Annotated in this window: 48 protein-coding genes and 5 tRNA genes (1 of these 53 cut by a window edge); 42 read left to right on the forward strand and 11 right to left on the reverse strand. The window is 73.2% G+C overall.

The window, feature by feature from the left end:
* Positions 1-50 precede the first annotated feature (50 nt).
* From ACFY0X_RS30215 to ACFY0X_RS30225, 3 genes are all read right to left on the reverse strand, one after another.
* Positions 51-476 carry a DUF742 domain-containing protein gene (locus tag ACFY0X_RS30215; RefSeq protein WP_387759303.1) on the reverse strand — a complete coding sequence of 142 codons (426 nt, stop codon included), beginning with the start codon at positions 474-476 and terminating at the stop codon, positions 51-53.
* Positions 477-642: 166 nt separating this feature from the next.
* Positions 643-1,056 (reverse strand): roadblock/LC7 domain-containing protein, encoded by a 414-nt coding sequence (locus ACFY0X_RS30220; protein WP_387759430.1) that lies wholly within the window; start codon positions 1,054-1,056, stop codon positions 643-645.
* Between the two features lie 10 nt (positions 1,057-1,066).
* Complete coding sequence (locus tag ACFY0X_RS30225) at positions 1,067-4,858, reverse strand: nitrate- and nitrite sensing domain-containing protein (RefSeq protein ID WP_387759305.1); 3,792 nt, start codon at positions 4,856-4,858, stop codon at positions 1,067-1,069.
* Positions 4,859-5,496: 638 nt separating this feature from the next.
* On the opposite strand from ACFY0X_RS30225, the gene ACFY0X_RS30230 reads away from it, so the two are divergent.
* From ACFY0X_RS30230 to ACFY0X_RS30285, 12 genes are all read left to right on the forward strand, one after another.
* Positions 5,497-5,715: a hypothetical protein gene (locus ACFY0X_RS30230; RefSeq protein WP_360349040.1), complete on the forward strand. Its 219-nt coding sequence runs from the start codon at positions 5,497-5,499 to the stop codon at positions 5,713-5,715.
* Between the two features lie 228 nt (positions 5,716-5,943).
* Entirely contained in the window at positions 5,944-6,744 is an 801-nt protein-coding gene (locus ACFY0X_RS30235) for a fumarylacetoacetate hydrolase family protein (protein ID WP_387759307.1), read from the forward strand.
* Between the two features lie 61 nt (positions 6,745-6,805).
* Complete coding sequence (gene gltX / locus ACFY0X_RS30240) at positions 6,806-8,236, forward strand: glutamate--tRNA ligase (protein WP_387759431.1); 1,431 nt, start codon at positions 6,806-6,808, stop codon at positions 8,234-8,236.
* 238 nt (positions 8,237-8,474) lie between these two features.
* Positions 8,475-8,546: transfer RNA gene (locus tag ACFY0X_RS30245), tRNA-Gln, on the forward strand.
* A 36-nt stretch (positions 8,547-8,582) separates the two neighbouring features.
* Positions 8,583-8,655, forward strand: a tRNA-Glu gene (locus ACFY0X_RS30250).
* A gap of 27 nt (positions 8,656-8,682) precedes the next feature.
* Positions 8,683-8,755 (forward strand) — tRNA-Glu (locus ACFY0X_RS30255).
* A gap of 26 nt (positions 8,756-8,781) precedes the next feature.
* Positions 8,782-8,854: transfer RNA gene (locus ACFY0X_RS30260), tRNA-Glu, on the forward strand.
* A gap of 49 nt (positions 8,855-8,903) precedes the next feature.
* Positions 8,904-8,978 (forward strand) — tRNA-Gln (locus tag ACFY0X_RS30265).
* A 325-nt stretch (positions 8,979-9,303) separates the two neighbouring features.
* Positions 9,304-10,728 (forward strand): 3-isopropylmalate dehydratase large subunit, encoded by a 1,425-nt coding sequence (gene leuC, locus ACFY0X_RS30270; RefSeq protein ID WP_387759308.1) that lies wholly within the window; start codon positions 9,304-9,306, stop codon positions 10,726-10,728.
* 3 nt (positions 10,729-10,731) lie between these two features.
* Positions 10,732-11,328: a 3-isopropylmalate dehydratase small subunit gene (leuD, locus tag ACFY0X_RS30275; RefSeq protein WP_387759309.1), complete on the forward strand. Its 597-nt coding sequence runs from the start codon at positions 10,732-10,734 to the stop codon at positions 11,326-11,328.
* 182 nt (positions 11,329-11,510) lie between these two features.
* On the forward strand, positions 11,511-11,858 hold the full coding sequence (locus ACFY0X_RS30280) for a hypothetical protein (RefSeq protein WP_387759310.1): 348 nt from the start codon (positions 11,511-11,513) through the stop codon (positions 11,856-11,858).
* A gap of 133 nt (positions 11,859-11,991) precedes the next feature.
* The gene (locus ACFY0X_RS30285; protein WP_387759311.1) at positions 11,992-12,741 is read left to right on the forward strand and encodes an HU family DNA-binding protein; all 750 of its coding nucleotides are present in this window, start codon (positions 11,992-11,994) and stop codon (positions 12,739-12,741) included.
* Positions 12,742-12,908: 167 nt separating this feature from the next.
* On the opposite strand, the gene ACFY0X_RS30290 is transcribed toward ACFY0X_RS30285, so the two are convergent.
* Together ACFY0X_RS30290 and cofC are read right to left on the reverse strand one after the other, a co-directional pair.
* Complete coding sequence (locus tag ACFY0X_RS30290) at positions 12,909-13,130, reverse strand: hypothetical protein (protein ID WP_189923473.1); 222 nt, start codon at positions 13,128-13,130, stop codon at positions 12,909-12,911.
* A gap of 109 nt (positions 13,131-13,239) precedes the next feature.
* Positions 13,240-13,923 (reverse strand): 2-phospho-L-lactate guanylyltransferase, encoded by a 684-nt coding sequence (cofC, locus tag ACFY0X_RS30295; RefSeq protein WP_387759313.1) that lies wholly within the window; start codon positions 13,921-13,923, stop codon positions 13,240-13,242.
* A 228-nt stretch (positions 13,924-14,151) separates the two neighbouring features.
* Between cofC and ACFY0X_RS30300 the strand changes: the two genes are divergently transcribed.
* The 3 genes from ACFY0X_RS30300 to ACFY0X_RS30310 all read left to right on the forward strand — a co-directional run bounded on the left by ACFY0X_RS30300 (position 14,152) and on the right by ACFY0X_RS30310 (position 17,239).
* Complete coding sequence (locus ACFY0X_RS30300) at positions 14,152-14,982, forward strand: lysophospholipid acyltransferase family protein (protein ID WP_387759315.1); 831 nt, start codon at positions 14,152-14,154, stop codon at positions 14,980-14,982.
* Positions 14,979-15,980 (forward strand): NAD(P)H-dependent glycerol-3-phosphate dehydrogenase, encoded by a 1,002-nt coding sequence (locus ACFY0X_RS30305; RefSeq protein ID WP_387759317.1) that lies wholly within the window; start codon positions 14,979-14,981, stop codon positions 15,978-15,980. Before ACFY0X_RS30300 ends, ACFY0X_RS30305 begins: the two co-directional genes overlap by 4 nt.
* Before the next feature lie 113 nt (positions 15,981-16,093).
* Positions 16,094-17,239: a D-alanine--D-alanine ligase family protein gene (locus tag ACFY0X_RS30310; RefSeq protein WP_387759318.1), complete on the forward strand. Its 1,146-nt coding sequence runs from the start codon at positions 16,094-16,096 to the stop codon at positions 17,237-17,239.
* 81 nt (positions 17,240-17,320) lie between these two features.
* Here ACFY0X_RS30310 and ACFY0X_RS30315 read toward each other — a convergent pair whose 3' ends face one another.
* The gene (locus ACFY0X_RS30315; RefSeq protein ID WP_387759320.1) at positions 17,321-17,839 is read right to left on the reverse strand and encodes a DUF3515 family protein; all 519 of its coding nucleotides are present in this window, start codon (positions 17,837-17,839) and stop codon (positions 17,321-17,323) included.
* A gap of 51 nt (positions 17,840-17,890) precedes the next feature.
* Positions 17,891-18,124 (reverse strand): Lrp/AsnC family transcriptional regulator, encoded by a 234-nt coding sequence (locus ACFY0X_RS30320; RefSeq protein ID WP_387759322.1) that lies wholly within the window; start codon positions 18,122-18,124, stop codon positions 17,891-17,893.
* Between the two features lie 207 nt (positions 18,125-18,331).
* Between ACFY0X_RS30320 and ACFY0X_RS30325 the strand changes: the two genes are divergently transcribed.
* From ACFY0X_RS30325 to thiD, 3 genes are all read left to right on the forward strand, one after another.
* Entirely contained in the window at positions 18,332-19,297 is a 966-nt protein-coding gene (locus ACFY0X_RS30325) for a thiamine-phosphate kinase (protein ID WP_387759324.1), read from the forward strand.
* A 162-nt stretch (positions 19,298-19,459) separates the two neighbouring features.
* Entirely contained in the window at positions 19,460-20,485 is a 1,026-nt protein-coding gene (locus ACFY0X_RS30330; protein ID WP_387759326.1) for an ATP-dependent 6-phosphofructokinase, read from the forward strand.
* Positions 20,486-20,509: 24 nt separating this feature from the next.
* A complete protein-coding gene (gene thiD / locus ACFY0X_RS30335) occupies positions 20,510-21,307 on the forward strand; it encodes a bifunctional hydroxymethylpyrimidine kinase/phosphomethylpyrimidine kinase (protein ID WP_387759328.1) in 798 nt (265 codons plus the stop codon).
* A gap of 223 nt (positions 21,308-21,530) precedes the next feature.
* Here thiD and rpmB read toward each other — a convergent pair whose 3' ends face one another.
* Positions 21,531-21,716, reverse strand: a complete 186-nt coding sequence (rpmB, locus tag ACFY0X_RS30340; RefSeq protein WP_014138233.1) for a 50S ribosomal protein L28 — start codon at positions 21,714-21,716, stop codon at positions 21,531-21,533.
* A gap of 300 nt (positions 21,717-22,016) precedes the next feature.
* Between rpmB and ACFY0X_RS30345 the strand changes: the two genes are divergently transcribed.
* From ACFY0X_RS30345 to mutM, 10 genes are all read left to right on the forward strand, one after another.
* The gene (locus ACFY0X_RS30345; protein WP_387759331.1) at positions 22,017-23,648 is read left to right on the forward strand and encodes a DAK2 domain-containing protein; all 1,632 of its coding nucleotides are present in this window, start codon (positions 22,017-22,019) and stop codon (positions 23,646-23,648) included.
* Positions 23,649-23,686: 38 nt separating this feature from the next.
* A complete protein-coding gene (locus ACFY0X_RS30350) occupies positions 23,687-26,923 on the forward strand; it encodes a helicase-related protein (protein ID WP_387759333.1) in 3,237 nt (1,078 codons plus the stop codon).
* Positions 26,924-27,026: 103 nt separating this feature from the next.
* Positions 27,027-27,560 carry a hypothetical protein gene (locus ACFY0X_RS30355; RefSeq protein WP_387759335.1) on the forward strand — a complete coding sequence of 178 codons (534 nt, stop codon included), beginning with the start codon at positions 27,027-27,029 and terminating at the stop codon, positions 27,558-27,560.
* Positions 27,561-27,673: 113 nt separating this feature from the next.
* Positions 27,674-28,258 carry a 16S rRNA (guanine(966)-N(2))-methyltransferase RsmD gene (gene rsmD / locus ACFY0X_RS30360; protein WP_387759337.1) on the forward strand — a complete coding sequence of 195 codons (585 nt, stop codon included), beginning with the start codon at positions 27,674-27,676 and terminating at the stop codon, positions 28,256-28,258.
* A 49-nt stretch (positions 28,259-28,307) separates the two neighbouring features.
* Complete coding sequence (gene coaD / locus ACFY0X_RS30365; protein WP_387759340.1) at positions 28,308-28,799, forward strand: pantetheine-phosphate adenylyltransferase; 492 nt, start codon at positions 28,308-28,310, stop codon at positions 28,797-28,799.
* 187 nt (positions 28,800-28,986) lie between these two features.
* Complete coding sequence (locus tag ACFY0X_RS30370) at positions 28,987-30,183, forward strand: ATP synthase F0 subunit B (protein WP_387759342.1); 1,197 nt, start codon at positions 28,987-28,989, stop codon at positions 30,181-30,183.
* Between the two features lie 164 nt (positions 30,184-30,347).
* Positions 30,348-30,992, forward strand: coding sequence for a YceD family protein (locus ACFY0X_RS30375; protein ID WP_387759344.1), 645 nt, complete (start codon positions 30,348-30,350; stop codon positions 30,990-30,992).
* Between the two features lie 2 nt (positions 30,993-30,994).
* A complete protein-coding gene (gene rpmF / locus ACFY0X_RS30380) occupies positions 30,995-31,168 on the forward strand; it encodes a 50S ribosomal protein L32 (protein WP_030056747.1) in 174 nt (57 codons plus the stop codon).
* A gap of 20 nt (positions 31,169-31,188) precedes the next feature.
* Positions 31,189-31,980, forward strand: a complete 792-nt coding sequence (gene rnc, locus ACFY0X_RS30385; RefSeq protein WP_387759346.1) for a ribonuclease III — start codon at positions 31,189-31,191, stop codon at positions 31,978-31,980.
* A gap of 89 nt (positions 31,981-32,069) precedes the next feature.
* Positions 32,070-32,948, forward strand: coding sequence for a bifunctional DNA-formamidopyrimidine glycosylase/DNA-(apurinic or apyrimidinic site) lyase (gene mutM, locus ACFY0X_RS30390; RefSeq protein ID WP_387759348.1), 879 nt, complete (start codon positions 32,070-32,072; stop codon positions 32,946-32,948).
* A gap of 62 nt (positions 32,949-33,010) precedes the next feature.
* Here the strand turns inward: mutM and ACFY0X_RS30395 are convergent, their stop codons facing one another.
* A complete protein-coding gene (locus ACFY0X_RS30395) occupies positions 33,011-33,931 on the reverse strand; it encodes a hypothetical protein (RefSeq protein WP_387759350.1) in 921 nt (306 codons plus the stop codon).
* 321 nt (positions 33,932-34,252) lie between these two features.
* Here ACFY0X_RS30395 and ACFY0X_RS30400 point away from each other — a divergent pair, with 321 nt between their 5' ends.
* The 5 genes from ACFY0X_RS30400 (at position 34,253) to ftsY (ending at position 41,831) form a co-directional block, all read left to right on the forward strand.
* Positions 34,253-35,614 (forward strand): hypothetical protein, encoded by a 1,362-nt coding sequence (locus ACFY0X_RS30400; RefSeq protein WP_387759352.1) that lies wholly within the window; start codon positions 34,253-34,255, stop codon positions 35,612-35,614.
* A 179-nt stretch (positions 35,615-35,793) separates the two neighbouring features.
* Entirely contained in the window at positions 35,794-36,093 is a 300-nt protein-coding gene (locus tag ACFY0X_RS30405) for an acylphosphatase (protein WP_387759354.1), read from the forward strand.
* Positions 36,094-36,540: 447 nt separating this feature from the next.
* The gene (locus tag ACFY0X_RS30410) at positions 36,541-36,744 is read left to right on the forward strand and encodes a hypothetical protein (protein ID WP_270143783.1); all 204 of its coding nucleotides are present in this window, start codon (positions 36,541-36,543) and stop codon (positions 36,742-36,744) included.
* 156 nt (positions 36,745-36,900) lie between these two features.
* Positions 36,901-40,566 (forward strand): chromosome segregation protein SMC, encoded by a 3,666-nt coding sequence (smc, locus tag ACFY0X_RS30415; protein ID WP_387759356.1) that lies wholly within the window; start codon positions 36,901-36,903, stop codon positions 40,564-40,566.
* Positions 40,567-40,613: 47 nt separating this feature from the next.
* Positions 40,614-41,831, forward strand: coding sequence for a signal recognition particle-docking protein FtsY (ftsY, locus tag ACFY0X_RS30420; RefSeq protein WP_387759357.1), 1,218 nt, complete (start codon positions 40,614-40,616; stop codon positions 41,829-41,831).
* A gap of 106 nt (positions 41,832-41,937) precedes the next feature.
* Here ftsY and ACFY0X_RS30425 read toward each other — a convergent pair whose 3' ends face one another.
* Positions 41,938-42,630, reverse strand: a complete 693-nt coding sequence (locus ACFY0X_RS30425; RefSeq protein ID WP_387759359.1) for a bifunctional DNA primase/polymerase — start codon at positions 42,628-42,630, stop codon at positions 41,938-41,940.
* A 638-nt stretch (positions 42,631-43,268) separates the two neighbouring features.
* On the opposite strand from ACFY0X_RS30425, the gene ACFY0X_RS30430 reads away from it, so the two are divergent.
* The 7 genes from ACFY0X_RS30430 to ftsH all read left to right on the forward strand — a co-directional run bounded on the left by ACFY0X_RS30430 (position 43,269) and on the right by ftsH (position 54,074).
* Positions 43,269-44,723 carry a hypothetical protein gene (locus tag ACFY0X_RS30430; RefSeq protein WP_387759360.1) on the forward strand — a complete coding sequence of 485 codons (1,455 nt, stop codon included), beginning with the start codon at positions 43,269-43,271 and terminating at the stop codon, positions 44,721-44,723.
* 286 nt (positions 44,724-45,009) lie between these two features.
* Positions 45,010-46,431 carry an ammonium transporter gene (locus ACFY0X_RS30435; protein WP_387759361.1) on the forward strand — a complete coding sequence of 474 codons (1,422 nt, stop codon included), beginning with the start codon at positions 45,010-45,012 and terminating at the stop codon, positions 46,429-46,431.
* A complete protein-coding gene (locus tag ACFY0X_RS30440; RefSeq protein ID WP_359829808.1) occupies positions 46,428-46,766 on the forward strand; it encodes a P-II family nitrogen regulator in 339 nt (112 codons plus the stop codon). Before ACFY0X_RS30435 ends, ACFY0X_RS30440 begins: the two co-directional genes overlap by 4 nt.
* Before the next feature lie 272 nt (positions 46,767-47,038).
* Positions 47,039-49,480, forward strand: a complete 2,442-nt coding sequence (locus ACFY0X_RS30445; RefSeq protein ID WP_387759363.1) for a [protein-PII] uridylyltransferase — start codon at positions 47,039-47,041, stop codon at positions 49,478-49,480.
* A gap of 224 nt (positions 49,481-49,704) precedes the next feature.
* The gene (ffh, locus tag ACFY0X_RS30450; RefSeq protein WP_387759433.1) at positions 49,705-51,270 is read left to right on the forward strand and encodes a signal recognition particle protein; all 1,566 of its coding nucleotides are present in this window, start codon (positions 49,705-49,707) and stop codon (positions 51,268-51,270) included.
* A gap of 129 nt (positions 51,271-51,399) precedes the next feature.
* A complete protein-coding gene (locus tag ACFY0X_RS30455; RefSeq protein ID WP_387759365.1) occupies positions 51,400-51,924 on the forward strand; it encodes a GNAT family N-acetyltransferase in 525 nt (174 codons plus the stop codon).
* A gap of 113 nt (positions 51,925-52,037) precedes the next feature.
* A complete protein-coding gene (ftsH, locus tag ACFY0X_RS30460) occupies positions 52,038-54,074 on the forward strand; it encodes an ATP-dependent zinc metalloprotease FtsH (RefSeq protein ID WP_387759367.1) in 2,037 nt (678 codons plus the stop codon).
* Positions 54,075-54,118: 44 nt separating this feature from the next.
* On the opposite strand, the gene ACFY0X_RS30465 is transcribed toward ftsH, so the two are convergent.
* Positions 54,119-54,823, reverse strand: a complete 705-nt coding sequence (locus ACFY0X_RS30465; RefSeq protein ID WP_387759369.1) for a class I SAM-dependent methyltransferase — start codon at positions 54,821-54,823, stop codon at positions 54,119-54,121.
* Positions 54,824-55,155: 332 nt separating this feature from the next.
* Between ACFY0X_RS30465 and proS the strand changes: the two genes are divergently transcribed.
* Positions 55,156-56,568 (forward strand): proline--tRNA ligase, encoded by a 1,413-nt coding sequence (proS, locus tag ACFY0X_RS30470; RefSeq protein ID WP_387759371.1) that lies wholly within the window; start codon positions 55,156-55,158, stop codon positions 56,566-56,568.
* A 445-nt stretch (positions 56,569-57,013) separates the two neighbouring features.
* Positions 57,014-57,244: the start of a hypothetical protein gene (locus tag ACFY0X_RS30475; protein ID WP_049650398.1), read on the forward strand. The gene runs 348 nt beyond the window's last position; 231 of the gene's 579 nt are visible here — the first part of the coding sequence; the start codon lies at positions 57,014-57,016; its stop codon lies off the right edge, out of view.

Genomic DNA, 57,244 nt, shown 5'->3' on the forward strand with positions numbered 1-57,244 from the left:
CCGCGACGACGATCTTCGCGGAGGTGGTGGCGCGGGTGGGGGCGGCCGCGTTAGAGCTTGCGAAGTCCACTGAGGACCCTTTCGAGCAGCGTGACATCGGGCGTTCCGCCCGACTCGCCCGCGGCGGCGGGCTGGTGGATGGCGACGAGACCGGCCTCGGCAAGGTCGGCGACGAGGATGCGGGCGACACCGAGCGGCACGCCGGCCAGTGCGGAGATCTCCGCGATGGACTTGACCTCGCGGCAGAGGCCGACGATCCGGGCGTGCTCGGGCAGCAGCCCGCTGGTCCGGTCGGCCGAGCCGGTGGTGGAGATCAGGGCCTCGATGGCGAGCTGGTAGCGCGGCCGGGTCCGGCCGCCGGTCATCGCGTACGGGCGGACCAGCGGCTGCTGCTCGTAGCCGTCGGACTGCTGCCCGCCGTAGCCGCTGCCGTACCCGTTGCCGTACGAGCCGGCGGGTGTCGAGGGCGGGGTCATGGGTCCTCCTAGTGCTGCAGCCTTGAGCAGCCGGTTCCAGCTGGGGCGGTGCCAGCTGAGGCGGGATCAGCTGCCTGAGGGTAGCTGAGGGGGTCGCGCCGGGTCCGGTCGGGTCGGACCCGGCGAGGCAGGTGGGACGGGTGGGCGGATCCGCTCGGGGCCCGGCTCAGTGCAGGAGACTGCCCTGGAGTTCCGCGCGGAGAGCGGGGGTGAGGACGGCGCCGGCGCGGTCGACGAGCAACGCCATCTCGTAACCCACCAGACCGATGTCGGAGTCCGGCGCGGCCAGGACGGCGAGCGCCGAGCCGTCGCTGACGGCCATCAGGAACAGGAAGCCCCGCTCCATCTCGACGACGGTCTGGTTGACCTCGCCGCCCTCGAAGATCCGGCTCGCCCCGTTGGTCAGCGAGGTGAGGCCGGAGGCGACGGCGGCGAGCTGGTCGGCACGGTCCCGGGGGAAGCCCTCGGACATGCACAGCAGGAGGCCGTCCGCGGAGACCACCACGGTGTGGGACACCCCGGGGGTGTTGTCCACGAAGTTGGTGACCAGCCAGTTCAGGTTCTGTGCGGCCTGGCTCATCTGGTTCAACTCAACGCTCCTGGTGATCTGCGCCGTTGCCGTCGCTCCGGCCACCGAAACTATCGAATCCGGGCTGCTGGGCACCATGCTGGAAGCCCGGCTGGTTGGCGGCCTGCTCGGCCCCGGCGCGCCGGCCCTGCTGGATGCCGCGGCGCAGGTTGGTCAGCCGGCCGCGGACCTCCTCGGGGGCCCGGGAGACCTGCGGACCGGTCAGCGGCGAGGCCTCGGCGGTGCCGGAGACCAGGTTGGCCTGCGGGGTCCGCCGGGGCAGGCCCGACATGGTGACCCCGCTGGTCGAGGGCTCGCGGACCTGCTCGGCCCGGCGCCAGCGCTCGTCGTTCGCGGACGGACGCCACGGCGCGTCGCCGGGCTGCGGCTGGCCGTGCTGCTGCGGCTGCTGCTGGTGCCCCTGCGGCTGCTGGGGGGCCTGCTGCTGCTGCGGAGCCTGCTGCGGCTGCTGCTGGGGGGCGAACTGCTCCTGGGCCGGCTGCTGGAACTCCGGCGCGGAGGTGCCCGGGCGGCGCGGCTGGTACGACCGCGGCCGCGCCTGCTGCTGGCCGTCGGCCTGCGGGTACCACGGCTGCTCGCCGCCGCCCTGCGGAGCGCCGGCCTCGGACGGGCCGGTCGGCAGCGCCATCGGCTCCTGGTGCGGCAGCGGCTGCCGCTGCTGCGGGGCCTGTTCCTGACGCACCGGCTCCGGCCGCGGCGGGTTCGGCACGTTCGGCAGCACCGGCTCGACCAGGCCGAGGCCCAGCGGGTCGCGCGGGTCGATCTGGCTGGCCTCGAAGCGCGGGCGGGCGAACTGCTGGGTGCTCTCCACCGGCGCCGGCTCGGCCGACGGCAGGGGCTGGGGCTGCTGCTGGGCCTGCGGCGGCAGCGGCTGGGGCTGGCGGTCGCGCTGCGGGGCGTCCGGGCCGGGGCGCTGCGGACCGCGCGGGCCCTGGGCGGCGGGGCGGCCGGGGGCGCCGGGGCCCTGCGGGGCCGGACGGCGCTGCGGCAGGCCGTCCTGCGGACGGTTGCCCGGGCGGGCGCCCTGCTGCGGAGCGCCGGGACCGCCGGGGCGGCCGTGCTGCGGGTGCTCGCCGGTCCGGGCGGCCGGACCGCCGTCGAACCCGCCGGCGGGACGCGGCCGCTCCTGGCCGGGGCGGCCCGGCTGGGGCTGACCGGCCTGGGGCTGGCCGGGCTGGGGCTGACCGGCCTGGGGCTGGCCGGGCTGGCCGGGCTGCTGCTGACGGTCGCGGCGGGGCAGGCCGTTCGGGCCGCTCTGCGGCGGGCCCTGGCGGCCCGGGGCGCGCTGCGGCAGACCGCCCTGCTGGGCCTGCTGCGGAACCTGCTGCTGGGGCTGCTGCGCCTGCGGGGCCGGCTGCTGCTGCGGCTGAGCGGGCTTGCGGCCCTGGCCCTGCTGACCACCGCCCTGCGGGACGACGGGGTTGTCCCGCAGCGACTTGCCGACCTGGCGGGTCGGCAGACCGCCGCCGGGCGCACCCGGACCGGCCTGCCCACCGGGACCGGCCTGCGGACTGGCCTGCGGACCGGTCGGAGCGGCCGGACCGCCCTGGCCGAGCTGCGGACGGCCGCCCTGCGGGGCACCGCCGGCCGCCGGGCCCTGGCCCAGCGCGGCCGGAGCGCCCTGACGGCCGGGCGGCATCTGGCGCTGCTGGCGCGGCGTCGGGGCGACCCCGCGCTGCTGCTTGCCCTGGGCGGCACCGGCCCGGCCGGAGCCGGAGCCGCGGCGGTCGCCGGAGTTGGTGACGTCCACCGGGAGCATGACCAGCGCGGTGGTGCCGCCGGAGTCGCTGGGGCGCAGCTGGATCCGGATGCCGTGGCGCAGCGACAGGCGGCCGACCACGAAGAGGCCCATGCGGCGGGAGACGGAGACGTCCACCGTCGGCGGGTTGGCGAGGCGCTCGTTGATCTCGGCGAGGTCGTCGGGGCTCAGGCCGATGCCGGTGTCGTGGATCTCGACCAGCACGCGGCCGTCCGGCAGCGCGTGGCCGGTGACCCGGACGCGGGTCTGCGGGCTGGAGAACGAGGTGGCGTTCTCCAGCAGCTCGGCGAGCAGGTGGACGAGGTCGTTGACGACGCGGCCGGCGACCTCGGCCGACGGCACGGCGGCGAGCTCGATGCGCTCGTACTGCTCCACCTCGGAGGCGGCGGCGCGGAGCACGTCGACCAGCGGGACGGGACGGGTCCAGCGGCGGCCCGGGTCCTCACCGGCGAGGACGAGGAGGTTCTCGCCGTTGCGGCGCATGCGGGTCGCGAGGTGGTCCAGCTTGAAGAGGTTGGCCAGCTGGTCCGGGTCCGCCTCGCGGCTCTCCAACTCGGAGATGAGCGACAGCTGGCGCTGGATGAGGCCCTGGCTGCGGCGCGAGAGGTTGGTGAACATCGCGTTGATGTTGCCGCGCAGGAGGGCCTGCTCGGCGGCGAGGCGGACGGCCTCGCTGTGCACCATGTCGAACGCGTGGGCCACGTGGCCGATCTCGTCGGTGGAGTCGACGGCGACCGGCTCCACCGTGGTGTCGACGTCGTGCGGGTCGGCCTCGGAGAGGGTCTTGACCAGCTCGGGCAGGCGACGCTCGGCGACGTCCTCGGCCGCGGCCTGGAGGCGGGTCAGCGAGCGCACCATCGAGCGGGCGATCAGACCGGCGCCACCGAGGGCGACGAGCAGCACCAGGGCGACCGCGACACCGATGATCAGGGCGTCGGCGTCGGCCTGGGACTGGAGGTCCTGGGCCTTGCCGTCCAGGTTCTCGATGAGCTTGGACTCGATCCGGCGCTCGGCGGTGATCTTGGCGCTGGCCTTCTCGAACCAGTCCTTGTAGCTGACCGCCTCGGTCTGCCGGATGCCGCTCTGGGTGAGGATCGTGGAGGCGTAGCGGTCGGCGTCGGCGACCACCGAGTTGTAGCTCAGCTGGCTGCGCAGGTTGTCCAGGTCGTGCGCGGTGTAGATGTTGTTGAAGCTCGCGATCGCGTTGTCGTACGAGCTGCGCAGACGGATACCGAAGGACTCGTCGCTGGGGCTGAGGTCGGGGGTCTTCGGGTTGGCGAGCGCGGCGCTGATCAGGGCCCGCTGCTGCGAGGTCGCGTTCTTCGCCAGCGAGAACTGCTGGAGCGCGCGGGTGGAGACGACCAGGTCCTTGTTGTTCGACGCGAGCGCGATGTCCTGGGTGATGGACAGCAGGTCGCGGATGATCACGTCGTAGGCGGTGATCGTCGACTGGATGTTCTGGTTGTTCTGGTACGGCAGGCTGCGGGTGTCCGCGATCGAGTTCAGGTCCTTGCGGATCTGGAGCAACAGCGCCTTTCCGCCGGACAGTTCGAGGTTCTCGAACTTGTCGGAGGACGCGGTGAAGGTGCGGCTCAGGTCGTCGGTGGACTTGCGGGCCGCGACGATGTCGTCGTCCAGCGGGGCGGTCGGCTCGTGGGTGATCGGGCCGGCGCTGATGTCGCGCTCGGTCTGCAGCGCGTCCGCGAGGTTGGTCGCCTTCTTGGCCAGGTCGGACAGGTTGGCCATCTGGGCGAGTTGCTGCGAGTTCTCCATCGAGCTCTGGATGCGCAGGCCACCGAGGACCAGCGAGACCAGCACGGGGAGGGCGAGCAGCGCGATCAGACGGGTGCGGATGCGCCAGTTGCGCATCGCGAGCCGGTTCAGACCGGTGGCGCGGCGCCGGGTCAGGGACGTCCGGAGTTTGTCCCGGGCGGTCTTGCGCTCCTGGCCGTCCTCCTCCGGGCGTCCGGGGCCCTCGGGCGTCACCGGCTCGGCCGGGCCGCCGGGGGCCGCCGCCTGTTGAGGGGCTGCCACAGGCTCACGCGACTCCGGGTTTCCCGCGGCGCCGCTACCCCTTTTGAAACGTCCCTGCACTGGCGTCGCAACCTCTGGACCGGGCGTCCCGCCGCGTCGCCACGGCCTGGACGGTGTCGAGTTTCCATCCGCACCCCGGCCGGTCCGGGAGAGCGGGCACCGGGGTGGACCACTCCCTACCCACGGTCCGTCGCATTCCAGCACAGCCAGGGAATCCCAACAAGGGCCGCAGGAACCAGGCGCCCGACGCTACCGACCGCTTGCGCGATCTTACGGACTGTGCGGTAACCGGACCGGAATACCGCCCTTTTCGGACACTCGCCGGAGACATGCCAAGCAGGCCCGGGGTCGGGAAGAGTCACAGACCTTCCGGAATGCCCCTTATTGGTGGAATGTCGGAAAATCCCGATGCGGCGAAATGTCGGATATCTGCGCTTTGCTCTGCATTTTGTGAGCAAAATCACAGTCTAATGTGTAGCTTTGGTCACGGTCTCTGTGGAATGAGATCTCGTAACCTGGCTGTCTCCGGAGCACGGCCCCGATCAGCCTGCCCAGAACCCCTCCGAATCAATCGGAATCCATCAGGCCGGTGCCGATCCGCCGTGATCGGCCCGGCCCATGAACACGAGGTGCTCTCGATGTCCCAGGCGAAGAACGCCACCAAGTCCACGCTGTCCTGCCGCCCCACGGCGAACCCGCGCCGGACGACGCTGGCCTCGGTCGAGGACTTCAGCAAGATCCCGGGCGCCCGCAAGCCCGAGGACGTCGTGACCTACGGCACCGAGCTGCCGGCCGCCACCGCCAACCCGCGCCGCACCCAGCTGATGGTGGCCCCGGTCGTCGTCGTGCGGGACTGACGCCTCCCCGCCGCTTTCCGCCGAGGGCGCCGCCGTCACACCGGTGACGGCGGCGCCCTCGGCGTTTCCATCTCCAACCGTCCTGAACAGGGGCAAAGCGGTCAGCCGGGGCCCCACGCGATAGCCTGGAGCCCAAAGATTGACGGGGCCGCGCCCACCACGGGCGGCGCGCCCGACCAGCGCCCGGGCGCGCCCCGGGCGGCCGACGAAGCGAGGGGTAGCCCAGCCGTGCGCATTGCCAGGTTTTCCGTCCGGGAAGGGAGCCCTGCCGCCGGCAGCGTCTCCTTCGGCGTGGTGGAGGGCGACCCTTCCCAGCCCGACTCGCTGGTCGTCCACGCGCTGGCCGGCCACCCGTTCGGCCAGCCCCAGCCCACCGGTGAGAGCTACCGCTTCCAGGACGTCCGGCTGCTCAGCCCGATGCTCCCGAACAAGATCGTGGCGGTCGGCCGCAACTACGCGGCGCACGCGGCGGAGCTGGGCAACGACGTCCCGGACGTCCCGCTCACCTTCTTCAAGCCGTCCACCTCGGTGATCGGCCCGACCGAGAGCATCGCCTACCCGCCGTTCTCCTCGGACGTCCACCACGAGGCGGAACTCGCCGTGGTGATCGGCCGGATGTGCCGCGAGGTGCCGCTGGACCGGGTGCCCGAGGTGATCCTCGGCTACACCTGCGCCAACGACGTCACCGCCCGGGACGTCCAGCAGCGCGAGGGCCAGTGGGCCCGGGCCAAGGGCTTCGACACGGCCTGCCCGCTGGGCCCGTGGATCGAGACCGACCTCGACCCGGGCGACCTCGCGATCACCTGCACGGTCAACGGCGAACTCCGCCAGACCGGCCGCACCTCCCTGATGATCCGCTCGGTCGCCGAGCTGATCGTCCACGTCTCCGAGGCCATGACGCTGCTGCCCGGCGACGTCATCCTCACCGGCACGCCCGCAGGGGTGGGCCCCCTCAACGTCGGCGACGAGGTCGCCGTCTCCATCGAAGGCATCGGCACTCTCACCAACAAGGTGATCAAGCGTGGCTAACACTGACCCGGCCGTCCGGGTTCGCTTCTGTCCCTCCCCGACCGGCAACCCCCACGTGGGGATGGTCCGTACGGCCCTCTTCAACTGGGCCTACGCCCGCCACAACGGCGGCACGCTGGTCTTCCGGATCGAGGACACCGACTCCGCCCGCGACTCCGAGGAGTCGTACGACCAGCTGCTCGAGGCCATGAGCTGGCTCGGCCTGGACTGGGACGAGGGCCCGGAGGTCGGCGGGCCGCACGCGCCGTACCGCCAGTCGCAGCGGATGGACATCTACGCCGATGTCGCCCGCCGCCTCCACGAGGCCGGCCACGCCTACCACTGCTACTGCTCCACCGAGGAGCTGGACGCCCGCCGCGAGGCCGCCCGCGCGGCCGGCAAGCCCTCCGGCTACGACGGCCACTGCCGTGAGCTGACGGAGGAGCAGCTGGCGGTCTTCAAGCTGGAGAAGCGCGAGCCGATCCTGCGCTTCCGGATGCCCGACAGGACCATCAGCTTCGACGACCTGGTCCGCGGCACGCTGACCTTCGAGCCGGAGAACGTGCCGGACTACGGCATCGTCCGGGCCAACGGCGCCCCGCTGTACACCCTGGTCAACCCGGTGGACGACGCCCTGATGGGCATCACCCACGTGCTGCGCGGCGAGGACCTGCTGTCCTCCACCCCGCGGCAGATCGCGCTGTACGCGGCGCTCGCCGAGATCGGCGTCGGCAACGGCACCACCCCGCGCTTCGGCCACCTGCCGTACGTGATGGGGGAGGGCAACAAGAAGCTCTCCAAGCGCGACCCGCAGTCCTCGCTGAACCTGTACCGCGAGCGCGGCTTCATCCGCGAGGGCCTGCTCAACTACCTGTCCCTGCTGGGCTGGTCGCTGGCCGAGGACCGCGACCTGTTCGACATGGACGAGATGGTCGCCGCGTTCGACGTCACCAAGGTGAACGCCAACCCGGCCCGCTTCGACCTGAAGAAGTGCGAGGCGATCAACGCCGAGCACGTCCGCCGGCTCGCCCCGGAGGACTTCGTCCGCCGCCTGGTGCCGTTCCTCCAGGGCGCCGAGCTGCTGCCGGCCGAGCCCACCGCCGAGCAGCTGGACCTGCTCGCCAAGGTGGCGCCGCTCACCCAGGAGCGGATGGTCGTGCTGAGCGAGATCGTGAACATGGCCGGCTTCCTGTTCGTGGCGCCGGAGAAGTTCGCCCTGGACCCGGACGACGCGGCCAAGGTGCTCACCGCGGACGCCCGCCCGGTGCTGGAGGCCAGCGTCAAGGCGCTGGAGGAGCTCGCGGACTTCACCCCGGAGCCGATCCAGGCGGCGCTGCGCGCGGCGCTGGTGGAGGGGCTGGGCATCAAGCCCAAGTTCGCCTTCACGCCGCTGCGGGTGGCCGTCACCGGCCGCCGGGTCTCCCCGCCGCTGTTCGAGTCCATGGAGCTGCTGGGACGCCCTGAGACGCTGCGCAGGCTGCGCGCCGCCCTGGACGCCCTGCCGGCCGCCTGAGCGGGTCGCCGAGCAGGCCGCGGGCCCGGCTTCGTGCCGGGCCCGCGGCGTACCCGGAGGTCATCGCCGGGCCTCCCGGCCGCTGCCTGGGGTTATCGATTTTGGAGCCAGGGCCGACGTCGGGTAATGTTCTTTCTGCGCCGCCCGGGAGGGAACGGACGAGGGAGCGAGAGCCCCTCGGAAGGGACCGACCGAGAGGCGCAACGCCTGAGAAGGGCCCGCAGGGGCTCAACTCTGGTGGGGTATGGTGTAATTGGCAGCACGAGTGATTCTGGTTCATTTAGTCTAGGTTCGAGTCCTGGTACCCCAGCGCAGTACGTCAGTACGGCACACAAAAGAAGATCAAGCCCCCGTTGTGTAGCGGCCTAGCACGCTGCCCTCTCACGGCAGTAGCGCCGGTTCGAATCCGGTCGGGGGTACTGATCCCGCAAGGGATCACCTGGAAAGCCCCCGTTGTGTAGCGGCCTAGCACGCTGCCCTCTCACGGCAGTAGCGCCGGTTCGAATCCGGTCGGGGGTACTGATCCCGCAAGGGATCGCCAGGAAGCCCCCGTTGTGTAGCGGCCTAGCACGCTGCCCTCTCACGGCAGTAGCGCCGGTTCGAATCCGGTCGGGGGTACTTCAGAGCAGGAAGCCGATGGGCTCGCCCATCGGCCCTTGCTTTGTGTTGGGGTATGGTGTAATTGGCAGCACGAGTGATTCTGGTTCACTTAGTCTAGGTTCGAGTCCTGGTACCCCAGCCAGAAATTGGAAAGGCCCCGGTTCCGGGGCCTTTTTCGTTTTGCGTCGAAGGCCCTCGAAAGGGCCCCACCCGGTCACGGGTGGGGCCCTTTCGGCGTTCCCGGGGCGTGCCGCGGGGCGGCCGGCCGGGGGCCGGGGCACCGCTCGGGCACGCCCTCCGCGCTGTCCATGCGCTAAGACCGAGATCTCACTCCGCGAGACACAAGTTCAATCTCCGGCGAAAAGCGCCACCCTGGACGGGAGCGGCCCGGGAGTCTCAGGGCGGCGCACACGCTTTGACCTCGACACACGAGAAGGCCGGCAACGCGGCCGGCTGGAGGGAATCCGATGGGACGGACACTCGCAGAGAAGGTCTGGGACGACCACGTCGTGCGGCGCGCGGAGGGCGAACCCGACCTCCTCTTCATCGACCTGCACCTGCTCCACGAGGTCACCAGCCCGCAGGCCTTCGACGGGCTGCGGCTGGCCGGCCGCAAGGTCCGTCGCACCGACCTGACGATCGCCACCGAGGACCACAACACCCCCACCCTGGACATCGACAAGCCGATCGCCGACCCGGTCTCCAAGGTGCAGCTGGAGACCCTGCGCAGGAACGCCGCCGAGTTCGGCGTCCGGATCCACTCGCTCGGCGACGTCGAGCAGGGCGTCGTGCACGTCGTCGGCCCCCAGCTCGGCCTGACCCAGCCCGGCATGACCGTGGTCTGCGGTGACTCCCACACCTCCACCCACGGCGCCTTCGGCGCGCTGGCGTTCGGCATCGGCACCAGCCAGGTCGAGCACGTGCTGGCCACCCAGACCCTGCCGCTGGCGCCGTTCCGGACGATGGCGGTCACCGTCGAGGGCGAACTGCCCGAGGGCGTCACCGCCAAGGACCTGATCCTGGCCGTCATCGCGAAGATCGGCACCGGCGGCGGCCAGGGCTACGTCCTGGAGTACCGCGGTTCGGCGATCCGGGGCCTGTCCATGGAGGCCCGGATGACCGTCTGCAACATGTCGATCGAGGCCGGCGCCCGGGCCGGCATGATCGCCCCGGACGAGACCACCTTCGCCTACCTGGAGGGCCGCCCGCACGCCCCGAAGGGCGAGGACTGGGACGCCGCCGTCGCGTACTGGAAGACCCTGGGCACCGACGAGGACGCGGTCTTCGACCACGAGATCTTCATCGACGCGAACGAGCTGACCCCGTTCGTCACCTGGGGCACCAACCCCGGCCAGGGCGCCCCGCTGGGCGCGAACGTGCCGGACCCGGCCTCCTTCGCCGACCCGCAGGAGCGCCTGGCCGCCGAGAACGCCCTGGCGTACATGGGCCTGGAGGCCGGCACCCCGCTGCGCGAGGTGAAGGTCGACGCGGTCTTCGTCGGCTCCTGCACCAACGGCCGGATCGAGGACCTGCGGGCCGCCGCGGCCGTCGTGGAGGGCCGCCGGATCGCCGACGGCGTACGGATGCTGGTGGTCCCCGGGTCCGTCCGGGTCGCCCTCCAGGCCGTCGAGGAGGGCCTGGACAAGGTGTTCACCGCGGCCGGCGCCGAGTGGCGCCACGCGGGATGCTCGATGTGCCTGGGCATGAACCCCGACCAGCTCGCCCCCGGGGAGCGCTGCGCCTCCACCTCGAACCGCAACTTCGAGGGCCGGCAGGGCAAGGGCGGCCGCACCCACCTGGTCTCCCCGCAGGTCGCCGCCGCGACCGCCGTCCTGGGCCGGCTCGCGGCCCCCGCCGACCTGACCGCCGACGTCGCTGCCGTGGAGGCCTGAGCCATGGAGAAGTTCACCACCCACACCGGCCGGGCCGTCCCGCTGCGCCGCAGCAACGTGGACACCGACCAGATCATCCCCGCCCACTGGCTCAAGAAGGTCACCCGATCCGGTTTCGAGGGCGGCCTGTTCGAGGCCTGGCGCAAGGACGAGTCGTTCATCCTCAACCGGCCCGAGCGGCAGGGCGCCACGGTCCTGGTGGCCGGCCCCGAGTTCGGCACCGGCTCCTCCCGGGAGCACGCCGTCTGGGCGCTCCAGAACTACGGCTTCCACGCGGTCATCTCGTCCCGCTTCGCCGACATCTTCCGGGGCAACTCGCTGAAGAACGGCCTGCTGACGGTCGTCCTGCCGCAGGAGACCGTCGAGCGGCTCTGGGCGCTCACTGAGAGTGACCCCTCGGCCGAGATCACCGTCGACCTGGAGGCGCGCGAAGTGCGTGCCGAGGGCGTCACGGCGGCCTTCGAACTGGACGACAACGTCCGGTGGCGGCTGCTCAACGGCCTGGACGACATCAGCATCACGCTGCGGAACGAGGCCGACATCGCGGCCTTCGAGGCGACCCGTCCGGCGTTCAAGCCCCGTACTCTGCCGGTCCCCTGAGTTCCCTTCAGAACAAGCATTCTGACGATCCGCCGGATGGCCCGCGCCCCCCTCGGGGGGGCCGGGCCATCCGTCGTTCCGGAGCACGAGTTAGCGCCGGGGGCCGCCCCGGATTGCCCATTTGGCTTTGCGGAAGAGGGCCCCGCGCAAGTACAACTGCGGGTAGATGGCACAATCAGTACATGCACCGGCACCATGAACCTCCGTACGCGGGCGGCGAACCCGCGGCTGAGGACTCCATGGGCCGGCCATCCGAACGCCGAATTGACGACCGGCCGGACGTCACCTCCGCGCCAGCTGAGGGGCCGGACGACCAGGAAGTCGCAGCGCTCTACGCGCTCGTGGCCGAGCGGTTGAAGCAAGCTCACGACCGCGTGCATGCGCTGAACGTGTCTGCCGATGCAAAGACCGCTCTCACCCGTCAACTCCTCATCGTCACCGAGGCCGCCAAGCGCGATCTTCCGGAGGCGGCAAGGCGGTTGAGTCGCTTTGTACATGACCTCGACGAGCGGCCCCCGCCGCTCGACTGAGGTCGCCGACGCGCAAATCCATTGCGACACTAGGGTGATTCGCGCGTTTGGTAATTGAAAGTCCGCAGATACATACCTAACGTGCGAAAAGAACGGATGGAATCATCCGGCGCCCGTTTCCGAAGGGGAAGACGTGAACAAGGCTCAGCTTGTCGAAGCGGTGGCCGAGCAGCTGGGCGGTCGCAAGGCTGCCGCAGAGGCCGTCGACGCAGTGCTCGACACCATGGTCCGTGCCGTTGTGGCCGGTGACCGGGTTTCGGTCACCGGGTTCGGCACCTTCGAGAAGGTGGAGCGCTCCGCGCGCTTCGCCCGCAACCCGCAGACCGGCGAGCGGGTCAAGGTCAAGAAGACCTCGGTCCCGCGCTTCCGTCCCGGCCAGGGCTTCAAGGACCTGGTCAGCGGCAGCAAGAAGCTGCCGAAGGAGGGCCCCTCGGTGAAGAAGGCCCCCAAGGGCTCCCTCACCCCGGGCAAGAGCGGCGTCGCCGCCACCCCGGCCGCCAAGCGTGCCGCCACCAAGCGCTCCGCCGCTGCCGCCGCCGCTCCGGCCACCAAGAAGGCCGCCGCCAAGAAGACGGCGACCACGGCCGCCGCCAAGAAGACGACCGCCACCCCGGCCGCCGCCAAGAAGACCACGGCCACCGCCAAGAAGAGCGCCGCGAAGACCACGCCCGCGAAGACCACCGCCGCCAAGAAGACCACGGCGACCGCGACCAAGGCCGCCGCGACCAAGAAGACCGCCGCGGCGAAGAAGGCGACCACCACGGCCGCCGCCAAGAAGACCACGGCCACCGCCAAGAAGGCGACCGCCACGGCCAAGAAGACGGCGCCGGCGAAGAAGACCGCCACCCGCAAGACCACCGCGCGCAAGACCTCTGCCAAGTAAGGTCCCCGCGCGACCGTCCCAGGACGGCCTTCGGCTGAGAGCCGCGGCACCCCCTCCCGTGAACCCACGGAGACCGGTCGCCGCGGCTCTTTCGATTTCCGGGCGCTTAGTCAGGATTCGAGGGCGTGCGGCGGCGCTCGCCGGGCCGCGGCGCGCGGGTGGGGCGGTCAGCCCTCGGCGGGATCGGGGAAGGTCTGCAGCGTCACGAAGACCACCCGGCGGGCCTCGCCGGCGCCCTCGGTGCGGATCCGCACCCGCTGGCCGGGGCGCAGCAGCCGCAGGCCGCCGGCGTCGAAGGCGGCCGCGTCGAACGGCACCGGGGTCCCGTCGTCGAGCAGCACGGAGCCGGCCCGGGTGGCGGGGTCGAAGGTGAACGCGGTGGCCTGCATGCGAGCAGCATAGCGAGCGGGCCGGTCCCGGCCGGGGATCAGGTCGCGGTCGGGCGCGGGCGCGCCCGGGACGCGCTCGGAAGGCGCTCGGGACGGGCTCAGGACGGGTTCAGGACAGGCTCAGACGGGCGAACAGCGCGCTGGTGTGCGGGCCGAGGCCGAGCGCCGCGGCCTCGCCGAGGTCCGTCCCGGTGTCCACGTCCCGGCGCACCGACTCCACGTCCGCGAGGCGCAGTTCGAGCGCCCCGCCGGCCGCGTGCCGGGCCCGCGAGCCGTCCCCGAAGGCGGGGGAGAGCGGGCGGCCGGGGGCGCAGGCGAGCAGGGTGGTGCCGAGGCCGGGGGAGTCCGCCAGGAAGGCCCGGCCGCCCGGCGGCACCGCGCCCAGCACCCGGGCCAGTTCGGCCGCGCGCAGTGCCGGGAGGTCCGCCGAGAGCGCCGCCAGCGGGGAGCGCGGAGCCACGGCCAGGGCGCTCGCGGCGCCGTGCGCCAGCGCCCGGTTGAGGCCGCCGCCGGGCTCGTCGGCGACCACCAGGGCGCCCAGCGCGGCCAGCCGGGCGCCGGCCGCGGCGTCGCGGGTGACCACCAGGACCCGGTCGACGCCCGGGGTCGCCAGGGCGGCGGTGACGGTGTCCAGGGCGAAGGACAGGGCCAGGTCGGCCCGGTGCGCCCCGGCGTACGGGGCCAGTCTGCTCTTGGCCAGGGCGAGCGGCTTGAGCGGAAGCACCAGCGACCAGCCGGCCGTGGGTGCGGGGGGCGCGACGGGCCCGCTGGGGCGTACGGTGTCCTGGGTCATCGGCGTCATTGTGACGCCGGTCCCGGAGCCCTCGCCAGGCCGTCCGAGCTGTGCGGACGTGCGTTTGATCACGCCCGCCGGGCGGGTTGGCGCGGTTGCTCGACAGCCGGTGAGCGGGCGGGCGACACTGTTCCGCGCCCGCGGCCCGGGCACCGGTCGGAACGGTGCGCGGCACCGGGACGCCATGACCGCGGTAATCCGTGCCGCGTCGGATGAGAAGGAGCTGGGGTGGCCCGCCGCTCGTACGCCAAGTTCGGCAACGCCGACTACGGCATCTGGTACCGCTTCGCGGCCGTGCTGGTGAAACCGGTGACAACCGCCCTGGTGAAGCCCGACTGGCGGGGCTGGGAGCACATTCCGAAGGACGGCGGCTTCATCGCCGCGGTGAACCACAATTCGATCATCGATCCGGTGATCTACGCGCACTGGCAGTACAACAGCGGACGTCCGCCGCGGATTCTCGGCAAGTCCTCGCTGTTCTCGATCCCCTTCATCGGATTCATGCTGCGCAAGACCGGCCAGATTCCGGTGTTCCGCGAGTCCACCGACGCCGCGCAGGCGTTCCGGGCCGCGATCGACGCGGTCAACGGCGGTCAGTGCGTGCAGTTCTACCCGGAGGGCACGCTCACCCGGGACCCGGACCTGTGGCCGATGACCGGCAAGAGCGGGGTCGCCCGGGTCGCGCTGATGACCGGTGCGCCGGTCATCCCGGTGGCGCACTGGGGCGCCCACGAGATCATCCCGCCGTACGGCCGGCCCGGTTTCGGGAAGGGCAGGTTCAACCTCTTCCCGCGGCACCGGGTCACCGTCGCGGCCGGGCCCGCGGTGGACCTGAGCAAGTACCAGGGGCAGGAGCTCACCGCCCAGGTGCTCGCCGACGCGACCGAGGACATCATGACGGCGATCACCGCCGTGCTGGCCGAGGTCCGGGGCGAGGAGCCGCCGGCCGAGCGCTACGACATGCGCAGGGCCGCCCGGGAGCGGGCCGCCGCCGCGCTGGCCGAGCGCCGGCGCGCCAAGGGCGAGCGGGGCAAGGGCACCGAGGAGGCCGGCAAGTGACCCGCTGCGCCGTGATGGGGACCGGCTCCTGGGGCACCGCGTTCGCGATGGTGCTCGCCGACGCGGGCTGCGAGGTCGTGCTGTGGGCCCGCCGCCAGGAGCTGGTGGACGCCGTCAACTCCACCCACGAGAACCCGGACTACCTGCCCGGCGTCCGGCTGCCCGACACCGTGCGGGCCACCACCGACGCCGCCGAGGCGCTGGCCGGCGCCGACTTCGCGGTGCTGGTCGTGCCCTCGCAGACGCTGCGCGACAACCTGGCCGCCTGGACGCCGCTGATCGAGCCGCAGACCGTGCTGGTGAGCCTGATGAAGGGCATCGAACTCGGCACCGCCAAGCGGATGAGCGAGGTGATCGACGAGGTCACCGGGGTCGGTCCGGAGCGCGTCGCGGTGGTCAGCGGGCCCAACCTGGCCAAGGAGATCGCCAACCGGCAGCCCGCGGCCAGCGTGGTCGCGTGCTCGGACGAGGCGGTCGCCAAGCGCCTCCAGGCGGCCTGCCACACGCCGTACTTCCGGCCGTACACCAACACCGACGTGGTGGGCTGCGAACTCGGCGGCGCGGTCAAGAACGTGATCGGCCTGGCGGTCGGCATGGCGGCCGGCATGGGGCTCGGCGACAACACCAAGGCGACCCTGATCACCCGCGGGCTGGCCGAGACCACCCGGCTCGGCGAGGTGCTGGGCGCGGACCCGCACACCTTCGCGGGCCTCGCCGGGATGGGCGACCTGGTGGCCACCTGCTCCTCGCCGCTGTCGCGCAACAACACCTTCGGCATGAACCTGGGCCGGGGCATGTCGCTGGCGGAGACCGTCGCGGCCACCCGGCAGACCGCCGAGGGCGTCAAGTCCTGCGAGTCGGTGCTCGACCTGGCCCGGCGCAGCGGGGTCGACATGCCGATCGTCGAGGCCGTGGTGGACGTGGTGCACAACGGTCGGCCGACCCAGGAGGTGCTGCGGGCGCTGATGTCGCGTTCGGCGAAGGCGGAGCGACGCTGAGCCCGGCCGGTCACCGTCCGGGCCGGCGGTCGCGGGCCGGGGTCGGCGCACGCCCGGTTCCCCGGCGCCGCTGACTTTCCGGAAACATCCCGCACGGTAGTCTCAAACCCGATATGAGCATCGAACAGACCTCCCCGAACCGGCCTGACCGGAAGCCGCGCGTCGCGCTGGTCTTCGGCGGGCGCAGCTCCGAGCACGCGATCTCGGTCTCCACCGCGGGCAGTGTGCTCAGGGCGATCGACCGCGACAAGTACGACGTGCTGCCGATCGGCATCACGCACGAGGGCCGCTGGGCGCTGACCAGCGACGAGCCGGCCCGGATGGCCATCACCGACGGCAGGCTGCCGGACGTGGCGCACGTCGCCGAGGGCGTCGACGGCCAGGTCGCGCTGCCGGTCGGCCCGGGCAGCCGCGAGGTGGTCCTGACCGAGCCGGGCAGCGCCCCCAAGGCGCTCGGCGAGGTCGACGTGGTGTTCCCGCTGCTGCACGGCCCGTGGGGCGAGGACGGCACGCTCCAGGGCCTGCTGGAGCTCTCCGGCGTCCCGTACGTCGGCAACGGCGTGCTGGCCAGCGCGGCCGGCATGGACAAGGAGTTCGCCAAGCGGATCCTGGCCTCGCACGGTCTGGACGTCGGCCGGTACACCATCGTGCGGCCGCGCGAGTGGGACTCCGAGGCGGGCCGCGCGGCGGTGCGCGAGCGGGCCGCCGAGCTGGGCCTGCCGCTGTTCGTGAAGCCCTGCCGGGCCGGCTCCAGCATCGGCATCACCAAGGTGAAGGACCTGGCCGACCTCGACGCCGCGATCGAGGAGGCCCGCCGGCACGACCCCAAGCTGATCATCGAGGCGGGCGTCACCGGCCGCGAGATCGAGTGCGGGGTGCTGGAGTTCGAGGACGGCCCGCGGGCCAGCGTGGCCGGCGAGATCCTGGTCGGCGAGGGCTTCGACTTCTACGACTTCGAGGCCAAGTACATCGACTCCTCGGACGTGAGGATCCCGGCGGACCTGACCGCCGGGGAGCTCGCCGAGATCCAGCGCCAGGCGGTCGAGGCCTTCGAGGCGCTCGGCTGCGAGGGCCTGGCCCGGGTGGACTTCTTCCTGCTGGAGGACGGCACCTGGATGATCAACGAGATCAACACCATGCCCGGCTTCACCCCGATCTCGGCCTACCCGAAGATGTGGGAGGCCAGCGGCGTCTCGTACCCGGAGCTGATCGACCGGCTGCTCGGCACGGCGCTGCGGCGCTCGACCGGACTGCGCTGACCGCGTCCGCGGCGGAGGGCGGGCCGGGAAGCTCCCGGCCCGCCCTCGGTACGTCCCGTCAGCCGGCGGCCGACACCCGGTTCAGCCCGGGACGTTGGCCTTGACCACGCCGCTCAGGGCGGCCGCCGGGTCGAAGGGGTTCCGCGCGGCCCCGGCCGGGACGGTCACCTCGACGTAGGCGGCGCGCATGGTCGTCACGAAGCGGTAGCCGCCGTCGGCGAGCTGCTGCGACCACCAGGTGACGTCGTCGACGCTCGGGGACCAGTCCGCGGCGTGGTCGCCGTCCAGCTCCTCCGGCCGGTCGATGCCGCAGCGCAGCACCGTCCGGGGCGAACCGCCCCAGGCGGCCACGTACGGCGAGGCGGGCGACGGGTCCCGGCGGGCGTGCCCGAGCAGCTCGGCGGGCAGCGCGGCGGCGAGCGACCGGCAGTACCCGGCCGCCCGGCCGCTCGGCTGCGGGACCTCCACCTCCGGGTCGGCCGGGCCCCAGCTGCCGAGCAGCACCACGACCGTGCAGGTCAGCGCGACGGGCAGGGCCAGCCAGCGGACCGGGGCCGGCAGGGCGGTCAGCGCCTTGGGGACGCGCAGTTCTCTGGCCACCCGCCGATGGTAACCGGGGCCCGGGGGCCGGGGACCTGCCGGTGCGCCGGCTCAGAGGTGGACCACGGGGCAGGTGAGGGTGCGGGTGATGCCCTCGACCTTCTGGACCCGGGCCACCACCATGCGGCCCAGCTCGTCCACCGTCTCGGCCTCGGCCTTGACGATCACGTCGTAGGGTCCGGTGACGTCCTCGGCGGAGAGCACGCCGGGGATCTCGGAGATGGTCCGGGCCACGGCGGTGGCCTTCCCGACCTCGGTCTGGATCAGGATGTATGCCTGTACCACGGGGACCTCCCGGCGGGCGGTTAGGGGGATCGCCGCCGTGATCGCCCGGTCAGGCGCATTGGGTGGGACGGGCTCACCGGCAGTCTGATCACCACGCTACCGCGCAGCGGGCCGGGGAGGGGAGACCCCGGGGCCCGGGAAGGGCGTACGCTGCGCGCGGGGGAGCGCGACGGGGGCGAACCGGATGGAAACGCGAGAGGACGGCAGATGCAGGGGACCGTGGGCGAGCTCGGCGAGTTCGGCCTCATCAGGGAGCTGACCGCCCGGGTACCGCTCACCGACGCGGTCGACCTCGGCCCGGGTGACGACGCCGCGGTGGTGCGGGCCCCGGACGGCCGGGTGGTGGCGACCACGGACGTCCTGATCGAGAACCGGCACTTCCGCCGGGACTGGTCCACCGCCTACGACGTGGGCCGCAAGGCCGCCGCCCAGAACCTCGCCGACGTGGCCGCGATGGGGGCGGTGCCGACCGCCATACTGCTCGGCCTGGTCGCCCCCGCGGACCTGCCGACCACCTGGGCCACCGAGTTGATGGACGGGCTGCGCGACGAGTGCCAGGTGGCCGGGGCGACGGTGGTCGGCGGCGACGTCGTGCGCGGCGACACCGTCACGCTCGCCATCACGGCGCTCGGCGACCTCCAGGGGCGTGCGGCGGTGACACGCTCCGGCGCGCAGGTCGGCGACGTGGTCGCGGTGACCGGCTGGCTCGGCTGGTCGGCCGCCGGCCTGACCGTGCTCCAGCGCGGTTTCCGTTCCCCGCGCGCCTTCGTCGAGGCGCACCGCCGCCCCGAACCGCCGTACCACGCGGGCCCGGCGGCGGCCGAGTTGGGCGCGACCTCGATGATCGACGTGAGCGACGGGCTGGTCGCCGACCTCGGCCACGTGGCCCGGGCCAGCGAGGTGGACATCGACCTCAGGGCCGCCGACTTCGACGTCCCGGCGCAGATGGCCGACATCGGCCAGGCGGTCGGGGTGGACCCGCTGGTCTGGGTGCTCTCCGGCGGCGAGGACCACGCGATCGTGGCCACCTTCCCGCGCGGGGTCCAACTCCCCGCCCGCTGGCGGGTGGTGGGCGAGGTGACCGGCCGCCCGACGGGCAGCCGCAGCGGCCGGGTGACGGTCGACGGCGCGCCCTGGGACCGGGTCGGCGGCTGGGACCACTTCGCCGAGTAGCGCGCGGCCCGCACCGATCCCCGTACGGTGGGCGGCGCGTGACGCTCCGGTGCGTGCGGGGGACGGGCTTCGCGCGGTCGTTGTGCGTAGGCTTTGCGGCATCCCGGCCCGCCCGTCCGACGCGGGTGGTCCGAACCCCCTGCGAGCGGGAGCACACCAGACATGCGCATCGGTGTACTGACCAGCGGCGGCGACTGCCCCGGCCTCAACGCGGTGATCCGCTCGGTGGTGCACCGGGGCACCGACGTCCACGGGGACGAGATCGTCGGCATCCTGGACGGCTTCCTCGGGCTGATCGAGGGCCGCGCCAGGACGGTCACCCACGACGACGTCACCGGCCTGCTCACCCTCGGCGGCACCGTCCTGGGCTCGGCCAGGGTGCGGCGGGACCGGATCGCCTGGGCGGTGGAGAACGCCAAGCAGCTGGCCCGGGAGGTCGGCATCGACGCGCTGATCGCGATCGGCGGCGAGGGGACGCTGACCGCCGCCAAGCTGTTCAGCGACGCCGGACTGCCCGTGGTCGGGGTGCCGAAGACCATCGACAACGACATCGACGCCACCGACGTGACCTTCGGCTTCGACACCGCGGTGCACGTCGCGACCGAGGCGATCGACCGGCTGAAGACCACCGCCGAGTCCCACCAGCGCGTCATGGTGGTCGAGTTGATGGGGCGGCACACCGGCTGGATCACCCTCACCGCGGGCATGGCGGGCGGTGCGCACGGCATCCTGATCCCGGAGAAGCCCTTCGACATCGAGGCGGTGGCCCGGATAATCGAGGACCGCTTCGCGCGCGGAAAGAAGTTCGCCATCATCGCCGTCGCCGAGGGCGCCTGCCCGGTGCCCGGCACCATGCGCTTCGACCACGGCGAGGTCGACCAGTACGGCCACCGGACCTTCGGCGGGATCGGCAACCGGCTCGCCCACGAGCTGGAGGACCTGCTCGGCAAGGAGGCCCGCCCGGTCATCCTCGGCCACGTCCAGCGCGGCGGCACCCCGACCGCCCGGGACCGGGTGCTCGCCACCCGGTTCGGCTGGCACGCGGTGGAGGCCGTCCACCAGGGGGCGTTCGGGCACTTCACGGCGCTGCGCCGGACCGGCGTCGAACTGCTGCCGATCGGCGACGCGGTGACCCGGCTGAAGACGGTCCCGCGGGACCGCTGGGCGGAGTCCGAGGCGGTGCTCTGAACCACCGCGGGTAGGTTGGGGACCATGTCCTCCACCGCACCTCCCCGCGTGCTCACCGTCGCCGGCTCCGACTCCGGCGGCGGCGCCGGCATCCAGGCCGACCTCAAGACGATGCTCGCCCTCGGCGTCCACGGCATGAGCGTGATCACCGCCGTCACCGCGCAGAACTCGCTCGGCGTCCAGGGCTACTGGGAACTGCCCGCCGAAGCCGTCCGGGCGCAGTTCCGCAGCGTGGTGGACGACATCGGGGTGCAGGCCGTGAAGACCGGCATGCTCGCCTCCGTCGAACTCGTCGAGACCGTCGCCGAACTGCTCGCCGGGGTGGACGCCCCGGTGGTGGTCGACCCGGTCGGGGTCTCCAAGCACGGGGACGCGCTGCTGGTCGCCGAGGCCGTCGCCACCGTCCGGGAGAAGCTGCTGCCGGTCGCCACCCTGGCCACCCCCAACCTGCACGAGGTGACCCAGCTCACCGGGCTGACCGTCGAGGACGAGTCGCGGATGCTGGACGCCGCCAAGGCGCTGGTCGACCTCGGGCCGCGCTGGGCCCTGGTCAAGGGCGGCCACCTGCCGGGCGAGGCCGCCGACCTGCTGTACGGCGGGCCGGACGAGGTGCACTGGTTCCGGGCGCCGCGCTACGACAACCGGCACACCCACGGCACCGGCTGCACCCTGGCCAGCGCGATCGCGGCCGGCCTGGCCAAGGGCGAGCCGCTGCCGCGGGCCGTGGCCTCGGCCAAGGAGTACGTCACCGGCGCGATCGCCGGGGGCTTCGCGCTGGGCGCCGGCATCGGCCCGGTCGACCACGCCTGGCGCCGGCGCTGAGCGGCTCCCGGTGCTGAACGGCCGGGAGGCCGGACGGCCCGGAGGGGCCCGGGTGGCGCGCCGAAGCCGGACGGCCCGGAAAACAGTGGTGGGCGGGCTCCTGGGAGGAGTCCGCCCACCACTGGTGAGTCCGGAAAACGGCGTACCCGGCCACGGAAACAGCGAAGCCGGTTCATCCGAGGATGAACCGGCTCACTGGAGGACCGGCATGCCGGTCTGCGCGTCAGCGCGAGACCTTACCGGCCTTGATGCACGAGGTGCAGACGTTGAGCCGCTTCGGCGTCCGCCCAATCACAGCGCGCACCGTCTGGATGTTGGGGTTCCAACGACGGGGGGTACGGCGGTGAGAGTGGGAGATGCTGTTGCCGAAGCCCGGCCCCTTGCCGCAGACGTCGCAGTTGGCAGCCACAGGAGTCACTCCAAGACTTCAGATCAGATACTTTCGAAAACCCCGCTCAGCCACCAGAACACTCACGTGCACCAGACCGGTCAAGGGGGTGAGCCTGGACGGTTCCAGGCAACCGGAAGAGCATACAACGCTTGCTTCCGTCCCACGAAACTACCATGACCGGCCGAGTGATCGCTCCGGTCGCCGGTCCGGACGGCCCTCCCCGGCCCCCGATAACCTGCCGGTATCACCCCTCGCCGTCGGCCCCGAACGTGCCGCTGCCCCTCGGGCGACCGCGGCGTCCCATCCGGAGGAGACCTGGTGCTGCACACGCTCGACGCCCCGGCCGTGCGCACCTGGTGCCAGCTCGCCCTGCGCGCGCTCGGCCAGGCCCGCGAGGAGATCGACGCGCTCAACGTCTATCCCGTCCCGGACGGCGACACCGGCACCAACCTCTACCTGACCGTCGAGTCCGCCGCCGCCGAGGTGGAGAGCCGCTTCGCCGACCCCGCCGTCGACCCGGCCCCCGGGCTGGCCGACACGGTCCGGGCGATGGCCCGCGGCGCGCTGGTCGGCGCCCGCGGGAACTCCGGGGTGATCCTCGCCCAGTGGCTGCGCGGCACCGCCGAGACGCTGGCCGACGGCGGAAGCGCCGAACAGCTGCGGGCCGCCCTGCAGCGGGCCGCCGACTCCGCCTACCAGGCCGTCGCGGAGCCCGTCGAGGGCACCCTGCTGACCGTCGCCCGGGTCGCCGCCCGGGAGGCCGTCCGGGCCGGGGACGGGCTCGCGCAGGTCGCCGACACCGCCTACCGGGCCGCCCGGGACGCGCTGCGGCACACCCCCGAGCAGCTCGCCGTCCTGGCCGAGAACGGGGTGGTGGACGCCGGCGGGCGCGGCCTGGTGGCCGTGCTGGGCGCGCTCGCCGACGCCGTCGCCGGACAGCAGCCGATGGGGCCGGTCGCGCTGCGCGGGGACGTCCGGGCCATTGAGAGCTGTGAGACCCACCTCAGGCCGCCCGGCCCCGGCCACCCCGCCTTCGAGGTCATCTACCTGCTGGACGCCCCCGACGAGGCGCTGCCCGCGCTGCGCGAGCGGCTCGCCGGGCTCGGCGACTCGCTGGTGATCGGCGGCGGCGACGGCCTGTGGAACGTGCACGTCCACGTGGACGACGCGGGCGCCGCCGTGGAGGCCGGGGTCGGGGCCGGCCGCCCGCACCAGATCCGGATCACCCACTTCGCCGAGGCCGCGGCCCGGGCCGGCACCGCCGCCGAGACCGGCGAGCGCGAGGACCGGGCCCGCGCGGTGCTCTCGGTGGTCTCCGGCGGGGGCCTGGCCGAGCTCTGCGAGCAGGCCGGCGCCGTCGTCCTGCACGCCGACCCGGACCGCCCGCCGGCCAGCGCCGAACTCGCCGCCGCGGTGCGCCGCTCGGCCGCCCGCGAGGTCGTCCTGCTGCTCAACGACCCCGAGCTGCGCGCCGCCGCCGGGGCCGCCGCCGACCAGCTGCGCGAGGAGGGGGTGCGGATCGCCGTCCTGCCCACCCGCTCGCCGGTGCAGGGGCTGGCGGCGCTCGCCGTGCACGAGGGCGGCCGCCGCTTCGACGAGGACGTGGTCGCCATGACCTCCGCCGCCGGGGCCACCCGGTACGCCGAACTGGCCGTCGCCGAGGGGGAGTCCTGGACGATGGCCGGAGTCTGCCAGGCCGGGGACGTGCTCGGGCTGATCGACGGCGACGTCGCGGTGATCGGCACGGGCCTCGCCGAGGTCGGCGAGAGCGTGCTGGACCGGATGCTCGGGGCGGGCGGCGAACTCGTCACCCTGATCCTCGGCGAGGGCGCCGACGAGGAGCTCGCCGAACGGCTGGTCGCCCACGTCCGGCACCGGCGGCCCGAGGTGGACGCGGTGGTCTTCCACGGCGGGCAGGAGCCGGCGCCGCTGCTCATCGGGGTGGAGTAGGGCCGCTTCGTCGGTGCCTTGGTGTAAACAGGGGCCTGATGGGCGCTCTCGATGAACCACTGACCAAGCTCGTCGGCGACCGCACCGCGAAGGTGCTCGCCGACAGCCTCAAGCTGCGCACGGTCGGGGACCTGCTGCACCACTACCCGCGCCGCTACGTCGAACGCGGCCAGCTCACCAGCCTGGACGAGCTGGAGGTCGACGAGCACGTCACCGTGCTGGCCCGGATCGAGAAGGTCACCCTGATCCCGTTCCGCGGCCGCAAGGGCGACCGGCTGGAGGTCGTCGTCACCGACGGCCGCAGCCGGCTGTCGCTGGTCTTCTTCAACCAGGGCTGGCGGCAGAAGGAGCTCAGGGCCGGCGCCCAGGGCCTGTTCGCCGGCAAGGTCGGGGTCTTCAACCGGACCCGCCAGCTGGTCTCGCCGGACTACCAGCTGCTCGACGAGGACGCCGGGTCGGACGCCGCGGAGCGGTTCGCCGGCCGGCTCATCCCGGTCTACGGCGCCAGCGCGCAGATGCCCAGCTGGAAGCTGTCGATCTGCGTCGAGACCGCGCTCGCCAAGCACCTCGGCGACGTCGGCGAACCGCTGCCCGCCGAACTGCGCGAGCGGCACGACCTGATCCCGCTGCCCGAGGCGCTGGAGCTGATCCACCGCCCGCGCGGCCACGCCGACCGCGAGCGCGCCCAGAGCCGGCTGCGCTGGGACGAGGCCTTCGTGCTCCAGGTCGCCCTCGCGCAGCGCCGGGCCGCCGACTCCGCCCTGCCCGCCAAGCCGCGCCGGGCCCGTGAGGGCGGCCTGCTGGACGCCTTCGACGCCCGGCTGCCGTTCACCCTCACCGAGGGCCAGCGGAAGGTCTCCGCCGAGATCGCCGCCGACCTCGCCACCGACCACCCGATGCACCGGCTGCTCCAGGGCGAGGTCGGATCGGGGAAAGCTCAGCCGCTCGATGCGCTGGTGCTGACACCGGGCGGCTTCAAGGCCATGGGTGACATTCGCGTCGGGGATCTGGTGGTGACGCCGTCGGGTGATCTGGCACCCGTTGAGGGCGTATTTCCTCAGGGTGAGCGCGATGTCTGGCGGCTCGTCCTGTCGGACGGCAGCTCCGTCGAGTGCGATGACGAGCATCTGTGGATCGTCGCAACCAGCTGCGCCTGGCATCGCGGTGACGAGCCCAAGATCCTTACGACGCGGGAGATCCGTAACGACACCTGGAAACGCAACGGAACGTCCAAGTGGTACCTGCCGCAGGCGGCGCCCGTCGATCTCGGGGGGACGGGCGAGCAGCCGCTCGATCCCTACCTGATGGGCGTGCTTCTGGGGGACGGGACGTTCCGCCACCAGCTGGGGTTCTCGACGGCCGATGCCGAGATCCTGGATGCGGTCCAGGCGGCCATTCCGCCGGACTGCGTGGTCACTCGGAAGCTCAGCAGGCCCTTCGACTACCTGATCAGGCTGCCCGGCCCACGTGGTGGGACACGGCGGAACCCGGTGATCCAGGCACTTCGCGAGCTTGGCCTCTGGGACCTGACCTCCCATGGAAAGTTCGTGCCCGAGGTCTACAAGAATGCCTCGATCAAGCAGCGACTTTCGCTACTGCAGGGGCTGATGGACACAGACGGCACCGTTGGGCGCAACGGCTACGACGTCTCGTTCTGCAGTGCCTCACGCCGCCTGGCGGATGACCTGGCCTGGCTGGTGCGGTCCCTCGGCGGGCGAGCGCGGGTGCTTCCGAGGAAGGCCGCGTTCGTGGTGTCGGTCGGGCTGCCTGACGAGTTCCCGCCGTTTCGCCTCTCTCGGAAGGCCGAACGGGTCGCGGACCGGCCCAAGTACAACGCCTTCCGGCGCGGCATTCGGCAGGTCGAGTACGTCGGCCGCAAGCCGGTGCAGTGCATCCGGGTCGGGCACCCCGATTCCGCCTACGTCACCGACAACTTCACCGTGACGCACAACACGCTGGTCGCGCTGCGCGCCATGCTCGCCGTGGTGGACGCGGGCGGCCAGGCGGTGCTGCTGGCGCCCACCGAGGTGCTCGCCCAGCAGCACCACCGCTCGATCGTCGAGATGATGGGGGACCTCGCCGAGGGCGGCATGCTCGGCGGCTCCGACCTCGGCACCCGGGTGGTGCTGCTGACCGGTTCGATGGGCGTCGCCGCCCGCCGCCAGGCGCTGCTCGACATGGCTTGCGGGGACGCCGGGATCGCCATCGGCACCCACGCGCTGATCGAGGACAAGGTCCAGTTCCAGGACCTCGGCCTGGTCGTGGTGGACGAGCAGCACCGCTTCGGCGTCGAGCAGCGGGACGCGCTGCGCGCCAAGGGCGAACAGCCGCCGCACCTGCTGGTGATGACGGCCACCCCGATCCCGCGCACCGTCGCGATGACGGTCTTCGGGGACCTGGAGACCTCCGTCCTGGACCAGCTGCCGGCCGGCCGCTCGCCGATCTCCACCCACGTCGTCCCGGCACTGGAGAAGCCCAACTTCCTCACCCGGGCCTGGGAGAGGGTCCGCGAGGAGGTCGCCAAGGGCCACCAGGCGTACGTGGTCTGCCCCCGGATCGGGGACGAGGAGCCCGCCGCGGACCCGAAGAAGAAGCGCCGCGGGGCCGTCGAGGACGGCTTCGAGGAGGTCGCCGACGCGGGCGCCGGGAGTGACGAACGGCGGCCCCCGCTCTCGGTGGTGGAGACGGCAGGGAAGCTGGTCGAGGGCCCGCTGAGCGGCCTGCGGGTGGAGATCCTGCACGGCCGGCTCGCGCCGGAGGCCAAGGACGAGGTGATGCGCCGGTTCGCGGCTGGCGAGGTGGACGTGCTGGTCGCCACCACGGTCATCGAGGTCGGCGTCAACGTCCCCAACTCCACCGCGATGGTCATCATGGACGCCGACCGCTTCGGCGTCTCCCAGCTCCACCAGCTGCGCGGCCGGGTCGGCCGCGGCAGCGCACCGGGCCTGTGCCTGCTGGTCAGCGAGATGCCCGGCGGCAGCGCCGCGCGGGCCCGGCTGGACGCGGTGGCGGGCACCCTGGACGGCTTCGAGCTGTCCCGGATCGACCTCGAACAGCGCCGCGAGGGCGACGTGCTGGGCCAGGCCCAGTCCGGGGTGAAGTCCTCGCTCAAGGTGCTCTCGGTGCTGGAGGACGAGGAGGTCATCCTCACCGCCCGCACCGAGGCCACCCGGCTGGTCGCCGAGGACCCGGAGCTGACCGCCCACCCGGAGCTGCGCACCGCGCTGGAGAGCCTGCTCGACGAGGATCGCGCGGCCTACATGGAGAAGGGCTGAGCGGTCCCGGACAGGCCGGATTGTCAGACCCCCGGGAGAGAATGAAGGTGTTCAGGGCGCACCCCCAAGGTGCGTACCTGGCGCGACACTTGGGGGTCAAGCCATGGCATTCCGTCATCTCAACGAGCTCCCGCTGGGCGACAAGGTCTTCCGGATCGAACTCGCCAGCGACGACGACCGCGAGGTCACCCTCACCCTGACCGGCTGGCGCGAGGGTGCGGCCGCCGCGCCGCTCGCCTCGGGCAAGCTCCGCCTGCCGGTCGAGGACGTCGCCTCGCTGCGGATCGCGCTCAACCGCGCGCTGCGGGCGCTGGCGATCGTCGCCGACGTCTCCGAGCCCATCCCCGACCGCGACGTGCTGCGCGAGCTGTACCCCGGCCACGGCGCCCCCTGGGTGCCGCAGCACGAGGAGGAGCTGGTCCGGCGCTTCCACGACGGCGAGACCATCGCCCGGATCGCCGCCCGCTTCGGCCGCACGCCCGACTCCGTCCGGACCAAGCTGCGCGAGCTCGGGCACGACCCGCGCCGCCCCGAGTTCTGCCCGCCCGACGGCTGCCTGTCCTGGTCCCGCTACGCCTCGCCGGCCCTGCTCGGCGCGGGCACCCCGGCCCCGGCGGCGGGCTCCGAGGCGAGCTGACCACCCGAGTGCGCGACCGTGGCCCCTGCCGGGCGAACCGGCAGGGGCCACGGCCGTCACCCGCCGGCTCGGGATAGCGTGGTCGGGCAGCGACGAAAGGACCTCCCACCACCATGACCCGCGTGATCGCCGGGGCGGCCGGCGGCCGCCGGCTGGCCGTACCGCCCGGCCGGGGCACCCGACCGACCTCCGACAAGGCCCGCGAGGCGATGTTCTCCACCCTGGAGGCGCTGCGCGGCACCGTGCACGGGGCCCGGATGCTGGACCTGTTCGGCGGGTCGGGCGCGGTCGGGCTGGAGGCGCTGTCGCGCGGCGCCGAGCACGTCCTGCTGGTCGAGGCGGACGGCCAGGCGGCCCGGGTGATCCGGGAGAACGTCCGGACGCTCGGCCTGCCGGGAGCCGAGGTTCGGGCCGCCAGGGCGGAGAAGGTGATCGCCGGCCCGCCGCCGCAGACCCCGTACGACCTGGTCTTCCTCGATCCGCCGTACGCCGTGACGGACGCGGAACTGCGCGAGATGCTGATCACACTCCTGGCTACGGGCTGGCTCGCGGAGGACGCACTCGTCACCGTGGAGCGCAGCACCCGTGGCGGCGAGTTCCACTGGCCCGAGGGTTTCGAGGGGCTGCGCTCCCGCCGCTACGGCGAGGGCACGCTCTGGTACGGTCGCGCCGCCGCCGCGGCCGGCGAGCAGGAATAGCGGGCCGCGGCCCGCTGCAGTCGTCACCCCACGAGGGAGCACAAACGCCATGCGCCGAGCCGTCTGTCCCGGTTCGTTCGACCCGATCACCAACGGCCACCTCGACATCATCGAGCGGGCCTCGAAGCTGTACGACGTCGTGCACGTCGCGGTGGCGATCAACCGCAACAAGCAGGGCATGTTCACCGTCGAGGAGCGCATCGAGCTGATCGAGGAGACCACCGCCCAGTACGGGAACGTGGTGGTCGAGGCGCACCTCGGCCTGCTGGTGGACTTCTGCCGCGAGCGGGACATCCCGGCCATCGTCAAGGGCCTGCGCGCGGTCAGCGACTTCGACTACGAGCTGCAGATGGCCCAGATGAACCACGGCCTGACCGGTGTCGAGACGCTCTTCCTGCCGACCTCGCCGACGTACAGCTTCCTCTCCTCGACGCTGGTCAAGGAGGTCGCCTCGTACGGTGGCGACGTCTCGCACCTGCTGCCGGAGACGGTGCACCGCCGGCTGGTCGAGCGGATCGCGGAGCGCAAGGCCCAGCAGTAGTCCGCTGCCTGTCCCTTTCTGCCGGTTCGTCATGGATTGTCCCGGGGGCGGGAGACCGGTTCGGCTCAGGCGTTGTGACCCCGCAGCGCACTGGCCGTACAGTCTGTATTCCTGCCCCGCGGTGAGGTCCACCGCGTCGGGCCTGCCTCCGCCGGACCGTCGGCGGCACACGGAAAGACGAAGCCCCGTGGACGTGCAGAACAAGGTCGACGAGATCGTGGCGGCGGTCGAGAACGCCCGCTCGATGCCGATGTCGGCCTCCTGCGTGGTGAACCGGGCCGAGCTGATCGGCCTGCTCAACGACCTCAGGTCGGCCCTGCCCGCCGAACTCGCCCAGGCCCAGTCGGTGATGGCCGACCACGAGCAGGTGGTGGCGGACGCCCAGGCCGAGGCCGAGCGGATCATCCAGGGCGCGCACGCCGAGCGCGGCTCGCTGATCTCGGACACCGAGGTGGTCCGCCAGGCCCAGGCCCAGGCCGACCGGATCCTCGCCGAGGCGCGCGCCGAGGTCGACGCCAAGCGGGCCGAGGCCGACGACTACGTGGACAGCAAGCTCGCCAACTTCGAGGTCGTGCTGACCAAGACGCTCGGCGCGGTCGGCCGCGGCCGCACCAAGCTGCGCGGCGACTCCAGCGTCTTCGAGACCGAGTCCGAGGGCGAGGCCGACGGCGAGGAGTTCCGCCCGCAGCGGATCAGCCCGAGCCCCGAGGTCGACGAGTACGTCGATGTGAAGCTCGCCACCCTGGAGAACGTGCTCGGCGCCACCCTGGAGGCGGTCGGCAAGGGCCGCGACAAGCTGCTCGGCAAGCGGCCCATCGACGAGCTGGGCGCCTACCTGGCCGCCGCCGACCAGGCCCAGCAGGCCAAGGAGCGGGCCGAGGCGGTCGCGGCGGGCTTCGCCCAGGACGCGGACGGCGCGGACATCGCCTGGTACCGCGAGGACGTCCCGCAGCAGCAGACCTGGCCGGAGCAGGCCCCGGCCGCGGCCGGCTGGCAGGCCCCCGGCACTGACCAGTACGCGGCGGCCCAGCAGCCGGGCGGGCAGTACGCCGAGGTGTACGGCGGCGGCTACGACCCGGCCGGCCAGGGCGACCCGTACAACTCCCAGTGGGGCCAGCAGCAGGGCGGCTACCAGCAGCAGGGCTACCCGGACCAGCAGCAGGGCGGCTACGGCTATCCCCAGCAGCAGCAGGGCTACCCGGCGCAGTCGTACGACGGCTACACCTACCCCCAGCCGCCCGCCGCCCCGCCGGCCGTGCCGCACCAGCAGCAGGGCCAGGGCCAGGCCCAGGGCCAGGGGCAGGGGCAGGGCCTGGACGAGACCAGCTTCTTCGACACCAGCATGATCGACATGACCAGGCTGCGGGAGCTCGGCGGGCGCTGAGCAGCACGTCGCGGGAGGCTCCTGACGGGACCGAAGTTGGGCCTGGCGGGAGACTCCGGTAGTCTGACCACTCCGGCCTCTCCATGTCCGGCTGTCGGCTTGCCCTCGCAACGCCGTCCGGTACGGAGACGCAATCGAAGATTCCCCATGGAAGTCAGGACACCGTGAACCGCCTCGACCACCGCGACCCCCTCGTGTTCGACACGCACGAGCTCGGTCGTCGCCCGGGCTCGATGCGCAAGGTGAGCCGGACCCTGGAGGCCCCCGAGGGCTTCGGGATCATCGACGTGATCGGCGTGCCGGAGAAGAGCCCGATCGAGCTGGAGCTCCGCCTGGAGTCCGTGGTCGAGGGCGTGCTGGTCACCGGTACCGCCGGGGCCCACGTCGAGGGCGAGTGCGTCCGGTGCCTGGAGCCCGTCGAGTTCGACGTCGACGTGGACTTCCAGGAGCTGTACTACTACCCGGAGTCCGACGAGCGCCACCGCGCCCGGACGGCCGGGGCCGAGGACCTCGACGAGGACTCGGAAGAAGAGACTTACCGTCTGGAGGGCGACTTCTTCGACCTCCGGCCGGTGCTGCGTGACGCGGTGGTGCTCGCACTGCCGCTGCAGCCGGTGTGCCAGGAAGACTGCCTGGGCCTGTGCTCCGAGTGCGGAGCGCGCCTGAGTGACGACCCGGCGCACCACCACGATGCCGTCGACCCCAGGTGGGCGGCTCTGCAGGGACTCTCCGCCGCCCCCGGCGACGAGGGTGACGGATCTAAGAACAGCGACACCCGTGAGGGTCTCGCCGAGAACCAGGAGAAGTAGCCGTGGCTGTTCCGAAGCGGAAGATGTCGCGCAGCAACACGCGCCACCGCCGTTCCAACTGGAAGGCCGTCGTTCCGGCCCTCGTGGCCTGCGACCGCTGCCACGAGCCGAAGCTCGGCCACATCGCGTGCCCGAGCTGCGGCACGTACAACCGTCGCCAGGTCCTCTCGGTCTGATCGGCGGGGTGTACGGATCGATGTCGGACGGTAACTCCACCCGCAAGGCGTCCACCGCCCCGAAGGGTTCCTCTTCAGGCGGAGGCAAGGCCGGCGGGCCGGCTTCGACCGAATACGACGTCCTGGAAGGGCGCCTCGGGTACACACTCGAGCGCGCCCTTCTGGTACGTGCCCTAACCCACCGCTCGTACGCGTACGAGAACGGCGGGCTGCCCACCAACGAGCGCCTGGAGTTCCTCGGCGACTCGGTGCTGGGCCTGGTGGTGACGGACACCCTCTACCGCGTCCACCCGGACGTCCCGGAGGGCACGCTCGCCAAGCTGCGCGCCGCGGTGGTCAACTCCCGCGCGCTCGCGGACGTCGGCCGCGGCCTGGAGCTCGGCGCGTTCATCCGCCTCGGCAAGGGCGAGGAGGGTACCGGCGGCCGCGACAAGTCGTCGATCCTCGCCGACACCGTCGAGGCCGTGATCGGCGCCGTCTACCTGGACCAGGGCCTGGACGCGGCCACCGAGTTCGTCCACCGGCTGTTCGACCCGCTGATCGAGGAGTCCTCTCAGCTGGGCGCCGGCCTGGACTGGAAGACCAGCCTCCAGGAGCTCACCGCCTCGGTGGGCATCGGAGTGCCGGAGTACGTGGTCATGGAGTCCGGCCCGGACCACGAGAAGACCTTCACCGCGGCGGCCCGGGTGGCCGGCGAGGACTTCGGCAGCGGCGTCGGCCGCTCGAAGAAGGAAGCCGAGCAGAAGGCCGCCGAGAGCGCCTGGCGCGCGATCAAGGAGAAGTACGCCGACCGGCTGCCCGCCGGGGCGTAGCGCGGGCCCGCTGGGCACCCCTCCGGGCGGCGACGCGTCCGAGTAGCCTTCACTCCTGCTGATCCCTACCGAGCAGGAGGCGTGTTCCGGTGCCCGAACTTCCCGAGGTCGAGGTCGTCCGCCGTGGTCTGGCCAACTGGGTGGCCGGGCGGACCGTCTCCGACGTCCAGGTGCTGCACCCGCGCGCGGTGCGCCGCCAGCCGGCCGGCGCGGCGGACTTCGCGGCCCGGCTGACCGGCACCACCCTCGGCACCGCGCAGCGGCGCGGCAAGTACCTGTGGGTGCCGCTGGCCGGTACCGGCGTGGGATTCTCGCTGATCGGCCACCTCGGGATGAGCGGCCAACTGCTCGTCCAGGACCCGTCCGTCCCCGACGAGACGCACCTGCGGGTGCGGCTGCGCTTCGCCGACGGCGGGCGCGAACTGCGCTTCGTCGACCAGCGGACCTTCGGCGGCCTGGCGGTCGAGGAGGCCGAGGAGGGGGACCCGGAGGGCACCCCGGTCTCCATCGCGCACATCGCCCGCGACCCGCTGGACCCGCGCTTCGACGACGCCGCCTTCGCGGCCGCGCTGCGCGCCAGGCGGACCACCGTCAAGCGCGCCCTGCTCGACCAGACCCTGATCAGCGGCGTCGGCAACATCTACGCCGACGAGGCGCTGTGGCGCTCGAAGCTGCACTACGACCGCCCGACCGCGACCCTCACCCGCCCGCAGGCCCTGCTGCTGCTGGCCAACGCCCGGGACGTGATGACCGCGGCGCTCGCCGTCGGCGGCACCAGCTTCGACAGCCTCTACGTCAACGTGAACGGCGAGAGCGGCTACTTCTCCCGGGACCTCGACGCCTACGGCCGCGAGCAGGAGCCCTGCCGCCGCTGCGGCACGCCGATCCGGCGGGCGGCCTGGATGAACCGCTCCAGCTACTTCTGCCCCCGCTGCCAGCGCGTGCCGCGCACCCGGACCGGGGCCTGAGACAGGGCGCGGCCCGTGGGTGCCCGCCGGATCCGACGGGTACCCACGGGCCACGCCCCGGGCTACTTGCGGGCGAGTTCGGGTTCCTCCGCGGACGCCTCCCCGGGCGCGCCGTGGGTGTCCTGGCCGAAGTAGGCGACCCCGACCGCGGCGACCACCGCCAGCAGGAAGCCGGCCGCGCCGAGCCAGCCGAGGCCGGCCTTGGTGGAGTCCCCGAGCCAGAGCACGCCGGCCGCGCCGGGCAGCACCGTCTCACCGACCACCAGGGCGGCGGTCGCGCCGTTCACCGAGCCGATCTGGAGCGCCACGGTGTGGATGTACATGCCGCCGATGCCGCCGACCAGGACGGCGTAGAGCGCCGGGTCGGTGAGCAGCGAGCCGAGGTCGAACGGCTCGATGCCGTTGAGGACGCGCACCCCGACGCCCAGGGCGCCGAAGCCGAGGCCGGAGAGCAGGCCGGCGACGATCGCGCCGTTGGCGCCCATCCGCCGCACCACCAGGCTGCCGCCCACCAGCAGCACGGTGGTGACGATCAGCAGCCACCAGTGGAAGGACATCGCCGCGTGGTGGCCGCCCTCCGGCCCGGCCGACACGGCCAGCAGCACCAGCGCCGAGCAGAGCACCGCGATCGAGGCCCACTCCAGCTGCTTGAGCCGGATGCCCAGCAGTTTGATGCTGAGCACCGCGGTGATCACCAGGTTGGCGCTGATGATGGTCTGGGAGAGGAACAGCGGCAGCAGCCGGGCGGCCAGCGCGCCGAGCCCGAAACCGATCAGGTCGAGCACCGTGCCGAGGATGAACTCCCAGGTGACGGCGGCCTTCGCGGTCGAGGAGAGGCTGGGGCCGCCGTGCTCGGTGGTCGAGCTGGTGGCGCCCTTGGCCGCCTCCTCCCGGGCCGAGCGGCGGGAGCCGACGGCCTGGAGGACCGAGCCGGTGCCGTAGCAGGCGGATGCCGCCACGGCGGTGACGAGGCCGATGATCACCGAGCGCTCCGATCGGGAGTTGGGTCAGGAACGGGCTGAGTAAAGAAAAGGCAATGGGACCGGTGGTCCGGGACCACTATGCCGGTTCGCACGGTACGGTCGGCGCGCCCCCCCGGAGTACCCCGGAACCGGGCCGGGCCTGCCGGAACGTACGACCGGCGGCCTCCCGCGGTTCCCGGGCGGGCCGCGGGTCAGGGACGGCTGGGGGAAACATCATCCCCGAGGAGGGGAGCGGCCCCGGCGGTCGGCGGGGACTCTTGTCAACACCAGTATGCGAAGGGTATGGCGTGCTCGGGGGCAGGTCGCGGTAGCGTCGGGGGCATGAGAACCCTTGCACGACCTTCCCGGGGCGCCGGGCCGCTTGCCCTGGTGGCGGCGCTGCTCGGGCTGCTGCTCCTGCTGGCGCCGGCGGCCTCCGCGGCCGGGCTGAGCGACGCCGCGGCCACCCTGAAGAAGGGCCAGGTCTACGTCGACCCGGCGATGACGGGCCGCTTCAGCCAGGCCCAGGCCGACGCCCTGACCAAGAAGATCGACAAGGCCGACAAGCCGATCTTCGTCGCGGTGGTCCCCGACTCGCCCTCCTACGCCAAGGAGACCGTCTTCAAGGACCTCCGCACCAAGGTCGGCATCGACGGGGTGTACGCGGTCTGGCGCGGTGACCAGTTCACCGCCCGGGCCGACCGGGGCGCGCTGGGCGCCGGCCTCCCGGAGCGGATCGCCGGCGCGGCCTTCCGCTCGAACAACGGCGACATCGACGCCACCCTGAACGAGTTCGTCGACCAGGCCGCCCCGCAGACCAAGGGCACCGGGGTCAACCACAGCACCTCGATCGCCTGGGTGGTCGTCCCGGTGGTGCTGGTCGCACTGGCCGGCGCCGGTGTCTTCCTGCTCTTCCGCCGCGCCAAGAAGCGCAAGGAGGAGCAGGCCCGGGCCGAGCTGGAGCAGCTGCGCCGGGTGGTGGACGAGGACATCACCGCCTTCGGCGAGGAGCTGGACCGGCTCGACTTCAACCCGGCCGCGGCCGACGCCGACGACGCCCAGCGCACCGACTACACCCACGCCCTGGACTCGTACGAGAAGTCCAAGCGGCTGATGGACGAGGCCAAGCGGCCGGAGGACGTCAAGCAGGTCACCGAAGCGATCGAGGACGGCCGGTTCGCGCTGGCCGCCCTGAGCGCCCGGCGGGGCGGGCGCCCGCTGCCCGAGCGCCGTCCCCCGTGCTTCATGGACCCGCGGCACGGCCCGTCCGTCAAGGACGTCGACTGGTCCCCGGCCGGCGGCTCGGTCCGTTCCGTGCCGGTCTGCCAGGCCGACGCGGACCGGGTGGCGGCCGGCCTCGACCCGGCCGTCCGCACCGTGGACACCGAGCACGGCCCGCAGCCGTACTGGAACGCCGGCCCGGCGTACGCCCCGTACGCGGGCGGCTACTACGGCGGCTTCGGCGGCGGGCTGCTGCCGGCCCTGCTGGTCGGCACCATGCTCGGCTCGGTGATGAGCTCCCCGGCGTACGCGGTCGGGCCGATGATGGACGGCGGCCACGGCTACCAGGACCAGAACGAGGGCGGTGACTTCACCGGCGCCGACTTCAACGGCGGCGACTTCGGCGGGTTCGGTGGTGGCGGCGACTTCGGTGGCGGTGGCGACTTCGGCGGTGGCGGCGACTTCGGCGGCGGGGACTGGTAGCCCGCCGGACCGACCGTCCGCTCCAGCGGCCCCGCCGGTGCTCCGGCGGGGCCGCTGCCGTTCCTCCGCGCGGGCGGGCGTGCCCCGGTCGGCGGGTGCGGACGGCGTCCCCGGTCGGCGGCGCGGGGCGGGTCGAGGCCGGGCGCGCGGGGGGTCGGGGCGTGTCCTAAGGTCGGGGCATGCACGGTCGCGACGCCCACAGTGAGGAACCGGTCCGGGTGACCGCCTGGGTCCGGGGGAAGGTCCAGCAGGTCGGGTTCCGCTGGTGGACCAGGGCGCGGGCGCTGGAGATCGGACTGACCGGCTACGCCAGCAACCTCGGCGACGGCCGGGTGCAGGTGGTGGCCGAGGGGCTCGCCCCCGACTGCGAACAGCTGCTGGCCCGGCTGCGCGGCCCGGGGACCCCGGGGAACGTCAGCGGGGTCACCGAGATCTGGACGGCCGTCGGCGCCGGTTACGAGGGTTTCGAGATCCGCTGAGCCGCCTCCGGACCGCCCCGGGGCGCACCCGTCGACGGACCACCGGCGGCCCGCCGCACGGGCTTCCGGGAAAAGATCGGGAACCGGCGGTGTCACGAGGTTGCCATCCGGGCAGACTCGTGGTTGACTCCGCATCGAACGATGATCCACGAGCACGTGGTGGACCCGTCCCGGAACCCCCCAGGCGTGACGACACCGCCGGGCAGGTGACAGGGACGCGGTAGCGTGCGGTGATCGTGTTGACCCTTTCCGTCTTTGGTGAGACGCTGGAAGCCCGCGCACACGACCGCGTTCTCCCGGTAGGCGCATGCCCTCGTGAGCCCAGCTCACGGTGGTTGTGCCGTAGTGCCCAGCCAGCACTTCCGGTGACGCGCCGCGCGTGCGTCCCCCTTCCCCCTAGACCTGGACCGTTCCGGTTCGGTCACTCAGCGTGGAGGACCATTCATCATGGCAAAGGCGCTTCTCGGGTACGTCGGCGGCCCCGACCCGCGAATGCTCTCCGAGATGCGACGGCTTCAGCAGCGCGTCCAGGATCTTGAAGCCGAGCTCCTTCGGATGCAGGCTGAGAACGACGCACTGACCGCTGTCGCCGGCGAGCACTCGCTGCTCAACAGCATCGATCTGGATCAGCGGGAGCCGGCTCTCACCTGAGTCCCGCCCGGTCCTCGCAGATCGACGCCGCTGTGCACTGAGCCGCCCCGAAAGGGACGCAGCTTGCAAGGGACGCCCGGATGTGGCGTCCCTTCGTCGTGTCCGGCTCCCGATACAGTCGGTTCCCGTCGTGAGCGATAGAGGGGAACCGGCCGCGTGCACCTGAAGAGTCTGACGCTGCGCGGGTTCAAGTCCTTCGCCTCCAGCACCACCCTGCGCTTCGAGCCCGGCATCACCTGCGTCGTCGGCCCGAACGGCTCCGGCAAGTCGAACGTGGTCGACGCGCTGTCCTGGGTGATGGGCGAGCAGGGGGCCAAGTCGCTGCGCGGCGGCAAGATGGAGGACGTCATCTTCGCCGGGACCAGCGGGCGCGCCCCGCTCGGCCGCGCGGAGGTCAGCCTCACCATCGACAACGGTGACGGCGCCCTGCCGATCGACTACTCCGAGGTGACGATCACCCGGACGATGTTCCGCAACGGCGGCAGCGAGTACGCGCTCAACGGCGAGACCTGCCGCCTGCTGGACATCCAGGAACTGCTCTCCGACTCCGGCATCGGCCGCGAGATGCACGTCATCGTCGGGCAGGGGCAGCTCGACTCCGTCCTGCACGCCGACCCGATGGGCCGCCGCGCCTTCATCGAGGAGGCGGCCGGCGTCCTCAAGCACCGCAAGCGCAAGGAGAAGGCGCTGCGGAAGCTGGACGCGATGCAGGCCAACCTCAACCGGGTCCAGGACCTGGTGGCGGAACTGCGCCGCCAGCTCGGACCGCTCGGCCGGCAGGCCCGGATCGCCCGCCGGGCCGCCGGCATCCAGGCCGACCTGCGCGACGCCCGGCTGCGGCTGCTCGCCGACGACCTGTGCGCGCTCCGCCGGGCCGTCGAGGCCGAGATCGCGGACGAACTGGCGCTGCGGCTGCGCCGCACCACCGTCGAACAGGAGCTGGCCCGCGCGGTGCAGCGCGAACGCGTCCTGGAGGCGCAGGTCCAGCAGCTCGGGCCCGGCCTGGAGACCGCCCGGCAGACCTGGTACCGGCTCTCCGCGCTCGCCGAGCGCACCCGCGGCACCATCGGGCTGGCCGAGGCCCGAGCCCGGCACGCCGTCGCCGGGGGCCGGGGCGAGGAGCGGCGCGGGCGCGATCCGGAGGAGCTGGAGCGGGAGGCCGAACGGGTCCGCGAGGAGGAGGCCGCGCTGACCGAGGCGCTGGAGGAGGCGCGGTACGCGCTGGCCGAGGCGGTCGAGCGCAAGGACGGCGTGGAGCGGGAGCTGGCCGCCGAGGAGCGCCGGCTGCGGGACGCCGCCCGGGCGATCGCCGACCGCCGGGAGGGCCTGGCCCGGCTGCAGGGACAGGCCGCCGCCGCCCGGTCCAGGGCCGCCGCGGCGCAGGCCGAGACCGGCCGGCTCGCCGAGGCCCGGGACGAGGCGCTGCTGCGCGCCGAGGCCGCCCAGGGCGAACTGGAGGAGCTCCAGCAGCAGGTCGATGGCCTGGCCGGGGCCGACGAACAGGCCGAGGACCGGTACCGGCGGGCGCGCGAACGGCTGGCCGCCGTCGAGGCGGAGCTCGCCGCGGCCCGGGAGACGGCCGGCGCCGCCGAGCGCGAGCGGGCCGGGCTGACCGCGCGGCACGAGGCGCTCTCCCTCGGGCTGCGCCGCAAGGACGGCACCGGCGCGCTGCTCGACGCGGGGGAGCGGCTGGGCGGGCTGCTCGGCCCGGCGGCCGCGCTGCTGCGGATCGAGGCCGGGTACGAGGTGCCGCTCGCCGCGGCGCTCGGTGCGGCGGCCGACGCGGTGGCCGTCGACTCGCCGTCCGCCGCCGCCGGGGCGCTGCGGCTGCTGCGGGCCGAGGACGCCGGCCGGGCCGCGCTGCTGATCGCCGGTGCCGCCGACCCGGCGGAGACAGCCGGTGAGCCGCTGCCGGACGGTGCCCGCTGGGCGGCCGAACTGGTGGACGGCCCAGCCGAGTTGATCGGTGCGGTCCGGCGGCTGCTGGCCGGGGTGGCGGTGGTCGCCGACCTCGACCGGGCGCTGCGGCTGGTGGCCTCGCACCCCGGACTCTGTGCCGTCACCGCCGACGGGGACAGGCTCGGTGCCGGCTTCGCCCAGGGAGGCTCCGGCGGCGCGCCGAGCCTGCTGGAGACCCAGGCGGCGGTGGACGAGGCGGCCCGGGCGATCGGTGAACTCACCGCCCGCTGCGCCGAGTCGGCCGAGCGGCTGGCCGAACTCGCCGAGCTGCGGCGGGAGACGGCCGCCGAGGTGGAGCAACTGGCCGAGCTGCGACGGCAGGAGGAGAAGGAGCGGGCCCAGGTCGCCGGGGCGCTCGGCCGGCTCGGCGGGCAGGCCCGGGCAGCCGCCGGGGAGGCCGGGCGGCTGTCGGCCGCCGCCGCGCGGGCCGCGCAGGGGCTGGCCGAACTGCTCGACAGCGCCGAGGAGTCGGCGCAGCGCCTGGCCGCCGCCGAGGAGTCGGCGCAGGCGGGGGAGGACGAGCCGGACACCGCCGAGCAGCAGCGGCTGGCCGAGGCCGCCGGCGCCGCCCGGCAGGCCGAACTGGAGGCCCGGCTCGCGGTGCGCACCCACGAGGAGCGGGTCCGCGCCCTGACCGGCCGGGCCGACCAGCTGGACCGGGCCGCCCGCGCCGAGCGCGAGGCGCGCGCCCGGACCGCCGAGCGCCGCCGGCGCGCCGAGCACGACGCCTCGGTGGCGAACGCCGTCGCGGCGGGCGCCCGGCAGCTGCTGGCCTGCCTGGAGGTGTCGCTGGCCCGCGCGGACGCCGGGCGGGCGGCCGTCGAACAGGCGCGCACCGAGCGCGAGCAGGAGCTGCGCGAGCACCGGGAGCACGGCCGCGCGCTCAAGGAGGAGCTGGACAGGCTGGTCGACGCCGGGCACCGGGACGAGGTGCTGCGCGCCGAGAAGCGGCTGCGGATCGAGCAGCTGGAGGCCCGTGCGCTGGAGGAGTTCGGCATCGACGGCGGCGAGCTGGTCGCCGGGTACGGTCCGGACCAGCCCGTCCCGCCGTCGTCCGCGGCGGAGGGCGCCGACGCCGCCGGCGCGGGAGGCGCGGAAGGCGCGGAAGGCCGGGAGCCGGGGGCGCCGTACCCGTACGTCCGGGCCGAGCAGGAGAAGCGGCTGCGGGCGGCCGAGAAGGCGTACCAGCAGCTCGGCAAGGTCAACCCGCTGGCGCTGGAGGAGTTCACCGCGCTGGAGGAGCGCCACCGGTTCCTCGGCGAGCAGCTGGACGACCTCAAGCGCAGCCGGCGCGACCTGCTGGACATCGTCCGGGACGTGGACCAGCGGGTCGAGCAGCTGTTCACCTCGGCGTACCACGACACCGCCGCCCAGTTCGAGGGCGTCTTCGCCCGGCTCTTCCCGGGCGGGGAGGGCCGGCTGGTGCTGACCGACCCGGACGACATGCTCGGCACCGGGGTCGAGGTGGAGGCCCGCCCGCCGGGCAAGAAGGTCAAGCGGCTGTCGCTGCTGTCCGGCGGCGAGCGCTCGCTGACCGCGGTGGCGCTGCTGGTGGCGATCTTCAAGGCCCGGCCCAGCCCGTTCTACGTGATGGACGAGGTGGAGGCGGCGCTGGACGAGACCAACCTGCGCCGGCTGGTCGGGATCATGGAGGAGCTGCGGGAGAGCTCCCAGCTGATCGTGATCACCCACCAGAAGCTCACCATGGAGTCGGCCGACGCCCTCTACGGCGTGACCATGAAGGGCGACGGCATCTCGCAGGTGATCAGCCAGCGGCTGCGCACGGGGACACCTCCCGGCCGCCAGGCCGGGGCAGGGCACCGGGAAGCGCGGCCCCGGGCCGCGCGAACCGCATCGGTGTAGAGCGGCTGCGGTCCATCCGGGCTCCGGTCGCGGATACTGGAGCGGTTATGGAATACGTGATCCTTGCCGTAGTCATCGCCGTGGTCGCCGTCGGCGCGATCGCGGGCCTCGTCGTTTCCGGCAGACGACGCCAGCAGCTGCCCCCGAAGTCGCAGGCGCCGGTCATCACGGCGCCGAAGCCCACCCCGCGGGAGCCCCAGGTCGGCGAGGAGTCCGCGCCGCCGACCGAGGCGCCCCGCCGCACCATCGAGGAGGTGGAACTCCCGGCGGAGGCCGAGGCCCCCGAGGCCGTCGAGGTCGCGCCGGCCGAGGCCGAGGCGGCGCCCGCCGTCGAGGTCCCCGAGCCCACCGCCGGCCGGCTGGTCCGGCTGCGCTCGCGGCTCTCCCGCTCGCAGAACTCGCTCGGCAAGGGCCTGCTCTCGCTGCTCTCCCGGGAGCACCTGGACGAGGACACCTGGGAGGAGATCGAGGAGACGCTGCTCACCGCCGACGTCGGCGTCGCGCCGACCCAGGAGCTGGTCGAGCGGCTGCGCACCCGGGTGAAGGTGCTCGGCACCCGGACGCCCGACGAGCTGCGCGCGCTGCTGCGCGAGGAGCTGGTCGAGCTGGTCGGCAAGGACTCCGACCGCGCCGTGCGCTCCACCAAGCACGAGGAGGGCCCGGCGGTGGTCCTGGTGGTCGGCGTCAACGGCGTCGGCAAGACCACCACCACCGGCAAGCTGGCCCGCGTCCTGGTCGCCGACGGCCGCAAGGTGGTGCTCGGCGCCGCCGACACCTTCCGTGCCGCCGCCGCCGACCAGCTCCAGACCTGGGGCGAGCGGGTCGGGGCGCGCACCGTGCGCGGCCCGGAGGGCGGCGACCCGGCCTCGATCGCCTTCGACGCGGTCAAGGAGGGCATCGCCGAGGGCGCGGACACCGTGCTGGTCGACACCGCCGGCCGCCTGCACACCAAGACCGGCCTGATGGACGAGCTGGGCAAGGTCAAGCGGGTCGTCGAGAAGCACGGCCCGGTGGACGAGGTGCTGCTGGTGCTGGACGCCACCACCGGCCAGAACGGCCTGATCCAGGCCCGGGTGTTCGCCGAGGTGGTCGACATCACCGGCATCGTGCTGACCAAGCTGGACGGCACCGCCAAGGGCGGCATCGTGGTCGCGGTCCAGCGCGAGCTGGGCGTACCGGTCAAGCTGATCGGCCTGGGCGAGGGCGCGGACGACCTGGCTCCGTTCGAGCCGGGGGCGTTCGTGGACGCGCTGATCGGGGACTGACGCAGCCCGCGCGAAGGCCGTACGAAGGGCCCGCCCCCTGCCGGGGCGGGCCCTTTCGCGTACCCGTGGCCGGGCGGGTCGGTGCGCCCCGGGACCGGCGGGCCGGTCAGGAGGCCATCCAGGCCGGTTCGGCGGTGCGCTCCCGGCTGCGGTGGCAGGCGTAGGCGAGGGTGCCGAGCAGCAGCCGCGCCTCCGGCGGGCAGCCCGCGTTGTCGCGGGTGGGGCGGCGCAGCCAGCGGACCGGGCCGAGGCCGTCGAGGACGGTGGGCGGAGCGGCGACGTAGCTGCCCTCGCCGTGGCAGGTCAGGTCGAGCGCGGCGTCGTCCCAGCCCATCCGGTACAGCAGGTCGGGCAGGCGCCGGGCGGTGCCGGCGGCGACCAGGAACTGGAGCCGGCCGGTGGGGGCGGCGAGCACCGGGCCGACCTGCGTCCCCATCCGCTCCAGCCGGACCAGCGCCTGGAGGCCGGCCTGCTCGGGGACGTCCAGGACGTCGAAGGCGCGGCCGGTGGGGAACAGCACCGAGGTCTCGGCGCGGGCGGCGCGGGCCCGGCCGCCGCCGCCCGGCACGGGGTGCAGGCCGGGCGCGGCGCAGCGGGGGGAGCCGCAGGGACAGCGGGTCGGGGCGGTGGCGCCGGTGACCGGGGTGCCGGCGGCCGGGTCGCCGGTCGTGACCGCCCAGCCCCAGCGGCCGGTGTACTCCGCGGCGGCCTGGGACGCGGTGACCTTGGTGCGGCGGCGCGCGCCCAGCGGTGCCAGCCGCAGGTGCCCCAGTCGAAGTTCGCCGAACAGGTTGTCCATGCCTCCCCCAACAGGTTCTCGTTGCCGATGGTTACGGGACGGTGACTGTGTGTTGATTGTCAGCTGTGTGGTGCGTAGTGCGGTGGCGGCGCGCAGCGCGCGATGTGCGCCTGTTCCGCCGGTGCGCCTCGGGCGCCGCCTTGTGGGGGCGGCGCCGATGCCGGATCGTCGTGTTCGTGAGACTGTCGCCGTCCCGAGTGGACGGTGAACTCGCCTGTGGCTGCGGTGGGTTGTGGACTCCGCCGGGTCCTCCGGGAGGCGCCGGGGGACTTGGCGGCCCGCATATGCCGGACCGTCGGGACTCCCTAAGTGAAGCGTGTGCCCCCGGGCTTCGGTTCACTCCTGGGGGTGGCGAAAGGTGGCGTTTCGCCAGGGCCGCTCCCACGGGCCCCTCGCGGGGCATTACGTTCAGCACGCGGATGTCGTCGAGGAGTCTGTTCCGGGCCGTCGAGGAGCGGGAGTTGGGAACCTGACGGATCGTCCGCAACGATGGCACACCAGTGCGAGGGTGCCGCGGGTCCGGCAGCTCCGCGGCACGGCAGCACCTCAGGCACGGCACGTCTGGCAAGAGCCCGCAACCGTCGGGCGGTCACGATCGGGGGCCCCGCTAGGGGCCGGGCGGGATGGGGACGTTACCCATGGCAGAGAAGCAACCGAATGAGAAGCTGACCACGTGGTTCGCCCGCAGCGGCTGGTCCAAGGGCGAGTTGGCCCGCCAGGTCAACCGCCGGGCCCGGCAGATCGGCGCCCACCACGTCTCCACCGACACCTCGCGGGTGCGCCGCTGGCTCGACGGCGAGCAGCCCCGCGAGCCGATTCCCAAGATCATGTCGGAACTCTTCTCCGAACGGTTCGGCTCGGTGGTCTCGATCGAGGACCTCGGCCTGCGCGCCGCGATCCCGGTCTCGACCGTGGGCGGCGGCGTCGACCTGCCGTGGAGCGGCCCGCAGACCGTCCAGCTGATCAGCGACTACTCCCGCAGCGACCTCATGCTCAACCGCCGGGGCTTCCTCGGTACCTCTCTCGCGCTGACCGCGGGCGCCGCGCTGATCGAGCCGATGCAGCGCTGGCTCGCCCCCGGCCCGACCGGCGTGCCCACCCCGATCCTCACCGCGGCCAACGGCGGCGAGGCGTTCACCGGCCGGCTCTCCGAACCGGAGCTCGAACTGCTCGAGCAGACCACGGTCATGTTCCGGCAGTGGGACGCGCAGAACGGCGGCGGGCTGCGCCGCAAGGCCGTCGTCGGCCAGCTGCACGAGGTCACCGACCTGCTCCAGGAGACGTACAGCGAGGACACCACCAAGCGGCTGTTCCGGCTCACCGCCGAACTCGCCCACCTGGCCGGGTGGATGTCGTACGACGTCGGGATGCACCCGAGCGCGCAGAAGTACTACGTGCTCGCCCTGCACGCGGCCAAGGAGGCCGGCGACCGCCCGTTCGGCGCGCTGATCCTCACCGACATGAGCCGCCAGATGATCCACCTCAACCGGGGCGAGGACGCCCTGGAGCTCATCCACCTCGCCCAGTACGGCAGCCGCGACGCCGCCACCCCGCGCCAGCAGTCCCTGCTGTACGCGATGGAGGCGCGCGCCTACGCCACCATCGGCGAGGTCAACCGCTGCGCCCGGGCGGTCCGGCTGGCCGAGGACACCTTCACCGACATCCGGGACGGGGACCAGGAGCCGGACTGGCTGAAGTTCTTCTCGCCGGCCGAGCTGAACGCCGAGAACGCGCACTCCTTCCGCGACCTCGCGTACCACTCGGACAACGCCGAGCTCTACGCCTCGATGTCCGCGCCGGTGATGGAGCGCGCGGTCGACCTGTTCCGCCAGGACGCCGACCACGTGCGCTCGTACGCCTTCAACCTGATCGGCATGGCCAGCGTCCACCTGCTGCAGAAGGAGGCCGAGCAGGCCGCGGTGATGGCCGAGCAGGCGGTGGACATCGCCACCAAGGTGCGCTCGGAGCGGCTGAACTCCCGGGTGCGCAAGACCACGGAGGCCGCGGCGGCCCGGTTCAAGGGCGTGGACGCGGTGAGCCGGCTCAAGGAGCGGGTGGTCCAGGACATCCCGGAGTTCGTCTCGGTGGTCTGACCGGCCCGGCCGGGGGCCCTCCGAGGAAGCTCCACCGACCGTGGCGGCCGCCGCCGCCACGGTCGGTGGCCTGTCCGGCGGCGGTTGGCGGCGGCTCCGGTGCCCGGCGGCGCGGCGGCGGTTCACGCAGCCGTAACCCGCGCGTCGCACGCGTCACGGCGGTGAAACAACCGGTCGCACCGGCCGAAACCAGCCTTCGGCACGCTCCTCCTCAACGCCGACGCCCCGGTGACACCACGGGACGGGTCCCCGGGTGCGGATCGGCCTGGACGCAGAGGAGACGCCGATGCCGGACGGCTTCAGTGCGGGCGACACCGCCTTCGTACTCATCAGTGCGGCCCTGGTCATGCTGATGACCCCAGGGCTGGCCTTCTTCTACGGGGGCATGGTCAGGGCCAAGAGCACGCTGAACATGCTGGCGATGAGCTTCCTCTCGCTCGGCATCGTCAGCGTGCTGTGGGTCCTCTACGGCTACTCGCTCAGCTTCGGGTCCGACTCCTTCGCCGGCCTGATCGGCGACCTGGACCACCTCGGGATGCGCGGCCTCGGCATCGACGAGCTGACCGGCACCATCCCGGTCACCGCCTTCGCGCTCTTCCAGCTGATGTTCGCGGTCATCACTCCGGCGCTGATCAGCGGCGCCGTCGCGGACCGGGCGAGATTCGCCGCCTGGGGCCTGTTCATCGCGCTCTGGGTGACGATCGTCTACTTCCCGGTCGCGCACTGGGTGTTCTTCTTCGACGGTGGCCGGGGCGGCTGGCTGGGCGACCGCAACGGCGTGATCGACTTCGCCGGCGGCACCGCCGTGCACATCAACGCGGGCGTCGCCGGGCTGGCGCTCTGCCTGGTGCTGGGCAAGCGGATCGGCTTCAAGAAGGACCCGATGCGCCCGCACAGCCTGCCGCTGGTGATGCTCGGCTCGGGGCTGCTCTGGTTCGGCTGGTTCGGCTTCAACGCGGGCTCGGCGCTGGCCGCCAACGGCGTCGCCGCGATGGCGATGGTCAACACCCAGGTCGCCACCGGCGCGGCCCTGGTCGGCTGGCTGGTCTACGAGAGGCTCAAGCACGGCGCCTTCACCACGCTGGGCGCCGCCTCCGGAGCGGTGGCCGGACTGGTCGCGATCACCCCGGCCTGCGGCTCGGTGAGCCCGCTCGGCGCGGTCGCGATAGGGCTGGTCGCGGGCGCCGTCTGCTGCGCCGCCGTGTCGCTCAAGTACCGCTGGGGCTTCGACGACTCGCTCGACGTGGTGGGCGTGCACGCGGTCGGCGGGGCGGTCGGCTCGCTGCTGGTCGGCCTGTTCGCCACCGGTGGGGTCGGCCAGGAGGTCAAGGGCCTGTTCTACGGGGGCGGGATCGGGCAGCTGGGCAAGCAGGCGATGGGCGTGGCGGTGGTCGCGGCGTACTCCTTCGTGCTGTCCTGGCTGCTGGCCAAGGCGGTCGACCGGCTGGTCGGCTTCCGGGTCGCCGGGGAGGTCGAGGTGGCCGGCATCGACCAGGCCGAACACGCCGAGTCCGCCTACGATTTCAGCGCCGTGGGGGCGGGTCTGGCCCGGGCCCTGCCGGGCCTGGCCGCCGCTGCCGCGACGCCCGCCGCCGAACAGGCCGCCGCTGCGGAGCCGGTCGCCGCGACGCCCGCCGCCGAACGGGCCCCCACCACCGGGTCCGCCGTGAAGCCCGCCGAGAAGAAGACCGAGGTCGACGCCCGATGAAGCTCATCACCGCCGTGATCAAGCCGTACCGACTCGACGAGGTGAAGGCCGCCCTGCAGGCCTTCGGGGTGCACGGCCTGACCGTCACCGAGGCCAGCGGCTACGGCCGCCAGCGCGGCCACACCGAGGTGTACCGGGGGGCCGAGTACACCGTGGACCTGGTACCGAAGGTCAGGATCGAGGTCCTGGTCGAGGACGAGGACGCCGAGGACCTGATCGACGTCCTGGTGAAGGCGGCCCGGACCGGGAAGATCGGCGACGGCAAGGTGTGGAGCGTGCCGGTCGACACCGCCGTACGGGTCCGCACCGGCGAGCGCGGCCCGGACGCCTTGTAGCCCGACGGCCGACAGCCCGCAGCGGACGGCGGGCCCGTTCACCCGGAAGGGTGCGGGTCCGCCCGACGGCGTACCGGCGTCGTCCGGGCGGCGGAACGGGGTGCGCTCGCCCTTCATTCCGCACCCGGCCGCTCCCCCCGCACGCTCCACCCCGCCACGCTCCACCTCCGGCCGCTCCACCCGGTCGGACGCCCATCCCGTGGGGACGGCGCACCGGCAGGACGGTTCACCAGCAGGACGGTTCACCAGCACGACGGACGGGACCCACGCGCATGACCACCGAGACCGCCCCCTCCGACCCCGCCGACCCCGCCGGCCACTGCGCCGCCCGGGCCGCGCTGCTCGCCGGCCCCGGCCCGGGCGGCCGGCCCCGCCGCCGGGCGCTGGCCCGGCTCACCGACGACTGGCTGACCGGGCTGCTCGCGGCCGCCGGAGCCCCGCCCGGCGTCGCGCTGGTCGCGGTCGGCGGCTACGGGCGCGGCGAGCTGTCCCCGCGCAGCGACCTGGACGTCCTGCTGCTGCACGACGGCCCGATCGCCCGGGAGCTGCCCGAGCGGATCTGGTACCCGGTCTGGGACTCGGGCGCCAAGCTCGACCACGCGGTGCGCACCGTCGCGGAGGCCCGCGCGGTCGCCGCCTCCGACCTCAAGGCCCAGCTCGGCCTGCTGGACGCCCGTCACCTCGCCGGGGACCGGGCGCTCACCGACGCGCTGCGCTCCGCGGTGCTCACCGACTGGCGCGCGAGCGCGCCCGCGCGCCTGCCGGAGCTGCGCGAGCTGGGCCGCGAGCGGGCCGAACGGCACGGTGAGCTGTCCTTCCTGCTGGAACCCGACCTCAAGGAGGCCCGCGGCGGCCTGCGCGACGTCGTGGCGCTGGACGCGATCGCCGCCACCTGGCTGGCCGACGCGCCCCGGGACGGCCTGGACGCCGCCGCGCAGCGGCTGGCCGACGTGCGGGACGCCCTGCACCTGGCCACCGGCCGGGCCACCGACCGGCTCAGCCTCCAGGACCAGGACCAGGTCGCCGAGCGGCTCGGGGTGCTGGACGCCGACACCCTGCTGCGCCAGGTCTACGAGGCCGCCCGCACCGTCGCGTACGCGGGCGACGTCACCTGGCGGGCGGTGGACCGGGTGCTCGCGGCCCGCGGCGACCGGGGCCGGCGGGTGCGCCGGCTGGGCATCCCGTTCGGCGGCGCCGGACGCGGCACCGGCGCGGTGGCCCGGGGCACGGTCGAGCGGCGGCCGCTCGCCGAGGGCGTGGTCGAGCAGGACGGCGAGGCGGTGCTCGCCCAGGGCGCCCGCCCGGCCGCCGACCCGGTGCTGCCGCTGCGTGCCGCGGCGGCCGCCGCGCAGAACGGGCTGACCGTCTCGTACGCCACGGTGCGCCGGCTGGCCGCCGAGTGCCGCCCGCTGCCGGTGCCCTGGCCGGACGAGGCGCGCGAGCAGCTGGTCACCCTGCTGGGCGCGGGGGAGTCGGCCGTCCCGGTGTGGGAGGCGCTGGAGGCGGAGGGGCTGGTCCGCCGGCTGCTGCCGGACTGGGAACGGGTGCGCTGCCGCCCGCAGCGCAACGCGGTGCACCGCTGGACGGTGGACCGGCACCTGGTGGAGACGGCGGTGCGGGCCGCCGCGATGACCCGCCGGGTGGCCCGGCCGGACCTGCTGCTGGTCGCCGCTCTGCTGCACGACATCGGCAAGGGCTGGCCGGGGGACCACAGCGAGGCCGGCGAGGTGATCGTCCGCGACCTCGGCGCCCGGATGGGCTTCGGCCCCGAGGACACCGAGACCCTGGCGGTGCTGGTCCGCCACCACCTGACCCTGGTGGACACCGCGACCCGGCGCGATCCGGACGACCCGGCCACCGTCGAGGCGATCACCAAGGTGGTCACCACCGTGCCGGAGCTGGAACTGCTGCACGCGCTCACCGAGGCGGACGCGCTGGCCACCGGCCCTGCCGCGTGGAGCGGCTGGCGGGCCTCGCTGGTGGACGGCCTGGTGGCCCGGGCGACGGACCGGCTGGCCGGGGCGGGCGTCCCGCCGGTGGAGGCGGCGCCGACCGCCGAGCAGGAGCGGCTCGCGGTCGAGGCCGCCCGGACCGGGCAGCCGGCGCTGTCGCTGCTGGCCCGGTCGGAGGGGGCGGAGCCGGGCGCCGAGCCGATGGGAGTCGAGCTGAACCTGGCCGTCCCGGACCGTCCCGGGCTGCTCGGCACCGCGGCCGGGGTGCTCGCGCTGCACCGGCTGGCCGTCCGCTCGGCCGGACTGCGCGAGCTGGACCCGGCGGGCGCCGGGCCGGTGCTGCTGCTGTCCTGGCGGGTGGCGGCCGAGTACGGCGAGCTGCCCGAGGCGGCCCGGCTGCGGGCCGACCTGCGCCGGGCGCTGGACGGCTCGCTGGACGTCGCCCGCCGTCTCGCCGAGCGGGACGCCGCCGCCCCGCGCCGCCGGGGCATCCCCACCCCGCCGCCGCTGGTCGCGGTGGCACCCGCGGTGGCCTCGGCTACCGCGACCGTGCTGGAGGTCCGCGCGCACGACGCCCCCGGGCTGCTGCACCGGATCGGCCGGGCGCTGGACGGGGCGGGCGTCCGGGTGCGCACGGCGCACGTCTCCACGCTGGGCGCGGAGGCCGTCGACTCGTTCTACCTGACCGACGAGGCGGGCCGCCCGCTGACCGCCGCGCGGGCCGGCGAGGTGGCGGCGGCGGTCCGGGCCGCGCTGGCCTGAGCATCGGTCCGGGGCGGGCCGAGCGCCGGTCCGCGCCGGGCCGAACACCGGATCCTCGCTGGGCCGAGCGCCACTCCGGGCCTGGTGCGGGGCCGTGGACGGGACCCGGGCGGGGGCCGCGGACCGGGGTTCCGCACGGGGGTGGAGACCGTACCCGGGGCGGCCGGATACCCTGGGGGGCGACGACCGTACCGATACCGATGCCGCAGAGGACCCGCGACGACGTGTTCGACACCCTTTCCGATCGCCTCGCAGCGACGTTCAAGAACCTCCGGGGCAAGGGCCGCCTGAGCGAGGCGGACATCGACGCCACCGCCCGCGAGATCCGCATCGCGCTGCTGGAGGCGGACGTCGCGCTGCCGGTCGTCCGGGCCTTCATCAAGCAGGTCAAGGAGCGGGCGCTCGGTGCCGAGGTCTCCGGTGCGCTGAACCCGGCGCAGCAGATCATCAAGATCGTCAACGAGGAGCTCATCGCGATCCTCGGCGGCGAGACCCGCCGGGTGCGGTTCGCCAAGAGCGGCCCGACGGTGATCATGCTCGCCGGTCTCCAGGGCGCCGGCAAGACCACCCTCGCGGGCAAGCTCGGCCACTGGCTGAAGAAGCAGAAGCACACCCCGCTGCTGGTCGCCTGCGACCTCCAGCGCCCCAACGCGGTCAACCAGCTCCAGGTGGTCGCCGAGCGCGCCGGCGTGGCCTTCTACGGCCCGCAGCCGGGCAACGGCGTCGGCGACCCGGTGCAGGTGGCCAAGGACTCGATCGAGTACGCCAAGCAGAAGCAGTACGACGTCGTCGTCGTCGACACCGCCGGCCGCCTGGGCATCGACGCCGAGCTGATGCAGCAGGCCGCCGACATCCGCGCCGCGGTGAACCCGGACGAGGTCCTGTTCGTCGTCGACGCGATGATCGGCCAGGACGCGGTCACCACCGCGCAGGCCTTCCTCGACGGCGTCGACTTCACCGGTGTGGTGCTCTCCAAGCTCGACGGCGACGCCCGCGGTGGTGCGGCCCTGTCGGTCGCGCACGTCACCGGCCGGCAGATCATGTTCGCCTCCAACGGCGAGAAGGTCGACGACTTCGACGCCTTCCACCCGGACCGGATGGCTTCGCGCATCCTCGGCATGGGTGACGTCCTCTCGCTGATCGAGAAGGCCGAGCAGACCTTCTCGCAGGCCGAGGCGGAGAAGATCGCCGCCAAGCTGCGCGGCGGCCCGAAGCAGTTCACCCTGGACGACTTCCTGTCCCAGCTGGAGCAGGTCCAGAAGATGGGCTCGATCTCCAAGCTGCTCGGCATGCTGCCCGGCATGGGCCAGATCCGGGACCAGATCAACAACATCGACGACAAGGACGTCAACCGGGTCGGCGCGATCATCAAGTCGATGACCCCGGCCGAGCGCGCCGAGCCGGAGCTGATCAACGGCTCCCGCCGGGCCCGCATCGCCAAGGGCTCCGGTGTCCAGGTCGGCGAGGTGAAGAACCTGGTCGAGCGGTTCTTCGAGGCCCGCAAGATGATGTCCGCGATGGCCTCCGGCAAGGGCGTTCCCGGCATGCCGGGGATCCCGGGCATGGGCGGCGGCGGGAAGAAGTCCGCCAAGAAGGCCCCGCAGGCCAAGGGCAAGCGCAAGAGCGGCAACCCGCTGAAGCGCGCGCAGGAGGAGGCCGAGGCCGCCCAGCGCCGCGCGCTCGGCCCGGGCGCCGGCCAGGCCCCGGCGGACGGCGGCGCGTTCGGCCTCGGCGCGGGCAAGGGCCCGGCCGACTTCGAACTGCCCAAGGAGTTCAAGGACATGCTGTAGTCCTTGATCACCATCCGATAGCCATCCGATCATCCTCTGATCGACGGCGATCGGCCTTGATCGATTTTGGTCGGCCCGCCGCCCGGTGTTTCCGGGCGGCGGGCCGATCGCGTGTCCGATGATGGGGGCATGCGAGTGATGATCAGGGCCCCGAGGGCCGAGGACACGGCCGCGTACGCCGAGGCGGTCCGGCGGTCCGCCGAACACATCGGCCGGTGGAACCCGGTCGAGCCGGACGGACTGCCCGACCTGCTGAAGCGCCAGGGGTCCGGGCTGCGCACCTTCCTGATCCTCGACCGGGACACCGGCGGACTGGTCGGCAAGGTGAACGTCGCCAACATCGTGATGAGCCGGTTCTGCAACGCCACGCTCGGCTACGACTCGTACCTCCCGTTCAACGGCACCGGGCGGATGACCGAGGGCATGCGGCTGGTCGTGGACCGCTGCTTCGCCCCGCAGTCGGCCAACGGGCTGGGGCTGCACCGGCTGGAGATCAACGTCCAGCCGGACAACGAGCGCTCGGTCGCGATGGCCAGGCGGCTGGGGTTCCGGCACGAGGGCTTCTCCCCGCGGATGCTGTTCCTCCAGGGGGACTGGCGCGACCACGAGCGGTTCGCGCTGACCGCCGAGGAGTGGCCGGGCGCGACGGCATAGCCGTTGGTGGGACCGCATAGCCGCTGGTCGGGCGGCCCGGGCGGGGGCGTGCGGAGGTCCGGGCGCGGCGTTGCGATTGGCTCGCCCGAGCGCCTGTCCGTATTGTCCGACGGGTGACCGAACCCGTGCCGCCACGTCAGACACCCGACCAGCCCTGGCGTTCGGAGGGCGCTCCACCTCCGCCGCCGCCCAAGCGCCGGATGCCCGGCGGATGGGTGGGCCTCGCCCTCACCGCCCTCGTGGTGTTCCTGATCTCGGACCTGCTGCTGTCCTTCTTCGGCCCCGCCGGTGCCACCACGATCTCGTACACCGAGTTCAACAACCAGCTGAACAAGGGCAACATCACCAAGATCTACGCCAAGGGCGACGCGATCGAGGGCACCCTCAAGTCGGCCCAGCCCAAGCCGGACGGCGGCAAGGGCGAGTACACCGAGTTCGACACCCAGCGGCCCTCCTTCGCGGGCGACAACCTCTGGACCACCCTGCAGCAGCAGGGCGTCGAGGTCACCGCCACCTCGCCGGTCCAGCAGCGCAGCTTCCTCACCAACCTGCTGCTCTCGCTCGCCCCGATGCTGCTGCTGGTCTTCATCTGGGTGCTGCTCGCCCGCCGGATGGCCGGCGGGCTCGGCGGCGGGCCGCTCGGCCGCAAGGCGCCGCCCAAGCCGGTCACCGCCGAGGAGGGCCGCCGCACCACCTTCGCCGACGTGGCCGGCATCGACGAGGTCGAGGCCGAACTCACCGAGGTCGTCGACTACTTGAAGAACCCCGAGCGGTACCGCAGGCTCGGCGCCAAGATGCCGCGCGGGGTGCTGCTGAGCGGCCCGCCCGGAACCGGCAAGACCCTGCTGGCCCGGGCCGTGGCCGGCGAGGCGAACGTGCCGTTCTTCTCCGCCTCCGCCTCCGAGTTCATCGAGATGATCGTCGGCGTCGGCGCCAGCCGGGTCCGCGAACTGTTCGCCGAGGCCCGCAAGGTCGCCCCGGCGATCATCTTCATCGACGAGATCGACACCATCGGCCGCCAGCGCGGCGCCGGCGGCGGCATGGGCGGCCACGACGAGCGCGAGCAGACCCTCAACCAGATCCTCACCGAGATGGACGGCTTCACCGGCTCCGAGGGCGTCATCGTGATCGCCGCCACCAACCGGGCGGACGTGCTCGACCCGGCCCTGCTGCGCCCCGGCCGCTTCGACCGGCGGATCACCGTCAGCCCGCCCGACCGGGAGGGCCGCGCCGCGATCCTGCGCATCCACAGCCGCAGCGTCCCGCTGTCCGGCGACGCCGACCTCAACCAGCTGGCCAAGGTCACCCCGGGGATGACCGGCGCCGAGCTCGCCAACCTGGTCAACGAGGCCGCGCTGCTGGCCGTCAAGCGCAAGCAGGACGCGGTCAACGAGCGGGACCTCTCGGACGCCCTGGAGAAGGTCCAGCTCGGTGCGGTGCGGCCGCTGGTGATGCCGCAGGAGGAGCGCGAGCGGACGGCCTACCACGAGAGCGGGCACGCGCTGCTGGGCATGCTCCAGCCCGGCGCGGATCCGGTCCGCAAGATCACCATCGTGCCGCGCGGCCGGGCGCTCGGCGTCACCCTCTCCACCCCGGAGAACGACCGCTACTCGTACACCGAGCCCTACCTGCGCGGCCGGATCATCGGCGCGCTCGGCGGCATGGCGGCCGAGCAGGTGGTCTACGGGGTGATCACCACCGGTGCGGAGAGCGACCTGGAGCAGGTCACCAACATCGCCCGCGGGATGGCCGGGCGCTGGGGGATGAGCGAGCGGGTCGGCCGGCTCACCGCGGTGCCCTCCGACCCGCAGGGCGCGTACGGGCTCTCCGCCGCCCCGACCACCCTGGACGCGGTGGACGAGGAGGCCCGGCGGATCGTCTCCGAGTGCTACGACGACGCGGTGCGGATCCTGACCGAGCAGCGGCACCGGCTGGACGCGCTGGCGGCGGCGCTGCTGGAGGCGGAGACGCTGGACGAGGAGGCGGCGTACCGGGCGGCGGGGGTGCCGCGGGAGGTGGCCTCGGCGGGTTCCGACGGCTCTGCGGGCTCCGACGGGTCTGCGGGCTCCGACGGGTCCGAGGGACCTGGCGGGTCCGAGGGACCTGGCGGTCCCGACGGGGCCGACGGGAAGTCGATCGACCAGGCGTGAAGCAGGGTGCCGGGGGCGCTCGCCATGGTGGCGGGCGCCCCCGGTTAGCGTGGCCGCTCGGCGACCAGGTACCGGAACAGGTTCTCCATCCGCACGGAGCCGTCCGCGCGCAGGTACGGCTGGAGCGCCTCCTCCAGCTCCTTGACCACCAGCGAGGCGCCGGAGAACTCCTCGGCCGGTTCGAACAGGCCGGTGGAGAGCAGGCCGCGCACCGCGCTGTCGAGGTCGGCGTAGGCGAACGGGCAGCTCACCCGGCCGCTGCCGGCCGGGCGCAGACCGGCCGGGGCGAGCAGGTCCTCCAGCGCGCCGGGCACGCTCAGCTCGAACGGGTCGCGCGCGGTGGTCCGGCCCGCCATCCGCCGGGCCACGTCCAGCACCGGTGCGCTCTCGCAGCGCTCCGGCGGGCCCCAGGCGGCCAGCACCACGTGCCCGCCCGGGAGGGTGAGCCGGGCGGCCTCGGCGACCACCGGAGCGGACCCGGCGCCGCCCGGCAGCCGCTCGAAAACCGTCACCAGCGAATGGGCCGAGCGGGGGACGGCGGCGGCCGTCCCGGACCCGGCGCACACCCGCAGCCGACGGTCGTGGGCCAGCTCGCGCAGCTCGTCCCGCGGCTCCTGCCCGGCGACCTGGGCGCCCCGGCCGGCCGCGATCAGCAGGGCCAGTCCGGACCGGCAGCCCAGGCCCAGCACGCTGGTCGCCGGGCCGACCTCCAGCCGGTCGTAGACCGCCTCGTAGAGCGGTACCAGCATGCGTTCCTGGATCTCCGCCCAGTCGCGCGCCCACGCGGAACGGGCGGACCCGGTCCGCGGGTGGTGCGGTCGTGCGCCGGTCGGTCGTGCGGTCGTGCCGGTCGTCCGAGCTGAAGCCATGGCGGCCTCCCATCCGGTCCTTCGGTGTGCTGCTACGGCTCCCCCAAAGTCCCGCCCCACACCAGCGAACAGCGGGTCGGGCCCGGCGTCCAGAGGGGTGCGGGGTGGTGCGCGGGTGTCGCGGTGGTGCGCCCCCGCCCGGCGGTGCGGCGCGCCCCCGTCCGGTGATACCGATTCGAAACCGGGGCCCCGGGCCCCGTACCATTCGCCCCATGGCTAAGGCACCCGTTCTCACCCCTCAGGCGGAAGACTTCCCGCGCTGGTACCAGGACCTCATCAACAAGGCCGAGCTGGCCGACAACGGTCCGGTGCGCGGCACCATGGTCATTCGACCGTACGGCTACGGCCTGTGGGAGCGGATGCAGCAGGAGATGGACGCGCGGATCAAGAAGGCCGGCGCGCAGAACGCCTACTTCCCGATGTTCATCCCGCAGTCCTACCTGACCAAGGAGGCCGAGCACGTCGAGGGCTTCGCCCCCGAGCTCGCGGTGGTCACCCACGGCGGCGGCAAGCAGCTGGAGGAGCCGGTCGTCGTCCGGCCGACCTCCGAGACGATCATCAACGAGTACTTCTCGAAGTGGGTGCAGAGCCACCGCGACCTGCCCCTGCTGATCAACCAGTGGGCCAACGTGGTCCGTTGGGAGCTGCGCCCGCGCGTCTTCCTGCGCACCACCGAGTTCCTCTGGCAGGAGGGCCACACCGCCCACGCCACCTACGAGGACGCCCGCGACTACGCGTCGATGATCCACACCCAGGTCTACGGCGACTTCATGACCAACGTGCTCGGCATCGACGTCGTGCTCGGCCGCAAGACCGCCAAGGAGCGCTTCGCCGGCGCCATCAACACCCTCACCCTCGAGGGCATGATGGGCGACGGCAAGGCGCTGCAGATGGGCACCAGCCACGAGCTGGGCCAGAACTTCGCCAAGGCGTTCAACACCACCTACCAGCTGCAGGGCGCCGAGCGCGAGCACGTCTGGCAGACGTCCTGGGGCGTCTCGACCCGCATGGTCGGCGGCCTGATCATGTCCCACGGTGACGACAACGGCCTGCGGGTCCCCCCGCGCCTGGCCGCCGTCCAGGCCGTCGTGCTCGCGATCAAGGGCGACGACGCGGTCATCGCCAAGGTCCGCGAGATCGGCGCCCAGCTGGAGGCCGCCGGCATCCGGGTCGTGGTCGACGACCGCACCGACACCCCGTTCGGCCGCCGCGCCGTCGACTGGGAGCTCAAGGGCGTTCCGCTGCGCATCGAGGTCGGCCCGCGCGACCTGGAGAACGGCACCGCGATGCTGGCCCGCCGCATCCCGGGCGGCAAGGAGCCGGTCTCCATCGACGCCTTGGCCGCGCTGCTCCCGGGCGTGCTGGAGGAGGACCAGGCGCTGCTGCTGCGCCAGTCCCGCGAGCGCCGCGAGTCCCGCACGGTCGACGTCAAGACCGTCGACGAGGCCGTCGAGGCCTCGGCGACCGGCTGGGGCCGGATCTCCTGGGCCGACCTCGGCGCGGAGGGCGAGGCCAAGCTGGCCGAGCAGGGCGTCACGGTGCGCTGCATCGTCGCGGCCGACGGCTCGGTGCCGCAGGCGGACGACCAGGAAGGCAACGTCGCGATCGTCGCCCGCGCGTACTGACCTCCGTCCCGGTGTCCGGCGGATGTCCCCTCGGCGTCCGCCGGACGTCCGTCGTCCACGGGTAATGACCGTCACCGGCGACATTTGCCCGGAATGCGGATGGGTAAGAATCCGGTAACTGTTCAGGCGTGTCCCTGCGGTGGACATCCCTACTGGCCGGTCAACTCCCGGTATTAACGGAATAGCGGTACGGTGTACGGCCCGTGGCCCTGTCAATCCGGCAGGCCCACGGGCCGTACGTCCTGGGTGGCGACAGCCCGCCCCCCGGACGGAATTCAGCAGGCCCGTCGGCGTTGCGACGGGCCGAAACCGGCAGGGGGTTGGTCTTGCGTCAGATCCGGAACGCGCAATTCGCGCGCGGCCTTGCATTCCTGGGAGTTCCCTGTGAATTCCCCGGGAACGAGAACATGCGGAACATCGGCTCGCACTCCATCGTTGGTCTAGCGTGAGCACGACACAGCCCCTCGTTCTCGCGGCCGAACTGGCCGCCGCCTGGAGCGACATCCAGGCCTACCACCAGGACCTCCCCGACCTCGCCTCGCCCGAGGCGCTGATCGGAGAGTCCTCCTCGGCCTGCGGGACGCGGCTCGGATTCGAGCGCCTCCTCCACGAGGCCGCCCACGGTCTGGCCGCGGCCCGGGACATCCGGGACACCTCGCGGGCCGGCCGCTACCAC

The organism is Kitasatospora sp. NPDC001547 (assembly GCF_042894165.1).
GTDB lineage: Bacteria > Actinomycetota > Actinomycetes > Streptomycetales > Streptomycetaceae > Kitasatospora.

What these genes read in the sequence shown, in the direction of transcription:
- thiD (WP_387759328.1), top strand. Translation starts at nt 20,510, where the DNA reads ATGTCCTCCACCGCACCTCCCCGCGTGCTCACCGTCGCCGGCTCCGAC.
- ACFY0X_RS30230 (WP_360349040.1), top strand. Translation starts at nt 5,497, where the DNA reads ATGTCCCAGGCGAAGAACGCCACCAAGTCCACGCTGTCCTGCCGCCCC.
- leuC (WP_387759308.1), top strand. Translation starts at nt 9,304, where the DNA reads ATGGGACGGACACTCGCAGAGAAGGTCTGGGACGACCACGTCGTGCGG.
- ACFY0X_RS30425 (WP_387759359.1), bottom strand. Translation starts at nt 42,630, where the DNA reads ATGGACAACCTGTTCGGCGAACTTCGACTGGGGCACCTGCGGCTGGCA.
- ACFY0X_RS30330 (WP_387759326.1), top strand. Translation starts at nt 19,460, where the DNA reads ATGCGCATCGGTGTACTGACCAGCGGCGGCGACTGCCCCGGCCTCAAC.
- ACFY0X_RS30325 (WP_387759324.1), top strand. Translation starts at nt 18,332, where the DNA reads ATGCAGGGGACCGTGGGCGAGCTCGGCGAGTTCGGCCTCATCAGGGAG.
- ACFY0X_RS30400 (WP_387759352.1), top strand. Translation starts at nt 34,253, where the DNA reads ATGAGAACCCTTGCACGACCTTCCCGGGGCGCCGGGCCGCTTGCCCTG.
- ACFY0X_RS30465 (WP_387759369.1), bottom strand. Translation starts at nt 54,823, where the DNA reads ATGCTGGTACCGCTCTACGAGGCGGTCTACGACCGGCTGGAGGTCGGC.
- gltX (WP_387759431.1), top strand. Translation starts at nt 6,806, where the DNA reads ATGGTCCGTACGGCCCTCTTCAACTGGGCCTACGCCCGCCACAACGGC.
- cofC (WP_387759313.1), bottom strand. Translation starts at nt 13,923, where the DNA reads ATGACCCAGGACACCGTACGCCCCAGCGGGCCCGTCGCGCCCCCCGCA.
- ACFY0X_RS30280 (WP_387759310.1), top strand. Translation starts at nt 11,511, where the DNA reads ATGCACCGGCACCATGAACCTCCGTACGCGGGCGGCGAACCCGCGGCT.
- ACFY0X_RS30430 (WP_387759360.1), top strand. Translation starts at nt 43,269, where the DNA reads ATGGCAGAGAAGCAACCGAATGAGAAGCTGACCACGTGGTTCGCCCGC.
- ACFY0X_RS30290 (WP_189923473.1), bottom strand. Translation starts at nt 13,130, where the DNA reads ATGCAGGCCACCGCGTTCACCTTCGACCCCGCCACCCGGGCCGGCTCC.
- ACFY0X_RS30445 (WP_387759363.1), top strand. Translation starts at nt 47,039, where the DNA reads ATGACCACCGAGACCGCCCCCTCCGACCCCGCCGACCCCGCCGGCCAC.
- ACFY0X_RS30410 (WP_270143783.1), top strand. Translation starts at nt 36,541, where the DNA reads ATGGCAAAGGCGCTTCTCGGGTACGTCGGCGGCCCCGACCCGCGAATG.
- leuD (WP_387759309.1), top strand. Translation starts at nt 10,732, where the DNA reads ATGGAGAAGTTCACCACCCACACCGGCCGGGCCGTCCCGCTGCGCCGC.
- ACFY0X_RS30215 (WP_387759303.1), bottom strand. Translation starts at nt 476, where the DNA reads ATGACCCCGCCCTCGACACCCGCCGGCTCGTACGGCAACGGGTACGGC.
- proS (WP_387759371.1), top strand. Translation starts at nt 55,156, where the DNA reads ATGGCTAAGGCACCCGTTCTCACCCCTCAGGCGGAAGACTTCCCGCGC.
- ACFY0X_RS30405 (WP_387759354.1), top strand. Translation starts at nt 35,794, where the DNA reads ATGCACGGTCGCGACGCCCACAGTGAGGAACCGGTCCGGGTGACCGCC.
- ACFY0X_RS30440 (WP_359829808.1), top strand. Translation starts at nt 46,428, where the DNA reads ATGAAGCTCATCACCGCCGTGATCAAGCCGTACCGACTCGACGAGGTG.
- ftsY (WP_387759357.1), top strand. Translation starts at nt 40,614, where the DNA reads ATGGAATACGTGATCCTTGCCGTAGTCATCGCCGTGGTCGCCGTCGGC.
- ACFY0X_RS30355 (WP_387759335.1), top strand. Translation starts at nt 27,027, where the DNA reads ATGGCATTCCGTCATCTCAACGAGCTCCCGCTGGGCGACAAGGTCTTC.
- ACFY0X_RS30220 (WP_387759430.1), bottom strand. Translation starts at nt 1,056, where the DNA reads ATGAGCCAGGCCGCACAGAACCTGAACTGGCTGGTCACCAACTTCGTG.
- coaD (WP_387759340.1), top strand. Translation starts at nt 28,308, where the DNA reads ATGCGCCGAGCCGTCTGTCCCGGTTCGTTCGACCCGATCACCAACGGC.
- ACFY0X_RS30350 (WP_387759333.1), top strand. Translation starts at nt 23,687, where the DNA reads ATGGGCGCTCTCGATGAACCACTGACCAAGCTCGTCGGCGACCGCACC.
- ACFY0X_RS30310 (WP_387759318.1), top strand. Translation starts at nt 16,094, where the DNA reads ATGAGCATCGAACAGACCTCCCCGAACCGGCCTGACCGGAAGCCGCGC.
- rsmD (WP_387759337.1), top strand. Translation starts at nt 27,674, where the DNA reads ATGACCCGCGTGATCGCCGGGGCGGCCGGCGGCCGCCGGCTGGCCGTA.
- ACFY0X_RS30455 (WP_387759365.1), top strand. Translation starts at nt 51,400, where the DNA reads ATGCGAGTGATGATCAGGGCCCCGAGGGCCGAGGACACGGCCGCGTAC.
- ACFY0X_RS30435 (WP_387759361.1), top strand. Translation starts at nt 45,010, where the DNA reads ATGCCGGACGGCTTCAGTGCGGGCGACACCGCCTTCGTACTCATCAGT.
- rnc (WP_387759346.1), top strand. Translation starts at nt 31,189, where the DNA reads ATGTCGGACGGTAACTCCACCCGCAAGGCGTCCACCGCCCCGAAGGGT.